Here is a 56,019-nt window from a genome sequence, read left to right as displayed (position 1 = left end):
CTGGATTTCCTTGAAGCCTGGCAGGGCCTCGGTGGCTGGCCCCATGTTATTGGGCAGCTTTTTTTCCAGAGTGACGGTGTCGCCCACTTTGGCTGCCTGCAACTCTTTGATGCCCGCGATGATGTAACCCACCTCGCCCGCTTTGAGCGATTCGCGTGGCTGGTTGGCGGGGGTGAACACGCCCAAGCTGCCCGCTTCGTAAACCGCGTTGCTGGCCATCATGCGGATGCGCTCGTTTTTGAGGAGCTGGCCATCGACCACGCGCACCAGCATGACCACGCCCACATAGGTGTCGAACCAACTGTCGATGATCATGGCGCGCAGCGGCGCATCGGGGTTCCCTTTGGGCGGCGGTATGCGCGCCACCACGGCTTCGAGGATTTCTTCGATGCCCATGCCGGTCTTGGCCGAGCAAGGTATCGCGTCGGTGGCATCGATGCCGATCACGTCTTCGACTTCGGCGCGGGCGTTGTCCGGGTCGGCGTTGGGCAGGTCCATCTTGTTGAGCACAGGCACCACCTCCACACCCAGGTCGAGCGCGGTGTAGCAGTTGGCCACGGTTTGCGCCTCAACACCCTGGCTGGCATCGACCACCAGCAATGCGCCTTCGCAAGCAGACAGCGAGCGACTGACTTCATAAGAGAAGTCCACATGGCCAGGGGTGTCGATCAGATTGAGGTTGTAGAACTGACCGTCTCGGGCTTGGTATTGGAGTGCAGCGGTTTGCGCCTTGATGGTGATGCCCCGCTCTTTCTCGATGTCCATCGAGTCCAGCACCTGAGCTTCCATGTCGCGTGCTTCGAGTCCGCCACATCGTTGAATCAAGCGATCGGCCAGGGTGGATTTGCCATGGTCGATGTGGGCAATGATCGAAAAATTTCTGATGTGATTCATCAAAGAAGTTCTGCAAGTGGTTGTGGATCAAAGATCCGGGAAAGAAAAAAGGGCGCGTCTGGTGTTGACGCGCCCTGAACCAACAATCAATGGCAACTGCGATAGTTGGGACTTCATTGTAGGCAAATTGGTCCGCTCGCACAGCCCCAGGATCGGGTTCAGCAGGTCGTTGCAGTCATGCAACACGAAAGTTATCAACAACTTATCCACAATACACCCGGTCAAAAAAGGGACAACTTGTGGGTTGCCTGTGGATCGTTGGTGGAAACATGCGCTTCATACCGCATGGTGAATTCAGCCCCGCTTTTTACACCCTCTGTCAGGAAAGATGTGGCTGAATTTTAGCCAAATTCATGATGATGACCATAAAAAGTCAGCGTGCGCACACTTGAAATATATTTTTGGTGGCCTGTGCCCAGCCCGAAATGCCCCGAAAGACCCCACAACCCGGAATACCTTGGGGTTTCGGGGTTGCAGGGGTGTTCGGTTCATCACGGTGCAGGGCGGATGGTCACAAAATCCACCGCGCTGCCACGGCGAATCAGCAGGCTCAAGGGCCGGGCTTTGTCGGTACGTGCCACCAGGGCCTCGAAGGCTTGAACCGAGGCCACCTCGGAGTTGGCCACGGCCAGGATCACATCGCCCTCGCGGATGCCTGCGCGTGCAGCCGCATCGACCGCCGCGTCCACTCGCACGCCCGCACGTATGCGGGCTTCCTTGCGCTGCGCGTCTGACAGGTCACTGAGGGTCAAACCCAGATGGGCCACCGTTGCGGGGGCTGTTTTTTTCTCGGCCACGGCGTTCGCCGGCTTTTCTGCCTCCAGCTCGGCCACGGTGACGCTGAGGTCTCGCTGTGTGCCGCGACGAAAGACGCTCAGCGTCACCCGTTGACCAGGTTTGGAGTTGCCGACTGCACGTGGCAGGTCTGCTGTTTTTTCGATGACTTTGCCGTCCAACCGCAAAATGATGTCGCCCGCTTCCAGTCCGGCTTTTTCTGCCGGTGAGCCCTCCTCCACGCCCCGCACCAACACGCCTTGGGCTTTGCCCAAGCCGATGGATTCGGCCACGTCTTTGGTGACCGGCGCGATTTGCACGCCAATGCGGCCTCGAGTGACGCGGCCATTGGCGCGCAATTGGTCGCTGACCCGGATGGCTTCATCCATGGGGATGGCAAAAGAGATGCCCATGAAGCCACCGGATCGCGAGTAGATCTGGCTGTTGATGCCCACCACCTCGCCACGCATGTTGATCAGTGGTCCACCCGAGTTGCCGGGGTTGATGGCCACATCGGTTTGAATGAATGGCAAAAAGTCGCCGGTGTCCCGCTGTTTGGCACTGACAATGCCCGCGGTGACGGTGTTCTCTAGACCAAAAGGTGAACCGATGGCCATGACCCACTCGCCCACGCGCAAACGGTTGACGTCTCCGACCTTGACCGCCGGTAGGCCGGTGGCTTGGATTTTGACAACGGCCACATCGGTGCGTTTATCGGCTCCCACAATGCGCGCCTTGAATTCGCGTTTGTCGGTCAGTGTCACCAGCACTTCGTCGGCTCCGTCCACCACATGGGCATTGGTCATGATGAAGCCATCGGGGCTCAAAATGAATCCGGAGCCTACGCCCCGGGGTTGCGCTTCTGATTCGGGCCGGTTTTGTCTTGGCGCCTGACGGGGTGCGTTGGGCATGGGGACACCAAAGAATCGACGGAACAGCTCTTGCATGTCGTCTTCTGGCCCTGCCCCGGCAGCGGCGCTGGGGCGTGCTTTTTCGAGGGTGCGTATATTGACCACCGAGGGGCCTAACTGCTCCACCAGGTCGGTGAAGTCGGGCAAGCCCCGCACCGCGACGCCGGGGGTTTGCGCCAGGGCAGCGGTGGTCGGGAGCGTGAGCGAGGCAGCCAGCCATGCCGTGCTCATGAATGCCGCTGCGGCGGCGTTGATCCAATGATGACTCTTCACAAAAGTCTCCTTGTGTTGTGCATAAATGGCCATTGACCCCCAGATGAGGTGTTGGGCACTCATTTCAAGGCGGGTCAGAGGCGGGTTGGGTTCGATGGTTCGGACGCACGGCCCCCCCCGGGGCGCGAATATACAGCGCATCTAAACCCGTGCCACTTTGAGGGCATGGCGCTTTGCTGCAACCAGGCACTGCCCCTGGGGCCCGTGGTCGAGGCGCTGGCGTCCAGGCGGCTGACCCATAACAACATGGCGTGACCGGTATCGAGTCCTACCGATAAACTGACGGGCTGCAGCGCTGCGGATTCGATGGGCTCGGCTTGCCAAAACCAGGCTTGCCCTGTCCAGACCAGGTAGCCATTGGCCCAGCTCTGGCGCGGTGCCCAGGTCGCCGTACCGAGCAGACAGACCCACCAGCCCGCCCAAATGGCCGCCAACCAGATGCCGCTGGCCTGCGTTTGCAATTGCCAGGCGAGTAAGCCGATGGCCGAGAGTGCGGCTGCTCCCCACACCGCCACCCTCCCCCAAGCAAAACGCCCCACCGGAAAGACCACAGGGGGGGCGTTGTGCATGGCGGGTTTGCGGGGTCAGAGGCGTTTGAACACCAAAGAGCCGTTGGTGCCGCCAAATCCGAAGTTGTTTTTCAGGGCCACATCGATTTTGAGGTCGCGCGCGGTGTTGGCGCAGTAGTCCAGATCGCACTCCGGGTCGGGGTTGTGCAGGTTGATGGTGGGCGGCACTTTTTGGTGGTGCAGCGCCAACACGGTGAACACGCTTTCGATGCCGCCCGCGCCCCCCAACAGGTGACCGGTCATGGACTTGGTGGAGCTGACCACGGTTTTGTAGGCGTGGTCGCCTAAAGCCGCTTTGATGGCCTGGGTTTCGTTGATGTCGCCCAGGGGGGTGGATGTGCCGTGGGCGTTCAGGTAATCGACCTGGTTGGCCTGGATGCCGGCGTTGCGCATGGCGCTGAGCATGGCGCGGCGGGGGCCGTCCATGCTGGGCGCGGTCATGTGACCCGCGTCAGCACTCATGCCATAACCCGACAGCTCGGCATAGATCTTGGCACCACGGGCCTTGGCGTGTTCGTACTCTTCGAGCACCATCACGCCAGCGCCTTCGCCCAGCACAAAACCATCTCGGTCTTTGTCCCAGGGGCGCGATGCCGATGCAGGGTCGTCGTTGCGGGTGGACAAGGCGCGCATGGCGGCAAAGCCACCCACACCCAGTGGGGACACGGTGCCTTCAGAACCGCCGGCAATCATCACGTCGGCATCGCCGTATTCGATCAAGCGACCGGCTTCGCCAATGCTGTGCAAACCGGTGGTGCAAGCTGTGACCACGGCCAGATTCGGGCCTTTGTAGCCATGGCGCATCGACACATGGCCGGAAATCATGTTGATGATCGAGGCCGGTACAAAAAATGGGGAGATGCGGCGCGGGCCTCGCGCCACGTAATCGATGTGGGTGTCTTCGATCAGCGGCAAGCCGCCAATGCCCGAACCGATCACGACCCCGGTGCGGCAAGCCTCTTCTTCACCCAACGCGTCGCCTGATGGGCAGACCAGCGTCTTGAATTCGCCTGGGCAGCTGCAGGCAATGCCGTAATGGATGAACCGGTCCATCGTCCGCGCTTCTTTGGCGGATGATGTAGGAGTCGAGGTCAAAGTTCTTGATTTCACCCGCGATCCGGCAAGACATCGCCGAAGCGTCAAATCGGGTGATGGGGCCAATGCCGGACTGGCCGGCAAGCAGGTTGGACCATGCCTCAGACACCGTGTTGCCCACGGGGCTGATGCATCCCAAACCCGTGACTACAACGCGGCGCCGGGTCATCGTCGATCAGGCCTTCTTGCTTTGGGCGTAGTCGATCGCCGCTTGCACCGTGGTGATTTTTTCTGCGTCTTCGTCAGGAATTTCGATGCCGAACTCGTCTTCGAGTGCCATCACCAGTTCCACCGTGTCCAGGGAGTCGGCACCCAGGTCGGCCACGAAGGCTTTTTCGTTGGTGACTTGTGACTCTTCAACGCCGAGTTGCTCAGCAATGATTTTCTTGACACGTGCTTCGATATCGCTCATGGGGTCCCTCTGAGGGTTGTGAAAAACGGGGATTTTACCTGTCCGAAAGGCGGTTTCGCCAAACGGCCAGTGAATCAGGCCATGAACATGCCACCATTGACATGCAATTCTTGTCCGGTGACGTAGCCAGCATGCGTTCCGGCCAAATAGGCCACGGCATGCGCGATGTCATCGGGTTGGCCCAAATGGCCCAGAGGAATCTGGGCCAACAAGGCTTTTTGTTGTTCTTCGGGCAGGCTGGCGGTCATGTCGGTATCGATGAAACCAGGGGCCACACAGTTGACGGTGATGCCCCGACTACCCAACTCGCGGGCCAGCGCGCGGGTCATGCCCGCGACACCCGCCTTGGCAGCGGCGTAATTGGCTTGACCGGGGTTGCCCGATGCGCCCACCACGCTGGTGATGCTGATGATGCGGCCATAGCGCTGCTTCATCATGGGGCGGATCACGGCCCGGCTCATGCGAAAGACCGCCTTGAGGTTGGTGTCGAGCACCGCGTCCCAGTCGTCGTCCTTCATGCGCATGGCCAAGGTGTCGCGGGTGATGCCCGCGTTGTTGACCAGCACTTGCAAGCCGCCGTGCTCTTGGACGATGGCGTCAATCAGCGCAGCGCCAGCGTCGGCGTCGTTCACGTTCAGATTGGCCCCCCGGCTGCCGGGATAAGCCGACAGGGCCTGGCTGATCTTGGCAGCACCGTCATCGCTGGTGGCGGTGCCAATGACCACAAAGCTTTGTTGGGCCAGATGTTGGGCAATCGATGCCCCAATGCCGCGAGATGCCCCCGTGACCAGTGCAATTTGTTTTGGTGCTTCGCTCATGCCAGGATTCCTTTCACTTCGGCCAGGGTGGCGGGGTCGTACAGCGCCACGCCGTTCAATTCGGCGTCGATGCGCTTGGTCATGCCCGCCAGCACTTTGCCTGGGCCGCATTCGACCAGGGTGCTCACGCCACGGGCCTTGATGGCCTGCACGCACTCGACCCAGCGCACCGGGCCAAAGGCTTGACGGTACAGCGCGTCGCGGATGCGGTCGGCGTCGGTTTCGATGGCCACATCGATGTTGTTGAGCACCGGGATCTGCGGCGCGCCCAAGGCCAAGGTGGCCAGTTTTTCGCGCAGCTTTTCGGCGGCGGGCTTCATCAGGCTTGAATGGAAAGGCGCGGACACGGGCAAGATCAGCGCGCGCTTGGCACCCATACCTTTGAGCACTTCGCAGGCTTTGTCCACGGCGGCTTTGCTGCCGGCGATCACGGTTTGCGCCGCGTCGTTGAAGTTGACGGCTTCGACCACTTCGGCGCTGCCTGCCGGGAAAGTGGCTTGCGCCTCCTGGCAGCCGGCAATGACTTTGTCAGAGGCCAAACCCAAAATGGCGGCCATGGCCCCCACGCCCACGGGCACGGCTTGCTGCATGGCGGCGGCGCGCAGACGCACCAAGGGCGCAGCTTGCGCCAGTGTCAACACACCCGAAGCCACCAGGGCGCTGTACTCACCCAAAGAATGTCCGGCCACCACCGACGGCTTGGCGCCACCTTCTGCCAGCCAAGCACGGTAAGCCGCCACCGCCGACACCAGCATCACCGGTTGGGTATTGGTGGTCATGGCCAGCGCTTCTTTGGGGCCTTCATGGATCAGTTGGGCGATGTCTTCGCCCAAGGCGTCAGACGCTTCTTGGAGGGTGTCGCGCACCACGGGGTGGTCGCCCCAGGCGTCCAGCATGCCCACCGATTGGGAGCCTTGGCCGGGAAAAACAAAAGCAAATGAGGTCATGTTCAAATTTTGGGTCTCTGTGAAGAATCCGGGAAAGTGAAATGGGGCATACGGTGTATCACTGACTTGGGCCTGTCAAATCAACAACGCATCAATAACGCAAGAGCACCGAGCCCCATGTGAAGCCACCGCCCACGCCTTCGAGCATGAGGGTCTGGCCACGCTGGATGCGCCCGTCGCGCACGGCGGTGTCGAGCGCCAGCGGAATCGAGGCGGCCGAGGTGTTGCCGTGCTGGTCCACCGTGACCACCACTTTGTCAGCGCTGAGCTTGAGCTTTTTGGCGGTGCTTTGCATGATGCGGATGTTGGCTTGGTGCGGGATCAGCCAGTCGATGTCGGCTTCGGTCAAGTGGGCCTTGGTCAGGCTGGTGCGGGCCGTGTCTTCGAGCACGCCCACTGCCAATTTAAAGACCGCTTGGCCGTCCATCTTGAGCACGGGATCGCCCAGAATGCCGCCCCGGTTGACGTGCCCCGGCACGCACAAGATGTCTTTGTACTTGCCATCAGCGTGCAAATCGGTCGCCAAAATGCCGGGCTGTTCTGACGCTTCGAGCACAACCGCGCCTGCCCCGTCACCGAACAACACACAAGTGGTTCTGTCTTTGAAGTCCAGGATGCGGCTGAACACCTCTGCGCCAATGACCAGTGCCCGCTTCGCCGACCCGGTCTGGATCATGGCGTCAGCCACCGTCAGCGCATAAATGAAGCCACTGCATACGGCCTGGACATCAAATGCCGGGCAACCTGCTGCGCCCAGCTTGTGTTGCACCATGGTGGCCACCGAGGGGAACACCATGTCGGGGGTGGAGGTGCCGACGATGATCAGGTCGATGTCGCTGGCCACCAGCCCGGCCGCTTGCAGCGCCTTGCGCGCGGCTTCGGTGGCCAGATCGCTGCAAGCCTGGTGATCGGCCGCAAAGTGCCGGGCACGGATGCCGGTGCGCTCGACAATCCAGTCGTCCGAGGTCTCAACGCCCTGCAGCGCCAGATCGGCCGCCAAATCGGCATTGGTCAGTCGATGCTCGGGCAGGTAGCTGCCGGTGCCCAAAATGCGGGAATAAATTCTCATAGGGGGGTGACCTCGGGTTCGGTCTGCTCGGCCTGCGCGCCCGTCAATAAGGGTGCCGCATGGGCGATGCGCTCACGAACCCGGTCCAACAATTGGTTGCGGCCTGCATCATAAGCCCGGTTCAGGGCCATCTCGAAAGCGATTTCGTCTGCCGATCCGTGGCTCTTGAACACCAGGCCCCGCAAACCCAAAAGGGCCGCACCGTTGTAACGGCGGTGATCGACGCGATTTTTGAATGCAGATAGCACCGGATAAGCCAAAATTGCAACCATTTTGGTGAAGATGTTGCGAGAAAACTCGTTTTTCAAGAAGCCGCCGATCATGGTGGCCAGGCCTTCACTGGCCTTCAGCGCCACATTGCCGACAAAGCCATCACAGACCACGATGTCCACCGTGCCCTTGAAAATGTCATTGCCTTCGACATTGCCATAAAAATTCAAATCTCCGGAGTTGCCGGCAGAACGCAGCAATTCGCCTGTTTTTTTGATGATTTCATTGCCTTTGATGGCTTCTTCGCCGATGTTGATCAAGCCAACCGAGGGCTGGTCCTTGTTTTGCAGCACCGACACCAGGGCCGAGCCCATGACCGCGAACTGGAGCAAATGCTCGGGCGTGCAGTCGACATTGGCCCCCAGATCGAGCATGGTGGTGCCCCCGCCCTTGAAGTTGGGCATCTGGCCTGCAATGGCGGGGCGGTCAATGCCGTCCATGGTTTTGAGCACATAACGGGCAATGGCCATCAAGGCCCCGGTGTTGCCCGCCGAAATGGCCGCCGTTGCTTTGCCATCACGCACCAGTTCGATGGCCACACGCATGGAGGAGTCTTTTTTCTTGCGCAACGCCACTTCGAGCGGGTCATCCATTTCGACCACCTCGGCGGCCGCAACCACTTCGGCACGAGGATCGGCAAATCCCCCCAGGGCTTGGGCTTGTCCGACCAGCAACAGCCGGGCTTCGGGGTGGCTCAACAAAAAGCGGCGGCACGCCGCCAGTGTGACGCGCGGACCATGGTCGCCGCCCATGCAATCGACAGCCAAGGTGATCGGAGCAGGCGATGTCATCGGGTTTTCGGAGTTCAAAGCCGGTTGAATGTCAAATTCATAAAAACAAAAGCCCGAGGCTACTTGCAAAGTAGCGCCGGGCCTCTTGAGGCTTGGGGCTGACGTCGATCAGGCTTCGGATTTGTTTTTGAGCACCTGACGGCCACGGTAAAAACCGTTGGGGCTGATGTGGTGACGCAGGTGGGTTTCGCCCGTGGTGGGTTCGACGGCGATGCCGGGCACGTTCAGGGCATTGTGCGAGCGATGCATACCGCGCTTGGAGGGCGACTTTTTGTTTTGCTGAACAGCCATGATGGCTCCTTGGAAGCTTGGAGGCTGCGCGGGTCAGGTCGCAGCTTGTGGTTGATGAGAGATTTGCCCAGACGCCTGAGCGAAGCCGCAAATTATAGCCCAAGCCAGACGCCCGCCCAGACGGCCCACATCGCCACATCAGGATTGGCCGGTTTTGAGATCCGCCAGGACGCCAAAGGGGTTGGGGCGTTCGGTCGCCGCCGCAAAATCCGGGTCCACCGCAGACATGGGCACGGCTTGTGGACACACATCGTGCATGGGAACGAGTGGCAGGGACAAAATCAATTCGTCTTCAACCAGGTCCAGGGCATCGAAATCCCGGCTGATCACCAGAATGTCTTCTTCGGCTTCGTCGTCCAAGGCGGCGGCGGTGGCTTCGTCAGCCACAAATCGGAATGACCGCTCGGCTTGCACGGTCTCCAGAACAGGCGTCAGGCAGCGCTGACACTGCAAGGGCAAAGCCACAGAGGCCCTCAGATCGAGCCAAATCTGGTCAGCACCTCCCGCACAGGGCTGCAGGCGGCCTTGCAATCGCCAGACCACCGAGCCTGGCGGCTGACTGCCCGCGACTTGCTCATCCAATAGCCGCGTCATGGATGACAGGGCAGAGTGCCCTTCCAACAGGGCGCAGTCCCGGGCAAACCTTGCAATATCCAGGTGGCGAGGATCGAACTTTTTTTCCATCCCTGCAGTGTAAGAGAATCCCCCCATGATGATCTCTGATTCCAAATCTTTGGCCCGCCCCGTGGTGCTGGGCTCTACCTCTGCTTATCGCCGCCAATTGCTGGAGCGGCTGCGCGTGCCCTTCAGCGTGAGTGCCCCCGAGGTGGACGAGACACCCTCACCCGGCGAATCTCCCCGCCATCTGGCTTTGCGCCTGGCGCTGGCCAAAGCCAGGGCCGTGGCTGCCCACCACCCCGAGGCCGTCGTGATCGGGTCCGACCAGGTGGCCGATTTGGCCGGTCAGCCCTTGGGCAAGCCGGGGGGGCATGCACGCGCCGTGGCACAACTTCGCCAAATGCGCGGCCAGATGGTGGTTTTTCAGACCGCCCTGGCCGTGGTTTGCCTGGCCAGCGGCTTTGAAGCTGTCGATCTGGCCGCCGTGCGGGTGGTGTTCCGCAATCTGAGCGATGAAGAGATCGAGTCCTACCTGCAGGCCGAACAGCCTTACGACTGTGCTGGCAGTGCCAAAAGCGAGGGCCTGGGCATCGCCCTGCTGGAGTCGATCGACAACGACGATCCGACCGCATTGATCGGTCTGCCGCTGATCCGCACCGCGCGATTGCTTCGCCAGGCTGGGGTGAAATTGCTGTGAATGCACGTCCAGACAAAGGGCGCTTGCTTTTGGTGCCCACACCATTGGATTTTGCTTGCCAGGAGCAAGCGCCTGTCCACCAGGTCTTGCCCGAAGCCACATTGGCCGCAGCGGCTGGTTTGCGGCACTGGGTTTGCGAAAACGCCAAAACCACTCGGGCCTTCCTCAAACGCGTGAGCGAAAGCCACCCGCTGATCGCCCCATTGGCCGAACAACAGATCACCGAGTTGCCACGGCTGGTGCACAAGAAAGGCGATCACCTATCGGGTTTTGACGGTAAGTCGATGCTGTCGGCCGCCTTGCAAGGCCACGACATCGGCCTGATCAGCGAAGCGGGTATGCCTGCTGTAGCCGACCCGGGCAGTTCGGTGGTACGCGCCGCGCATGACCTGGGCCTGCTGGTTTTGCCCTTGGTCGGGCCGGTATCCTTGTTGTTGGCCCTGGCCGCCAGCGGACTCAATGGCCAGAGCTTTGCCTTTGTGGGCTATCTGCCCCAAGACGCGGCACAGCGCACCACTCGGCTGAAACAACTGGAGTCACTGGCGCTCAAGACGGGCCAGACGCAGTTGTGGATCGAAACGCCTTACCGCAATGCCGCCATGCTGGCAGGTCTGTTGCAAGGCCTGCAAGCCAACACCCGCTTGGCCATTGCCAGCGGCCTGACACTGCCCTCGGCGAGCATCCAGAGCCACACGATTGCACAATGGAAAAAGGGCCTCAAAGGCCCCGATGGTCACACCCCGGCGGTCTATGCCATCGGGCCTTAAGGTCTGCAGGCGGCTGGGCTCTTGCCCAGCACGCAAAGCCTCTCAGCGCATGGCTGCACTGGTGCGCAAAGCCCGCACGGTCCCTTCACCCACGGCCACCCCAAAGCGTTTGACCAGACGCTCTGCCACGTTCTCTTTTTGGGTGTAGTCGATCACATCGGGCGCTTTGACCACATCCCTGGCCACGCCATCGATGTTGCCCAAACTGTCGGCCAGACCGAGATCCACCGCTTGCTGACCACTCCAGAACAAGCCACTGAACATTTCCGGGTTGTCTTTCAAACGGTCGCCTCGCCCTTTGCGAACGGCAGCGATGAATTGCTTGTGAATCTGGTCCAGCATGGCTTGAGCATGTTGCCGCTGGGGCGCAGTCTGAGGGCTGAAGGGGTCCAGAAAACCTTTGTTTTCGCCCGCGGTCATCAAACGACGCTCCACGCCCAGCTTGTCCATCAAGCCTGTGAAACCGAATCCGTCCATCAAGACACCAATGCTGCCGACCAGACTGGCTTTGTCGACAAAAATTTGATCTGTGGCTGCGGCGATGTAATAAGCGGCAGACGCACAAGACTCTTCCACCACCGCATAAATGGGTTTGTTGTGCAAAGCCCGCAAGCGCGTGATTTCGTCGTTGATCAAGCCCGCTTGCACAGGGCTGCCGCCGGGTGAGTTGATCAACAGGACCAATGCCATGGAGCCGGGGTCTTCGAGCGCTGTGCGCATGGCCGACATGACGTTTTGAGCGCTCGCCTCGGTATCGGGGGAAATCTCTCCCACGATGTTGACCAGGGCCGTGTGCGGGAAGCTGGGGCTGGTGGATGCAGCGCCGAAACTGAACAATTTCCAAAGCACCAAAACAAAGATGCCCAACCAAACCAGTCGCAGCCCCAACTTCCAGCGCCGCGCTGCCTGCTGCTCTTGCAGTTGGGCGAATGCCAGTTTTTCCAGGGTTTGCCGGGCCCAACGCTCCTGGACCTCCATGGCAGCCGCGCTTTGACCCGGCTCGGGCAGGGGCAGGTCTGAGCGTTCATCGGGCTTGGGCAGGGTGTCCTGAGGGTCTTGCATGGTCAAAATTCAAGGGGTTTCAAGTTGTAGGCAGTATGCCAGTGAACCACGCCATCGCGCTCTGACAGGTCTATTTTGACCAAGCCGCCACGGCAGGGGCCGCCCGCGCAGGCCCCGGTCTCGGGCTGGTAGGTGGCTCCATGCGTGGCACACATGAGCCAGCGCCCCGTGTTGTCATAAAACCGGTCGGGCTGGTAATCCATCTCCATCGCCACATGGGTGCAGCGGTTCAGGTAGGCGTGCACCTGGTCTTGGTAGCGGATGGCAAAAGCTCGGCAAGTCTGCCCGGCGTAAACGATGTCAAAAGGCACAGCTCGCCCACCGTTGACCAGGTCGGCGCTGTTGCACAAAGGGACCATGGGCTCCATCTGCGGTCCTGGTTTCAAGCGTGTTGCAACAACCAGCCGTGCAGTTCGCGCACGCTGTGAGCCACGTGACGCGGTTTCAGGCCATGAAAAGCATTGGGTTCGTGCGCGCCGTAACTCACGCCCACACTGGCGCAACCCGCATTCAAGGCCATTTGAAGGTCGTGCGTGGTGTCGCCAATCATCAGGGTGCGTTCGGGCTCGACGCCAAACTCACGCATCAACTCGTGCAGCATCAAGGGGCTGGGCTTGCCAGCGGTTTCATCGGCCGTGCGCGAGCCATCGAACACGCCGCGCAACTCGACCACCTGCAGGGCTTCGTTCAGACCGTGACGGCTTTTACCCGTCGCCACCGTCAGCCAGTGGTGGCGGGTTTTCAGGTCGTCCAGCAAATCGAGCACGCCGTCAAACAGGCCGATGTCGTTTTGGTGCATGAGGTAATGGTGGCGGTAGCGCTCACCCAGTTCGGGGTATTTGTCCTTGGGCACATCGGGCGCAGCATGGGCCAGCGCAGGCCCGAGCGACATGCCGATGACATAAGAAGCGGCTTGGCGCGTGGGCTCTTGCCCGCCCACATCCACCACCGCGCGCTGGATGCAGCGGGTGATGATGGCGGTGGAATCAAACAGGGTGCCGTCCCAGTCAAAAGCGATCAGGTCAAACTGGCGGGGTCTTGAGTTGGGCATGGTCCAGGTACGCTTTCAATTCGGCAGGCAAGTCGGCCTGCAGGGCAATCCGCTCGGCGCTCACGGGGTGGCTGAACTGCAAGCGCCAGGCATGCAAGAACATGCGATTGAGGCCGGGCAGGACCGCCGGTTTGTGGAGCTGACGATTCCACTCGAAATCGCCATATTTGTCATCGCCCGCGATGGGATGACCCTGCGACGACAAGTGCACCCTGATCTGGTGGGTACGCCCGGTTTTGATGGTCACTTCCAGCAAAGTGGCCCCCGGCAGGCGCCCGGCCACCTTGACCCAGGTGATCGATCGCATGCCGTCCGGGTCTTCGGACGTGGTCACTTTGACGCGCCTCTCGCCCTCCATCCCGTCCTTGCCCGGCAGCAAATACTTGACCAGAGGCAAGTCGATCAATTTCAGTTTGGCGGGCCAGTCGCCTTGAACCAGCGCCAGGTAAGTCTTGCCCGTTTCGCGTTCGCGGAACTGGTCCTGCAAGTTTTTGAGGGCGCTGCGCTTTTTGGCCACCAGCAAGATCCCGCTGGTGTCGCGGTCCAGCCGGTGCACCAGCTCCAGCAATCTGGCCTGGGGTCGGGCTTGGCGCAATTGCTCAATCACGCCAAAGCTCACGCCCGAGCCGCCATGCACCGCCACGCCAGCGGGTTTGTCGATCGCCATCAGGCTGTCGTCTTCCAGCAAAACCGGGAATTCTCGGCCAGGCGCGGGTTGGGCTGCCTTTTCGGCGACCTTTTCGGACACCCTCACAGGCGGCAGTCGCACCTTGTCGCCCACGGCCAACCGGGTCTCGGCCGAAGCCCGGCCCTTGTTGATGCGCACTTCGCCGCTGCGGATGATGCGGTAAACATGGGTTTTGGGCACCCCTTTGAGCTCGCGCATCAAAAAGTTGTCCAAACGCTGGCCCGCAGACTCCTCGTCCACCCACAACCATTTGACGGCGGGCGACGCGGCATCGGACTTGGCCCCTATAATGTGATTCACTGGCAATTGGTTGTAAGTGGTTGATTCAAATGGAAATGAATTCCTGTCCAGCGGGAGTTTAGTCCACCACCACCGCGCCAAACCAGATGTTCGATGCCATCCCCGGCACGATTTGCAGACTGAAGGCCAACGCCAACAGTGGCAAAACGCCCCGAGGTTGGGCCGACGCCCAGAAACCCAGATACGGAATACCCCCAGTTCAGCAGCCCCCCGGGCTGCTGGGCGGATCAAAGCGAGATGCTTGTTGTGTTGTTCGGAACTTTGCTGATGTACTTGGAACGGCTCACGAAGCCATGCTCCATCGTCACGCCTGGTGACCGCCAGTTTGTCCTGGATACCGGGGAGAGCCCCCGGCAGTGGACGACCCTGTACACGCCTTTTGCCTCGCCCCATCCACGCGCCTCGATCCCCATTGCTGTGCTCACGCGCAGTTGAATGGCGATCATCCTCGGCAATTCCCTTCGTTTCAGGCGTCAGCTCCGGCAACGTGGGCTTCGCGGTTCCCAAGAACCGGAAGCCGGTTGTGTAAACAGGTTTTCGCGTGCAGTCATCTTGCTGCACCGAAGCCACGCTGACAAGAGAAGGAACGCATCATGAAACGGATGCTGATCAACGCCACGCAAGCTGAAGAGCGCCGCCTGGCCATCGTCGATGGACAAAAACTCCTCGACTACGAAATCGAAATCGAAGGCCGCGAACAGCGCAAGGGCAACATCTACAAAGCCATCGTCACGCGCGTCGAGCCCTCCCTCGAAGCCTGCTTTGTGGACTATGGCGAAGACCGCCACGGCTTTTTGCCCTTCAAGGAAATCTCGCGCCAGTACTTTGCTGAAGGCGTGTCCGTCAGCCAGGCCCGCATCCAGGACGTCATCAAGGAGGGTCAATCCCTCTTGGTGCAGGTCGAAAAAGAAGAGCGCGGCAACAAAGGCGCGGCGCTGACCACTTTCGTCAGCCTGGCGGGCCGCTATGTGGTGCTCATGCCGAACAACCCCCGTGGTGGCGGTGTCAGCCGCCGCATCGAGGGCGACGACCGCGCCGAACTCAAAGAGGCGATGGACCAACTGGAGTACCCCAAGGGCATGTCCATCATTGCCCGCACCGCCGGCATTGGCCGCTCTGCGCCCGAGCTGCAGTGGGACCTGAATTACCTGCTCAAACTTTGGACGGCCATTGACGGCGCCACCCAAGGCAAAGGCGCTTTCCTCATTTACCAAGAATCCTCGCTGGTCATTCGCGCGATTCGTGACTATTTCAACAACGACATCGGCGACATCCTGATCGACACCGACGACATCTACGACCAGGCTCAGCAGTTCATGAGCCATGTGATGCCCGAGTTCGCAACCCGCGTGAAGCGCTACCGCGACGACGCACCACTCTTCAGCCGCTTTCAGATCGAGCACCAGATCGAATCGGCCTATGCCCGCACGGTGCAGCTGCCGTCTGGCGGCGCCATCGTGATTGACCATACCGAAGCCCTGGTGTCGGTGGACGTGAACTCGGCCCGTGCCATCAAGGGCGGCGACATCGAAGAAACCGCCACCCGCACCAACCTGGAAGCCGCCGACGAAGTGGCCCGGCAAATGCGCCTGCGCGATTTGGGCGGCTTGATCGTCATCGACTTCATCGACATGGAAGAAAGCAAGAACCGCCGCGATGTGGAAAACCGCCTGCGCGACGCCCTGCGCCAAGACCGCGCCCGCGTGCAATTCGGCTCGATCAGCAAGTTCGGCCTGCTGGAAATGAGCCGCCAGCGCTTGAAGCCTGCTTTGAGCGAAGGTGCCTCGATCCCTTGCCCACGTTGCGGCGGCGCTGGCCACATTCGTGACACCGAAAGCTCGGCGCTGCAGATCCTGCGCATCATCCAGGAAGAATCCATGAAGGACAACAGCGCGGCTGTGCACGCGCAAGTGCCCGTCGAAGTGGCGTCTTTCCTGCTCAATGAAAAGCGCTCCGAGATCGCCAAGATCGAATTGCAGCAACGCATCAATGTGCTGCTGGTGCCCAACAAGTCGCTGGAAACGCCGCACTACAAGCTGGAACGGCTGAAGCATGACGACCCACGCCTGGACCGCATCGAAGTCAGCTACAAGATGGCCGAAGAGATCGAAGACGCCACCACCGTGACGCGCCGTTCGCAAGAACCCACCAACAAGCAAACACCCGTCATCAAGGGCGTGCTGCCCGATGCGCCGGCACCGGTTGCCCCGCTCAAGCCAGAAGCACCGACCGCCGCAGCCAAACCTGCGCGCAAGTCTGCGTCCGCAGCAGGGGTCGCCCCGGCTGCCACGGGCGGTTTCTTTGGCTGGCTGAAAAGCCTGTTCGGCGGCAACGCCCCGGAAGCGGTGCCAGCCGCTGTCGGCAAAAAGGATGGAAAAACACGCGAAGGTCGCCAGGGCGAGCGCCGCACCGAAGGGCGTGATGGTGTTCGTGAAGGCCGTCGTGGTGGTCGCGATGGTCGCCGAGGCGAGCGCACCGAAATAGCCAATGCGGAAGTCCGCGCCCCCCGCGAGGGCGGTCGCCGTGGCGAAGGTCGCAGTGAGGGCCGCGCCGAAGTCCGCAACGAGTTGCGCGAAGGCGAAGCCCGTCCGGCACGCGGCGAGCGCGCTGAACGCACTGTCGCTGACCGTCCTGCCCGTGAAGGCCGTCGCGAGGCTCGTGGTGAAAACCGTCAGGAAGGCAAAAATGAAGGCCGCAGCGATGCCAGCCCCGAGTTGAATGCCGATGGCACCGAAGTGCGTCAAGAGCGTGCCCCCCGGGGGGAAGGCCGCGCTGAGGGTCGCCGTGAACGTGGAGAACGCGGCGGTGAAGCCCGTCGAGAGCGAGGTGGCGAACGCCGCCCGGCAGACAACGCAGCCAACACATCCAACGAAAACAGCCTCGCCACCGAGGTGATCGCGGATCAAGGCCCAGAAGCCCAGCTCGCCCCAGAAGCTGGCGCGCCCGCTGACGCAATCGGTGAACGCCGAGAGCGCCGCTCTCGTGACCGCTACGGCCGTGACCGTCGTGACCGCGCCAGCGAAGAAAACCCGGCTCAAGACAACGCCACCCCCGCTGCCGCCGAGGCCAGCACCGAAGACGACCGCCCTGCACCACGCTCTTACTTTGAGCGGGCACGACAAGCCGCTGCGGCCCCCGCTGCCGAAGACTCGGTCGCCAGCACGGCAAGGCCTGCCGACTCCGTGGCCGCAGTCCCTGAGGTGTGGACTGCGCCAGAGGTGACCGATGTTGTGGCCGGGCCTGCAGCAACACCTGCGGCTGCGGCCGCAGACTCAGCGCGCATCGGCTTGCCCCGCGTCAATAGCTACACCCTGCCGATGGAAGGACTGCAAGCACTGGCGCAAAGCTCGGGTCTGGTTTGGGTGAACTCCGATGCCAGCAAAGTGGCTGCCGCGCAGGTGGCCATTGCCGCCGAACCCCAAGCGGTTCGCGTACCCCGTGAGCGCCCGCCTGCGGTGGTGCTCCATGAAGGCCCGCTGGTTCTGGTGGAAACACGCAAAGACCTCAACACCTTGAAAGTGCCATTCTGAGTTGGGCATGTGAGCCTCTGTCGCCCACAAAAAACCGGGTCTGATGGCCCGGTTTTTTTGGGGGTGGGAGAGGTTGAGCCTGCGAACCGAAACATCGCCTGGGCCGTCAGGCGACACACCCGAAAAAAATTTTCAGTCGAGTGAACACACCGCCGCCTGCTTCCAGGCCAGCGCTGCTTCCTGCGGGTTCTGGCGCTGCTCGGCCAGTTCGGCCAAGACGATCCAGGCCTTTCGCTTGAGCGCAGGGCTGTCCAGATTTTTGGCGGCTTGGCTCAACAGGCTTTGGGACTTTCCCCAAAGATGGTGCCGCCAATACAGCATGCCCGCCAAATATTGCAAATGGGCCGACCTGGGCTGCGATTGCTGGGCACTCTCCAAACGCGACAGCCAGACCAGCGCATCTGGGGCATCCACATCGGGCAGGCAGGCCTCCAGGGCCTGGACAAACCTCACCCGTTGCTCGGTTGACCAACTGGAGTGCTGCGCCTGGAGGGTAGGCCACAGGTCCTGCAGCCAGGTCCTGCCCATCTGGGGGGTGCCGCCCAGCTTTAACCAACGCAAGACCGCCTCTGCCGCCACCTCGGGCATCAAACGCTGGGCGTCGGTCAGGCGCTTCCAGGTGCGCTGCAAGGCGTCTGTGTCGTGCGTGTGGGCAATCAATTCCAGCACCAAGCGGGGCAACAGGCTTTGGGCGGCAACCGGCGAAAAAGCCTTGTGCTTGGCCAGCAATGTGGCGATTTCAAGCGCCTTGGCAGGTTGACCTGCCAAACGGGCTGCCTTGAGCTGAAGCCGCATCGCCACCATGCGCCGACCTGCTGCAGGCGGCAAAGCCTCCAACTCATCCAGGCTGGCAGCAGCGTCCCGGTCATCCAGCATCCAACGGGCCGCACGCATGCGCGTGCCCTCCAGCAAAGTTTGACGCTCACTGGCTTGGGCTTGCCAAGCCTGGGATGTCGCTTGCTCAAGATGGTGCTGCCTTTGGGCCTTGTCCTGCAGGGCATGAGATGCCTCGGCTGCCATGATGTGCGCCAGGGCACGCAAAGACACGGCATGCTCCAGAGTCACGCCAGTCTCTGCCAGCAAGGCCTCTTTGCTCAAGGCTTGTTCAGCCGATTTACGGGCACGCAAAAAACGCCCCGCCATGAAGTGCCCGATCGAATCGAGCAATGCCGCATGGCTGGCTCTTTCTTTTTGTTGCAATCGCCAACGCTGGGCTTTTTGCGGCAATGAGAAAAAAGCGGCCAGCGCACGCTGAGCCAGAATCACCAAAACCACCACCGACAACACCAGCACAAAAGCCAGGTTCAGAGACATGTCCACCCTGTGCGGGTAAAGAAACAAGCTGACAGTACCCTGGTTACTCCCGGCCAACCAAGCCCCCGCAGCAGCCAAGGCAAACAGGGCAATGAGCCACAGAGCTGCACGCATGGCGCTTTACCTTTCTGCAGCGGCTGCATTCAAGGCCGCCAGTGAAGCCTCAATGCGGGGCACCTCGGCGGTGCGAACTTGTTCGCTGGTTTGCTCCAGCAACTGCAACAATTGGGTCGTGCGCCGAGATTGCGGCTCAGCATAGCGACGAACCAAAATGGCCGAGGCACTGAGATCGGCTCGCACCCCATCCTTTTGCCGGGCCAATAAACCCAACCTGGCATTGAGCAACTTGAGTTTGATGTTTTCACGAACAAAAAAAGCTTGCTCGGGCGACAACAAAGCGGCCTCTGGAGCATCAATGCGGCTGACCCTGAACAAGCTCCTGAACTCGTCGCCCATGCGTGTCAAGCCAGCCATCCACCATGACAAGGTGCTGGGCATGCCCGGCATTTCGGTGTGGGCGCGCGACTTGTTTTGAGACGACAAAGCCTCATTGGCCAAGACCAGGCCATCCACCAAGGTCACCCCCTCGTCCAGCTTGACCATCAGGCCCGGCAAATCGAAGGCCGGCAAATTGTTCAGACGCTCCAGGTCTTTTTCGAGCGCGCGCGAGACCGTCAACAAACGGGGCTGAGCTGAACGCTGCACGCGCTTGTGGGCCGATTTCAGGGCGGCGAGCAAGGGCTCGGTGCTGCCCGTCATCAAGGCTTGCTGTTGGGCAATGCGCAAAGCAGACTCCATGTCCACCACCATGTTTTCATCCCGGGTGCGCGAAAGGCTTTGCATCAGATCATCCAACTGGCTGCGCTGCTGCGCCAACTCTGCCAAACGGGCCTCCAGAAGCGCCACCCGTGCGCCGTTGTCCTGCACGGTTTCCTGCGCTTGTTTGGCCCAGGTTCTGGCCTCCAGGGCTTGCGCCCCCGCATCAGCGCTCTGGCGAGCCAGTTGTTCCTGAATCCGCTCCAGCTTTTGCCACAGGAAAACCGAAGACAAGAGACCGATCACAGCCAAAGCCGCTACCACCCTCAACACAAGCCAGGAGCGCTGCGCCGCAGGTGTGCCGGAGGTACTGGCCTGGGCTGCAGGCTCAGGGCTGGGGACGACTTCTGTTGGGTCTGTCATGGGCTGGATTTTATAGACTGCGCCTGGGCCTGCAGTCCAGGCGGCACCAATTCAACACAAGGCCAGCCGGATTGCCTCAACTTCTGGGCGATACGGGGATGGGTCGCCAGGGCTTTGGCGTGATCCAGGGGCAGGTCGGGACAAGCCTGCATCAAATACTGGGCCGCTTCGGAGCTGCTGAACAACCATCGGCTGCCGTCGCTCATGGCCTGGCGTGCACGCTGTTGCTGGCCCGGGGTCAAGCGAGGGGGCTGGCGCACATAAGCCACCGTCTGGTGCACCCGAAGACCCGCCGCCTCCATCTGCAAGGCCAACCAGTCACGCCCTGCCAATTGACCTTGTGCATCAGCACCGCGCACAATCAAAACAGACGGTTGCTCTGCAGACGCCGTCAAATTCAAGGCCTGCCAGCGCTTGACGTCGGCTTCAACGCGATGCGCCACGAGAGACCAAAGCGCTTCGGAGTCAAACTGCGAAGCTGCTTCATCGGGCGAATCGATCCAATCAGCGGGCCACGCTGCTTGCAGCAAGGCCGCCCGTGTCCCGGGCCCGGTGGACCAGGCGCGGCAATCGTTCAAGGACAAGTTATCAGGGCGCGCCGCCATGAAAAATCGCACCGCATTGGCGCTGACAAACATCACCGCCAGATGCTTGTGTACCTCTTGCCAGACAGGCGTCAAGACCGAAGGCTCTGGCAATGCGGCAATTTCAATCAGGGGCAGCGTCTCGCAGCGCACGCCCCGGGCCTGCAAGTCATCGGCCCAGGCTTTGGCTTCGCGCTCAGGCCGGGTGACGATCACACTTGAAGATGCCGAGGCAGCCAGCGCCATGTCTGCGCCAGCGCTCAACGCGCTCCGCCGTCACGCAAGGCTTGGGCCACGCGCAGGCCCAGTGCCTCGGCGGCCTGCAGGCCATCGGCACTGGCTTGCGCATGGGCCGTGACCAAGGTGGTCGCACCTTCCGGGTCGCCCCAGGCCGCTTGCAACTTGAGCACGTCACCCTCAATGGTGGCATGCGCCGCCAAAGGCATGGAGCAACTGCCGCCCATGGCGCGGCTCACCGCCCGCTCGGCCGCCACACGCCGCCACGACGGCGCATCGGCCAACTGGGCCAGCAAGGCGCGCAAGTCGGCCCGGTCACTGCGGATCTCGATGCCCAGTGCGCCCTGCCCTGCGGCGGGCAACATTTGGTCGGTCTCAAAAATGTGGCGAATCCGCTCGCTCATCTCCAGACGCTTGAGGCCCGCAGCCGCCAGCACAATGCCCGCGTACTGGCCTTCGTCAAGTTTGCGCAGGCGCGTGTCCAGGTTGCCGCGAAGGGGCTCGATTTTCAGGTCGGGGCGCAGCGCGCGCAGCAACACCGTGCGGCGCAAGCTGGAGGTGCCGACCACCGCGCCCTGGGGCAGATCTTCCAGTCGGGCGTATTGCGGCGAAACCCAAGCATCACGCGGGTCTTCGCGTTCCATCACGCAGGCCAACTCAAAGCCCTCGGGCATGTCCATGGGCACGTCTTTGAGCGAATGCACCGCGATGTCGGCATGCCCCTCTTGCAGCGCCACTTCGAGTTCCTTGACAAACAGGCCTTTGCCACCGACCTTGGACAAGCTGCGGTCCAGAATTTGGTCTCCCTGGGTGGTCATGCCCAACAATGAGACCCTGCAACCGAGCCCCTCCAGCAAGGATTTGACATGTTCGGCTTGCCACAAAGCCAATCGGCTCTCTCGGGTGGCAATGACGATGGCGGGCGGTGCAGTCTCGGTCACGGCAGGGTTCCTGAAAAAATTTTGACCCCATCAAAATGAAATCAAGTGGTCATTTTGTCTCTCCTGTCGATGCTAGCATGGCATCAAGGGAAATTGACACCCCCGATTGACACCGACGCGCACCCGGTGCGCCCGCTCTTTCACACACTCAGCCCACAGTACACGATGAAACAGGCCACATCAGACCACGCCTTGCCCCTCGCCAAACCCGCCATCAGCACCCGCGAAAAACGCGACAGCGAACGGCCCCTGGTGGAGGACATCCGCTTGCTGGGCCGCATTTTGGGCGATGTGATTCGGGTGCAAGAAGGCCCCGAGGCCTACGAGCTGGTCGAGCAAATCCGCAAGTTGTCGGTGGCTTTCAGGCGCGACGCCGACCACGAGGCCGACAAGGCCCTGAAAAAACGGCTCAAAAGCCTGCCGGGCGACCGCGCTGTGAGCGTGATCCGCGCCTTCACTTATTTCAGCCACCTGGCCAATCTGGCTGAAGACCGTCACCACATCCGCCGCCGCGCCATCCACGAACGTGCAGGCCACACGCAAGAAGGCAGCATCGACGTGGCGCTGCAGCGCCTGCGCTGGGCGGGCATCACGCCGCGCAGCATCTCGGACATGCTGGCCACCAGCTATGTCTCGCCCGTGCTCACGGCCCACCCGACCGAAGTGCAGCGCAAAAGCATTCTGGACGCCGAGCGCGACATCGCCCACCTGCTGACCGAGCGCGACGCCATCAAGGCCCGCGCCGCTGCCGTCAATGCCGCCAAAGACGCGCTCAGCCCCAAAGAACTGGCCGCCAATGAGCTGCAAATGCGCGCCCGCGTGATGCAGCTGTGGCAAACCCGTTTGCTGCGCTTGACCAAACTCACCGTGGCCGACGAGATTGAAAACGCGCTGAGCTATTACGAAGCCACCTTTTTGCGCGAAATCCCCAAGCTCTACGCCGAGCTGGAGCTCGCATTGCCCGGCCAACCGATTGCCAGCTTTTTGCGCATGGGCCAGTGGATTGGCGGCGACCGCGACGGCAACCCCAACGTGACCGCGCAAACGCTGCAACACGCCCTGACCCGCCAAAGCGATGTGGCCCTGCGCCACTACCTGACCGAGGTGCACTTTTTGGGCAGCGAATTGTCGCTGTCGGCCATGCTGGTGCCCTTTGGCCCCGAGATGCTGGCCCTGGCCGCGCGCTCGCCCGACACCAACGAACACCGCCAAGACGAGCCGTACCGACGGGCGCTCACGGGCATTTACGCCCGCCTGGCCGCCACTTTAAAGGCACTGACCGGGGGAGATGCAGCCCGCCATGCCGTGGCCCCGCAAAACCCCTATGCCAACGCCGAAGAATTTTTGGCCGACCTGCACACCATCGAAGCCTCTTTGTGCAGCCACCATGCCGAGGCCGTCGCTGCGCAGCGCCTGCACCCGCTGATTCGGGCTGTGCAAGTGTTTGGCTTTCATTTGGCCACGGTGGACCTGCGCCAAAACTCGGACCAACACGAAAAAGTGGTGGCCGAACTGCTGGCCGCAGCACGCATGGAAAAACACTACAGCCAACTGGACGAAGAGGCCAAGCAAGCCCTGCTGCTGGGCCTGCTGAACGACGCCCGTCCGCTGCGTGTGCCTGGTGCCGAGTACAGCGCACACGCCGTGTCTGAGCTGGCCATCTTTGAAACCGCCAAGCGCATGCTTGGCACCTTTGGCAAACAGGCCATTCGCCACTACATCATCAGCCACACCGAAACCGTGAGTGACTTGCTGGAGGTGTTGCTTCTGCAAAAAGAAGTGGGGCTGATGCGCGGCATTTTGTATGACCCCCACGCTGACGCTGCCCCCCAAGGGAGGTCGACCGCCTTGGGGCGGCCCGGCGGCGGTCGAGACACCGGCGCGCACAACGACCTGATCGTGGTGCCCCTGTTCGAGACCATCGAAGACCTGCGCAACGCCGCGCCCATCATGCGCGACTTTTATGCCCTGCCCGGTGTGGCCGCGCTGGTGCAGCGCTCGGGCGGCGAACAAGACATCATGCTGGGCTACTCGGACAGCAACAAGGACGGCGGCATTTTCACCAGCAACTGGGAGCTGTACCGCGCCGAGATTGCCCTGGTCGAGTTGTTTGACCAACTCCAGCGCAGCCACGGCATCACCTTGCGCATGTTCCACGGCCGGGGCGGCACGGTGGGCCGGGGTGGTGGCCCCAGCTACCAGGCTATCCTGGCGCAGCCCCCCGGCACCGTGCGCGGCCAGATTCGCCTGACCGAGCAAGGCGAAGTGATTGGCTCCAAATACGCCAACCCCGAGATCGGCCGCCGCAACCTCGAAACCCTGGTCGCTGCCACACTCGAAGCCACGCTGCTGCAACCCACCAAGCCCGCCACACGCGCATTTCTGGAGGCGGCAGCGGAATTGTCCGAGGCCAGCATGGACGCCTACCGCGCCCTGGTGTACGAGACCCCCGGCTTCAACGACTACTTTTTTGGTGCGACGCCCCTCCAGGAACTGGCGCAGTTGAACATCGGCTCGCGCCCCGCCTCGCGCAAGGCCCTGCAAAAAATCGAAGACCTGCGCGCCATTCCGTGGGGCTTCAGTTGGGGCCAGTGCCGCCTGACGCTGCCCGGCTGGCTGGGCTTTGGCTCGGCGGTGGCCGCCTTTTTGGACAAGCCCGAGGCCGCCGAGCGCAAAGCGGCGCTGGCTCTGCTGCAAAAAATGTACCGCCAGTGGCCGTTTTTTCGCACCCTGCTGTCCAACATGGACATGGTGCTGGCCAAGAGCGATCTGGCCCTGGCCTCCAGATATGCCGAGCTGGTCAGCGACGCCCGCCTGCGCAAAAAAATCTTCACCGCCATCGAAGCCGAATGGCACCGCACGGCTGACGCGCTGGCCCAGATCACCGGCGAGAAGAACCGCCTGGCGAGCAACCCGGCCCTGGACCGGTCCATTCGCCACCGCTTTCCGTACATCGACCCGTTGCACCACCTGCAAGTCGAGTTGATCCGCCGCTACCGCGCTGGCCAGGCCGACGAGCGTGTGCAGCGCGGCATTCACATCTCGATCAACGGCATCGCGGCGGGCTTGCGCAACACGGGTTGAACACCGGCTTCCAGTTGGTCGCTGGCTGCCCGATAAAATCTTCCACCTATGACAAACCAACTCAACACCAAATCCCAAGCCTGGTCCGCGCTTTTTTCGGAGCCCATGAGTGAGTTGGTCAAGCGCTACACCGCCAGCGTGTTCTTTGACAAGCGCCTGTGGCAAGCCGACATCACCGGCAGCCTGGCCCACGCCGAGATGCTGACCGCACAAAACATCATCGGCGCGCAAGACCTGGCCGACATCCAGCGTGGCATGGCGCAGATCACGCAAGAAATCGAATCCGGCGCGTTTGAGTGGAAGCTCGACCTGGAAGACGTGCACCTGAACATCGAAGCGCGCTTGACCACCTTGGTGGGTGACGCGGGCAAGCGCCTGCACACCGGCCGCAGCCGCAACGACCAAGTGGCCACCGACGTGCGCCTGTGGTTGCGCACCGAGATGGACCTGATCATCGATTTGTTGGCCGACCTGCAAAAGTCGCTGGTCGATGTGGCCGAACAAAACGTCGAAGTCATCATGCCGGGCTTCACCCACCTGCAAGTGGCCCAGCCGGTGAGCTTTGCGCACCACCTGCTGGCCTATGTGGAAATGTTCAGCCGCGATGCCGAGCGCATGAGCGACGTGCGCCGCCGCACCAACCGCCTGCCGCTGGGCAGCGCCGCTTTGGCGGGCACCACCTACCCACTGGACCGCGAACGCGTGGCCCGCACCCTGGGCATGGTCGACGAACACGGCAACCCGCAGGTCTGCCAGAACAGCCTAGACGGCGTGAGCGACCGCGACTTCGCCATCGAATTCACCGCCGCAGCCAGCCTGTGCATGGTGCACATCAGCCGCCTCTCTGAAGAGTTGATCTTGTGGATGAGCCAGAACTTCGGCTTTGTGCGCATTGCCGACCGCTTCACCACCGGCTCTTCCATCATGCCGCAGAAGAAAAACCCCGATGTGCCCGAGTTGGCACGCGGCAAGACCGGCCGTGTGGTCGGTCACCTGATGGGCCTGATCACCCTGATGAAGGGCCAACCCCTGGCCTACAACAAAGACAACCAAGAAGACAAAGAGCCGCTGTTCGACACGGTCGACACGCTCAAAGACACGCTGCGCATCTTCTGCGAAATGGTGGGCGGCCAGGTCAACCCGGCTACGGGCATCAAAGAAGGCGGCATCACCGTCAACGCCGCTGCGATGGAAGCTGCCGTGAAAAAAGGCTACGCCACCGCGACCGACTTAGCCGACTATTTGGTCAAAAAAGGCCTGCCGTTTCGCGATGCCCACGAAGTGGTGGCCCACGCGGTCAAAACAGCACAGGGTTTGGGCGTGGATTTGTCAGAGTTGTCTCTGGAAACCCTGCAAAAGTTCGACAGCCGGATCGAAGCCGATGTGTTTGGCCCGCTCAGCCTGCAAGGCTCACTCAACGCCCGCAACACGCTGGGCGGCACGGCACCGGTGCAAGTGCGGGCGCAGATTGCTCGGCATCGCAGCCGTTTAGGCTGAGGGGAAAAGCCCGCCGAAGCCGTCAATTCAGATCAAAAAATTGCGGCTTTGAACATCACGGGCGTGATGAAGAACGCGAACGACGGTAATACCTCCGCTGGCAATTGGTAAGTAGTACAAGTTGTATGAGCTTGATGTGGGCCAGCACCGAATGCCTTCAGCGAGCTCAGGTCGTGCACGCCCCATCAAAGGTTGAAGAGCGAGCGTTTGCGCTTCCTGTTCAATGACATCTAAAACATGGTCTGCCGCTTCAAAGCTTTGTTCGGCGATGAAGGTCCAGGCTTCCAGCAAATCCGTCTCTGCGCTTTGCGCAAAAGATACCGTGGACATCAAGGCATCTTTTGAGCGGCACGACCACGCGCCTTGATGGCGGCCATGTCCATTGGCTTGCTTCGACCTGCTTTGACGTCTTCCATGCCACGTTCAATGTCTGACTTGAGCGCCACCAGACTTGACTGTTGAACAGACTGATACGCCTCAAAAAGCCTGAGCGCCTCACGAATGACTTCGCTGGCAGAGCCATACATGCCGGAAGCAACATGCTGACGAACACGGGCCTCGAGCTCCATGGGCAAAGATACATTGAGCGCCATTTGCGTTCCCTTTGATGCCAAAGATTGCCATATTAAGGCATTTGTTGGCAGCGCAAAGGCTCAGCGTTTTTGCACCGGATTGGCCAACAGCAAGTGGGCTGGGTAGGCCCGCATGAACTCGCGTGCTTTGTCGATGGGGGCGCTGAGCCAGGCACCGTAGCCACCCTCGTTCAAGATCGCGGGCATGCGTTTTTCGTTGCCGTTTTGACCATAGCGGTTCATCAGGGCGTGGCTGTTGGCGTTGACTGTGAGCAGGGTGAAGCTGATGATTTCTTCTTCGCCTTGTGTCCAGTGCTCCCACAAGCCCGCCACCCCCATGGGCTGGCCGTCCACGCGGGCGATGCGTGTGGGCACAGCTTTGCGGCTGCGCCAGTCGTCTTCGAAAAAGGCCTGCATGGGAATGATGCAGCGCTGGCCCTTGAGCCAGGTCTCGCGCGTGGCCGTGGCGGTGCTCATGGTCTCAAAACGGGTCACGGCCAACTTGGTGGACCGCAGCTTGGCATCAGACGCCGACTTGACCCAGGTGGGCACGAGACCGAATTGGCCTTGGGCCAATTCCATCACCAGCGGGCTGGCGGGGGCTGACGTAGAGGCGGCTTCAGCTGGATTCTCAACATGGGATTCAGAGGTGGAGTCCTGGACTTGTTCAGCCGCCACCAGCGCCTTGCGGATGAAAAAACCCGGCTGGCGCGGCCAGACTTCTTTGCCCAGCAGGGCGTCGGGCGGGGCGATGCCAAAGGCCTCGGCGTACAGGTCGGGGCTTTTCAGGCATTCGTATTGGGTGCTCATGCGGTCGATGCTAACCCACGGGCGGCGCGGATCGAACGCGCCCCTGCGACCTGATACGCTCAGAGCTCGATGACAAGACTTTCCTGCCCATGCTGATTCGCTTCAACAAGCCTTATGGGGTGCTCAGCCAGTTCACCCCTGAGGGGCGCTGGCGTGGGCTCAAGGACCACATCGACTTGCCTGGCGTTTACGTGGCGGGCCGGCTGGACGCCGACAACGAAGGCATGCTGCTGCTGACCGACGATGGCCCACTGCAGGCCCGCATTGCCGACCCGCGCTTCAAAATGGAAAAAACCTACCTGGTGCAAGTGGAGGGCATGGTGACTCAGGCAGCGTTGAACCAACTGAGCCGGGGCGTGACGTTGAACGACGGCCCCACCCTGCCCGCCCGAGCCAGCGCGGTGCAGCCGACCGCTGACCTGTGGCCACGCACCCCGCCGATTCGCGAGCGCCATAACATTCCGACCTCTTGGCTGGAGCTGGTGATTCGCGAGGGCCGCAACCGCCAAGTGCGCCGCATGACCGCCGCCGTGGGTTTGCCCACACTGCGCCTCATCCGCACCGTCGTGGGGCCCTACACCCTGGATGGCCTGCCCACAGGCACTTGGCAGCAAATCTGAGCCGGGGGCATTGGCTTGCGCCAACGCAACGCTGGTGCCCGTCGTCTTCCTGCACAATCGCGCATCTTTCAACCCCCAATGGAACCGGCATGTCTGACTTGCTGAACAAACTCGAATGGCGCTACGCCTGCAAAAAAATGGACCCGACCAAGTCTGTGTCCCAAGACAAGGTCGATCGCATCGTCGAAGCCGCACGTCTGGCCCCCACCTCCAGCGGTCTGCAGCCGTTTGAAATCTTCGTGGTGACCAACCCCGCCGTGCGCGAGCAGATCAAGCCCAAGGCCTGGGGCCAGGCCCAGATCACCGACGGCTCGCACCTGCTGGTGTTTGCCGCCTGGGACAACTACACGGCCGAGCGCATCAACATGATGTTTGACCTGACCAACGCGCAGCGCGGCGGCACCAACGAAGGCTGGGAAAACTACCGCCAGACCCTGCTCAAGAACTACCCTGCCCGCACACCCGAGGTGAACTACGAGCACGCGGCGCGTCAGGCCTACATCGGCTTGGGCGCAGCCCTGATCGCCGCCGCTTTTGAAGAAGTGGACGCCACGCCTATGGAAGGCTTTGACCCCAAAGCGGTGGACGAAATTTTGGGTCTGCGCGCTCGCGGCCTGCGCAGCGTGGTCCTCGTGCCCCTGGGCTACCGTGCTGCCGAGGGCGATTGGTTGGCAAATCTGAAAAAAGTGCGCCGCCCCACCGCCCAGTTTGTGACCGAAGTCAAATAATGACCGCGCCCGCTGCAAACGGGCTGTCTTGATGCCCTCACAAAGCCGCAGATTCTGCGGCTTTGTGCTTTAACATCAAGGGCTTCCCAAGCCGGGATGTCTACCCAAGGAACCAACATGGCCAAAGGCGAACAACGCAGCAACAAAATGGCCAAGAAGCCAAAAAAAGACACGTCACCACCCAAGACTTTCACATCCGACCGTCCTGTGGCCCCGACCACTCTGGTCGCACCTCGCGGCAAGGTCAAACCCTCCTGAGCGCACCCCAGCAAGGCGATGGCACCCGTGGCCAGCGCTTTTTGTTTTGATTGTCGGCATGACCCCCCTTTTCGAAGACGAGCACCTGCTGGTGCTTGAAAAACCCAGCGGTTTGCTCTCCGTTCCCGGGCGCGGCCCCGACAAACAAGACTGCCTGTCAGCCCGCGTGCAAGCCCGTTACCCCGAAGCGCTGGTGGTGCACCGCCTGGACCAGGACACTTCGGGCCTGTTGCTGATGGCTCGCGGCATCGAAGCTCAGCGCCGCCTGAGCCGCCTGTTTGAAACCCGGCAAGTCCACAAACGCTACGTGGCGGTGGTGGCGGGCCACCCTGCGCAATCCCAAGCGGCCGTGGAGACTGACGAAGACGGTTGGCGCACCATTGACGGACCGATCTTGCTGGACTGGGAACGCCGCCCGCTGCACATCATTCACTCTGACGGCAAAGCCAGCCGCAGCCGCTGGCGTGCCCTGCAAACCAGCGCCAGCGCCAGCCTGATCGAGCTCGAACCCGTCACGGGCCGCACCCATCAGCTGCGCGTGCACCTGCAAAGCATTGGCCACCCAATGCTGGGCGACTCACTGTACGCACCGCCGGACATCAAGGCGCTCAGCCCCCGCTTGCTGCTGCACGCACAAGAATTGGCCTTTGTGCACCCCTTCACCGAACAAGCACTTGCATTCAAGGCCCCGGTGCAATGGTTTGCCACATTGCCGTTCATCACCCCTTTGACCTAGGGGTGTGAGCATGACGGTGGCGGTGAACTCGGCCACCGGCATGCGCTGCAAGCAGTAAAAAACCAACAAGCTGCATGAGACCATGAACAGGCCGCGCAGCAACTGCCAGCGCAGGCTGTGGGTGTGCCACATGGCGCGCGCCCTCAGCGGGGCCAGCACCAGCGCGGTGCCCAGGGCCTGCACCGCGTCGCGAAACCACAGCTCCATCACCGGCGAGACGCTGAGCATGACCCATTGGCTGCTGGCATCGCTGAAGGCCAGTTCAGCGAAACGTTGATGGCAACTGGGTCCCTGGGCATTCGCCCGATAAAATAGGTTTCTTTGATTTTGAGTCTGTCTGTCCATGTTGCTTTTCCCCTTTGAGCCCAGGCGCTTGGCCCTCCTGCGCCATGCCTGTTGCCTGGCCACGCTGGTCCTGTCCTTGGGCCTGCTCGGGTGGACTTCGACCGCGTGGGCGCAAAGCCCTGCAACCGCCGAAGAAGCCATCAAAAAAGCCATTCAGGGCGGGCAGCTTGAGCAAGCTCGCCAACTGGTTCAAAAGGAACGCAAGAACGCCCCCCAGGCCGTGCAATGGCGCTTCATGGAGGGCGTGATTCAAGCCCAACAAGGTCAAATCGACAAGGCCATCGACACCTTCAAGCAAATCAGCCAAACGCATCCCGATCAATCCGAGGCCTACAACAACCTGGGTGTGCTTTATGCCTCCAAAGGCCAGCTTGATGCCTCCAAAGTATTTCTGGAGAAAGCCCTGCAAACCCACCCCAGCTACGCAGCAGCCCACCGCAACCTGTCGGATGTACACAGCCAACTGGCCAAACAAAGCTATGCCAAGGCCCTGCAGGTCGACCCCAAAGCCAAGAGCACCGCCCCCCAATTGACTTTGCTGGGCAGCATGGGCAACGATCTGCGTGGCCAGCCCCCCGCCCAGAATGTGGCTTCGATCACGCGACCTGCTTCTCCGACTTCGACTCCGACTCCGGGCCAAGCCGCCAGCCAAGTCCCGGCACCTGTCATCGCAGCGACTCCAGCTGCTGCGCCAGCCACACCCCCAGCAGCAAGCTCTTCAGCCAACGCCCGACAAGCAGAACACGCTGCCATCGAAAAAGCGGTGCGAAACTGGGCCAAAGCCTGGAGCGACAAAGAGATGGCGCGTTATTACGCCGCTTATGCCCACAACTTCACTCCCACCAACCAGGTCACGCGTGCCCAATGGGAGAGTGACCGCCGTATCCGCATCGTGTCCAAAAAATCAATCTCGGTGCAGGTGCGGGACATGAAGATCAGCAGCAATGGCGAGACGGCATCGGTCCGTTTCCAGCAGCTGTACACCTCGGATCATTTGAAGGTCAGCAGCCGCAAAACCCTGGACATGGTGCGGCAAGGTAACCGCTGGCTGATCGTGCGCGAGTCGGTAAATTGAGTTCCAGACGCGGCTTGCCGCCTTCCGATCCCCAGGTCCGCAGCAGCGTCAAGCCCGCTCCCGGCTCAATGCCCAAACCCCACCCCTGGCAACGGAAGGGCCTAGGCTGGCTGGGTGTGATGCTGATTTTGGTGGCCTGGCTCTGGTGGTGGACTGACACCGAAGGGCCTCGCATAAAAAATGCCCGGAACCAAGTCAGCCTCAGCTTGGGCTTGACTTCATCGCCAGCCCTGCAATGGCGTCTGGCCTTCAACCCACCGGCCGAGGTGTCACAAGCACCCAACGCACCCGACCCCGAGCAATCGGTGCGGCAAATTTACGCCCAATTGGGCGAGGGCGAACGGGCCCAGGCCCTGGCGACGGCCAGCATGCTGGTCGAGCGCTTTCCCAACTTCCAGCTTGGTCAGTTGCTTTACGCCGACTTGCTCAACATCAGCTCGGCCAACCCCGTGGTCTGGCCTGCTGCGGATGACAACAATGCGCCCTCTTTGCGCAAGCGCCTGGACGGACTGCTCTTGGAATCCAAACGCCGTCTTCAGCGTGACAGCGCGCAAAGCCTGCAGGGAAAAATCCCTTCAGCACTGGCCTTTCTCAGCCCACAGCAGGCTTATGTGGCGGCCGTAGACGCTTCCAAATCGCGTCTCTACTGGTTTGAAAATCGCAGTGGCAGCGATGGCCGATTGCAGCTGCACCTGGTCAAGGAAAGCTACATCTCGGTGGGCATCAATGGGATGGGCAAAGACAGAGAAGGCGATGGCAAAACCCCACTGGGTATTTATTTCATTCAGCGCAATTTGTCCGGCGAGGGCCTGCCCGATTTGTTTGGCGCAGGGGCCTTAACGCTGAACTACCCTCATGCAGTGGATGTGATGCGGAAAAAAACTGGCTCGGGCATTTGGATGCACGGCACGCCCAGTGCTCAGTACGCGAGAGCGCCGGAGTCCACCGATGGCTGCGTCGTGCTCTCCAACCCCGAAATGAGGCGATTGCTGCAAATGCCCGAGTTGCGCATGACCCCGGTGATCCTTGCGGACCAACTCGAATGGGTGAACGCTGACCAGTCCGGTCAGACATGGGCCGCCTTTAAGCCCGCGCTGGACCAATGGCTGCAAGCGCGCAATGGCCGCGACCCCGAGGCCCTGAAAATTCACTACAGTCTGCGTTATGAACAAGACGGCATGTCTTTGGTGCAAGTCTGGCCTCGACTGGCCAAAACCACCTTGGGTTACAGCCAAGCCCAGCCGCTGGAGTTGGTGTCTGTTTTGAACTGGAAAGACCAGGACAACACCATGGTGGTGACGCTGAAAGACCCCAACCAGACCCATCCCCAAGGTGGCGCTTATTTGCGCACTTATTGGCAAAAGGAAAATGGACAATGGCGGCTGGTGTATCAGGGGCCCGCCTGATCGCGCCCAGCTTGAGCCCGAACGTCACATAGCCAAACCCGCATGAACACCGACATCCCGTTTTTCAATGCTCGCATCGCCCCTGAAGGGGGCAGCTTTGACGCCTGGAAAACGCAGAGCTTGCTCGACTCGATGGAGCAAGGTGGTCTGCAGTGGCCCAGCTCCTGCCGATCAGGCACTTGCCGCACCTGCATTGGCCAGCTGGTTTCAGGGCAGGTGGTTTACGAGATGGCATGGCCCGGCCTGACATCTGAAGAAAAAGCCGAGGGCTGCGTGTTGCCCTGCGTGGCACGCCCCTTGAGCGATGTGGTGCTGCAAGATCCCTTTGCCTGATCTGTTGATCCGGCCCATTGAAGTCGTTAACCCTGTTCACGGAACAGCTTATTTTGCAGGAGCCCACCCCTGTGGGCTCCTGCAAAGACAAAGATACCCGCATGGCCAACAACAACATGGGCCATTCAAACTTCATCGGGCCTGATCAATAGGTGCCAGCGTGCGTCAGGCTTCGTCCAGGCCCAGCTCCTGGATTTTACGGGTGATGGTGTTGCGGCCGATGCCCAGTTTTTGCGCCGCCTCGATGCGGCGGCCCCGCGTGGTGGCGAGTGCCGCCTGAATCAGGCTGGTTTCGAAACGGCGGGTGAGCGCGTCCCACACATCGGTGCGGCCTGATTTAAGCAAGGCCAGGGCCTCTTGTTCCAAGCTGGGCTCCCAGCCCATGACACCAGGGTTGAACACGGCGGCGTCTAAAGGCGTGACCAAGTTGTACGCGTCCAACGGGAGGTCATGGCTGGCAAGCTGTTCTGGCTCTAACTGCCCCAGTGGGGCGTCGGCCAAGCCGCCCCCCACGCCAGAAGACAAGGCCGTGAACATGGCAGGCGCGGCCGAAGCTGACGCTGATGGGACCAACACTTCGGGCGGCAGGTCCTTGACTTCAATCACCTGCGTCGGAGCCATCACCGTGAGCCAGTGGCAGATGTTTTCCAGCTGACGCACATTGCCAGGAAACTGGAAGTGACTCAGACGCTCCAGCGCGGCATCGTCCATGCGTTTGGGCTCAACGCCCAACTGCTGAGCACTGCGCTGCAAGAAGTAACGCGCCAGCACAGGCACGTCTTCGCGCCGCTCACGCAAGGCGGGCAGGCGCAGGCGAATCACGTTCAGGCGGTGGTACAAGTCTTCGCGGAACACGCCTTCCTTGACGCGCTGCTCCAGGTCCTGGTGGGTCGCGGCGATCACGCGCACATTGGCCTTGACGGCGCTGTGCCCGCCGACGCGGTAGAAGTTGCCATCTGAGAGCACGCGCAGCAAACGCGTCTGCAGATCAAAAGGCATGTCGCCAATTTCGTCCAGAAACAAGGTGCCGCCATCGGCCTGTTCAAAGCGGCCGCGACGCGAAGCTTGCGCCCCCGTGAAGGCCCCACGCTCATGGCCAAAGAGTTCGCTCTCGAGCAAGTCCTTCGGGATGGCGGCCGTGTTGATGGCCACAAAGGGCTGGTTGGCGCGTGGCGAGTGTTTGTGCAGCGCATGCGCCACCAGCTCCTTGCCCGAACCCGACTCACCCGTGATCAGCACCGTCACATGGCTTTGTGCCAAGCGACCGATGCCGCGAAACACGTCCTGCATGGCCGGGGCCTGGCCCAACATCTCCGGCGCATCGGCGATCTTCTCTTCGGCCACGTCTTCGCGCTGGCTCTCGCCCACGGCGCGACGGATCAGCTCGACCGCCTTGGGCAAGTCAAACGGCTTGGGCAGGTATTCGAATGCACCGCTGGAAAAAGCCGAGACAGCGCTGTCCAAGTCGGAAAAAGCGGTCATGATGATGACCGGCAAGCCAGGCATGCGCTGCTTGATGGCGCTCAATAAATCCAGGCCTGAGCCACCGGGCATGCGAATGTCACTGACCAGGACCTGCGGGCCTTCGCTTTCTGACTCCAGGGCTTTCATGACCTCACGCGGATTGGTGAAGCTGCGGGTGGGCAGGCCTTCTCGCAGCAGTGCTTTTTCGAGCACAAAGCGGATGGATTGGTCATCATCTACGATCCAGATCGGCTTCATCAACGGGGCGCTTTCTGTGGGTCTCAAGGCAACGGAATCAAAATCTTGAAATCCGTACGACCGGGCTCGCTGTCACATTCGATCATGCCGTGGTGCTGCTGCACAAAGGTCTGTGCCAAAGTCAGCCCCAAACCGGAACCCCCTTCGCGCCCCGAGATGAGCGGGAAAAAAATCCGGTCCTTGATCGAGGCTGGAACACCAGGCCCGTTGTCCATCACATGCAATTCCAATGCCAGGCGATAGCGCTTTTTGCCAAAAGTGACCTGTCGCAAGATTCGGGTACGCAAGGTGATCCAGGCATCCCCGGTGGCAATCCGCTCTTGCAGAGCTTGAGCCGCGTTGTGCGCGATGTTGAGCACCGCCTGTATCAGTTGTTCGCGGTCGCCACGAAACTCGGGAATGGAAATGTCGTAGTCGCGCACAACTTTCAAGCCGCGCGGAAACTCGGCCAGGATCAAGGTGCGCACCCGCTCACAGACTTCATGAATGTTGACATCACCCACCACATGGGGCCGCCGATGGGGTGCCAGCAGACGATCTACCAAGGTTTGCAAACGGTCTGCCTCGTGGATGATGACCTGCGTGTATTCGGTCAGGTCCTTGTTCTCCAGTTCCATCTCCAGCAGTTGGGCCGAGCCGCGGATGCCACCCAGCGGATTCTTGATCTCGTGCGCCAGGTTGCGGATCAACTCCTTGTTGGCCAGCGCCTGGTCCAACAAGCGCTCCTCTCGCTCCTGGCGCGTTTGCTGCTCGAGCGGCAACAGCTCCACAATCACCTCGTCAGGCTCATCTGAAGGGGCCACGATGACATGCACAGGCAAGGGGTCTTCGTGGTGCTGGCGACGCAATTGCGCCTCATAGCGCAAAGCCGCAAACTCATTGGACCGGGCACCAACCAAGGCCGTCATCAAGGGTTGAGGATCGACAAAATAGTCCTGCAAATGCATATCGTGCAGCGAACGCCGGGACAGCCCCAGGGCATCTTCCAGGGCCGCATTGACAAAGCGGATGCGCCCCTGCCCCTGCATCACGGCTACGGGTGTGGCCAATAAATCAAAGGCCTGAAAGCGTGCCAATCGGTTCATGGTGTTCGTGCGCCGGCCACCACCGGGCGGCGGTCAAGCTCACGTTGCAAACTGTCAATGTCACGCTGTGTGCGCTCAATCGCCGCCTTGAGCGAAGCCACCCGGTCCAGGTATCTCTGGTGGTGACGGCTCTCGGAGGCCCACTTGACCGGCTCCCCATTGTTGTACTCCTGCGCCAGCGAGTTGAGTTGCTGCCGTGCCTTGTCCAACTCATGACTCACGATGGTGCGGGCTTGCAGATCGCGCTCGATTTGTTGCGGATTCTGCCCACGCGGGGATTCCGACGTGGTGCGCGACTCAGGCCCCGGGCTGACTGCAGGAGCGACGGCACGCATTGCTGCAGGCCGCGTCCCGGAAATCACCGTCACCGCCTGGGGGGCCATGCGTTCGCATTGCTGGATGTCTCTGGGGGCGTTGGTGTACTCGTTGCCACAGCGGTAAATCACCTCTTGGGACCATGCAGCAACACCCCAGCTCATGCCTGCACCGAACAGCACACCCCCCAGGATGGATGACAAACGCCTGTATGTAAGCAATCGAAACATGACCATGATTTGACTTTGTAGCAAATCGACCAGGGAAAAAACCAAAACCACATTGAACCAGAAAAAAAGGACGGCCAAGGCCGTCCTTTTTGAATTGCACGCACCGTGCAATCCGCACATGCCTTTTTACAACGAGTAGTACATGTCGTACTCGACCGGAGACACCTCGACGCGGCTGCGCGTGACTTCTTGCATCTTCAGCTCGATGTACGAATCGATCCATGCATCCGTGAACACACCGCCTTTGGTCAGGAAAGCGCGGTCAGCATTCAAGGCTTCGAGTGCCTGATCCAGGCTGGAGCAAACGGTGGGCACCAGTTTGTCTTCCTCCGGGGGCAGGTGGTACAGGTCTTTGGTCGCAGCTTCGCCCGGGTGGATCTTGTTCTCGATACCGTCCAGACCTGCCATCAACAGGGCAGCAAAACCCAGATAGGGGTTGCACAGCGGATCGGGGAAGCGCGCTTCCACGCGGCGGGCCTTGTCTGATGCGACGTTAGGAATGCGGATCGAGGCGGAACGGTTCTTGGCCGAATAGGCCAATTTCACGGGGGCTTCGAAATGGGGCACCAAGCGCTTGTAGCTGTTGGTACCAGGGTTGGTGATGGCGTTCAGAGCACGAGCGTGCTTGATGATGCCACCGATGTAATACAGGGCAAACTCGGACAGACCGGCGTAGCCGTTGCCTGCGAACAGGTTTTTGCCGTCTTTCCAGATGGACTGGTGAACGTGCATGCCGGAGCCGTTGTCGCCAGCATAGGGTTTGGGCATGAAGGTGGCGGTTTTGCCGTAAGCGTTGGCCACGTTGTGGATCACGTACTTTTGCAGCAGTGTCCAGTCAGCACGCTCGACCAAGGTGGAGAACTTGGTGCCGATTTCGCACTGGCCAGCGCCAGCCACTTCGTGGTGGTGCACTTCGACCGGGATGCCCACGGATTCGAGGATCAGGGCCATTTCGCTGCGCATGTCGTGCGTGCTGTCAACGGGCGGCACGGGAAAGTAACCGCCCTTGACGCGGTTGCGGTGGCCTTTGTTGCCGCCGTCCATCTTGGTGCCGCTGTTCCATGGGGCTTCGGCTTCGTCGATGGCGTAAAAAGTGTTGTTTGGCTCGGTGCTCCAACGCACTTCGTCGAACAAGAAAAATTCTGGCTCAGGACCGAAGTAGGCGGTGTCGCCCAGGCCCGATTGCTTGAGGTATGTCTCAGCACGCTTGGCGATCGAACGTGGGTCACGCTCGTAGGCCTTGCCATCGGTGGGCTCGATCACGTCGCAGATCATGACCAAGGTGACTTCTTCGAAAAAGGGGTCAATGATGGCGCTGGCAGCATCCGGAATCAACAACATGTCCGACGCTTCGATGCCCTTCCAGCCGGCGATGGAGGAGCCGTCAAAGGCTTGACCGTCCTCGAACTTGTTCTCGTCAAACTGTGACACGGGCACCGTGATGTGCTGCCATTTGCCACGGGTATCGGTAAAGCGGAAATCAATGAACTTGACTTCGTTTTCTTTCACCATCTTCATCACGTCTGCGACGGTCTTGGCCATCAAATTCTCCTGGGTATAAAAAGTTGGAAAGTGTACGCATTGACCATGCAGTTTTTGTGCCAACTTGCCCCATGGCACCCGCCCCAACGGCTCGGGTGCACCACGCCCCCAAGCCATGCCCATCTGGCGCTGTGCTCTGAAGGCTCAACCAGCCCACCCACCCCCGTTGAAGCACTAAAATGGTGCATTATTGCTCCATTTTAGTGCAAACCCTTTTAACGCACCAATTCGGGGCCATACTGCAGGGAGAAGGCGGTCAAACCCTGGCGCAGATCGAGGTAAGCAGCTTGTGCCGCATCGGGCACCCCTTTGACGCCCAGCTCGATGTGCCGACCCCACTGTGGGTGGTCCACGCTGGGCAAACTGAACACCTTGACGGCGGGGTGTGCGGTTTCGATCGACTCCATCAGCGGGGTCAGGGTCGCCTCCATGGCACCCCAAATGATGACCGACATTTCAAGATGCGCGTTTTGAAGAAAGTACTGGCTGTAATGCGTCTCCAGAACCGACTCGATCATGGGCCAGGCCATGACCGGGAAACCAGGCACGAAATGCACAACGCCCTGGCCAGTCCCCTGGCAACTGAAGCCGGGAATCTTGTTGTAGGGATTGCGGATGATGGTCGCGCCTTGCGGAAAGACGCCCATATTGAGGCGATGGATGTTGTCCGCCCGCTCGGGCTCATAAGCTACCCCCTGCTCTTTGGCTGTGTCCTGCATCCGTTCTTGAATCAAGGCCCTGGCTTCGGGATGCAAAATCATGGGCACCCCCAGGGCGCGGCCAGCGCATTGGCGGGTATGGTCGTCCGGGGTGGCCCCAATACCGCCGCAACTGAACACCACATCGGCTGAGTCAAACGCCCTTTGCAAGCTGGCCGTGATGCGCTCTGGCGAATCACCGATGTATTCGGCCCAACTCAGGCTCAAACCACGGGCTGCCATCAACGCGATGACTTTGGGCAGGTGCTTGTCCTGGCGTTTGCCGGACATGATTTCGTCACCAATGACGACCAGGCCAAAAGCAGGGGTCATGTTGTGCATGGAGAAAAAGAAAACTTAACGGCTTTCGCGCGGATCGACATCCGTGACATCGTTTTTGGGGTTACCCGCCAAAACCTGGGACGGCCCCAAAGCTGCAGCCAGCCGGGCGCCAGCGTGGGGCGAACCGGGCTTGGCAGGTTGCAAAGGAGCCAACTCGGGGGCCTGAGGCTCCTGACGCATGGCTTGCAAAGCACTCAAGGCAAAATGCGCAAACCACAATGACGCAAAGGCAAAGACCAGGGTGTAAATCCAGATCGCTAGGGGCACCAAAATGACAAAAGCCGCTGCAAACAAAGCGCCCGAAGCCCAGAGCAAACTGGGCGCGGTCCCCATCAAGCCAGAGACCAACCCCATGGTCCAAAAGCCCATTCGGTGTCGCGACATCAGCGCATGCCTCTCGGGCGCACTGGCAAACTCGGCCAATACATCAAAAGCCATGATGCGGTAGGCAAGCCAGCCCCAGATCAAAGCAGGCAACACCATGGCCAAGGGCGGCACCACCCACATGGGCAAGGTGATCAGGAGTGCCCCCAGGGCCAACAACATGGACCACAAAGCCCAGCCCAACCCCCGCAGGAAACTGCCACCCTTTTTCTGGGCAAGCCCCTCAAATCGTCGCTCTGCCACCAATCGGGTGAGCGCAGGGGTCATCAACCACGAAACCAACAACAAACAAACCACCACCACCAAGGGCGTCACCAAAAAGATGACCACCAAGGGCGCCACCACGGTCTTCAAATTGGGCAGCCCGACCGCCTCCAACCAAAGCCAGACCTTGTCCATCCAGCTCGATGCATCCAGCCAGGCGCGCACCTGCGTGATGGCCACATCCCAATACAAATAGCCCAGCAGCCAGGACAAGGCCACCATCAACACCAAAGGCGCAAACGACAGGGCCATGACACGGGGATGGAGGCAATAAAGGCCAGCACGCCAAAATGACTCAATCAACAATTTCATGCCGTCAAGCTTAACAGCTGAAACAGCTTGACTGTGTTGCTCGAGCATCACCTAGACAGCTCCAAAACCTAGAAAATCGGTCCATGCGTACACCCACATTGAAGGGATTCCGATGCTGCAACCCATAACCCAGACCAGCACTGTCCATGGCGTTCAACTGGAGACACAGTCGATGGCGGGTGGGTCTGCGCCCTCTGCACCCACTTTGGTTTTTTTGCACGAAGGCTTGGGCAGTGTGCGCATGTGGCGCGACTGGCCCCTGAGCTTGTGCCAACAACTTGGCTGCAGCGGCTTGGTTTACTCACGCCAAGGCTATGGCCAATCGGACCCGGTGCCAAACGTGCGCGGCCCCGCCGTCCAAGAAGGCCAGCAAAGAACCGGTCGTCTGCAGCCAGACTACATGCACCGCGAAGCGCTGGTGGTGTTACCCGAATTGCTGCGCCAACGGGGCATTGAAAAACCGGTGCTTTTGGGACATTCGGACGGCGGCACCATCGCCTTGCTGCACGCGGCCAGTTTCGAGGTGCATGCCTGCATCGTCATGGCACCGCATGTCATGGTCGAAGACGTGTCCCTGCAGGCCATCACCTTGGCCCGCGAAGCGTTTGAAAACGGCGCTCTGCGCGATCGATTGATGCCCTACCATGCCAACGTCGACTGCGCGTTTTGGCAATGGAACGATGTCTGGCTCAGTGACGCCTTCCGTGCTTTTGACATCCGCCAAGAATTGCCCCGCATCCAAGCCCCCCTGCTGGCCATACAAGGGGCCAACGACCCTTATGGCTCGATGGCCCAAATCGATGCCATCGCGGCCCAGGCCCCGCAGACCCAGCGACTCCAACTGCCCGCATGTGGCCACTCACCCCACCGGGACCACCCGCTGCTGGTGACGCAAGCCATCATCGATTTTTTGCACCGGCTCAAGGCTTGAGCAGGGCCAGATCCTGCGCGGTCAGCCAGCGCCATTGCCCCGGCGACAAGTCGCTCAACACCAGACCACCAATTTGTGAACGGTGCAAAGCTTCAACCCGGTTACCCACCGCCGCCAACATGCGTTTGACCTGGTGGTACTTGCCTTGCGTCAGGGTCAGTTTCAACTGCAAATCCCCTGCCACCTCGCAAGCCGCCGCCCTGACCGGCTGCGGGTCATCATCGAGCACCACCCCTGACAACAACCGGGCCACCATGTCGGCAGTCACTGGATGCTTGGTGGTGACTTCATAGACTTTGGGCACATGGTGCTTGGGCGAACTCATTTTGTGAATGAATTTGCCGTCATCGGTCAACAACAAAAGGCCCGTGGTGTCCTGGTCCAGTCGGCCCACCGCCTGCACGCCCTGCACCGCCGCTTTTTGTGGGCGCTGTCGCAATGGGGCTGGCAACAAGGTGTAAATACTGGGCCAGGTGGAGGGCTTTTGAGAGCACTCGGTGCCGGCAGGTTTGTTCAGCATCAAATAAGCCTGCACGGCAAACGGCCACACTTGACCCTGGACCTGAAACTGCAGCCCCTCCAGATCAAACCATTGCCCTGCATCGTGCACCGTTTCACCGTTGACCTGCACATGCCCCTGTTGAATCAATCCGGCACAAACCCGACGGGTGCCAAAGCCCTGACTGAACAAGATGTCTTCCAGGCGCATGGGTTGGAGAGATGACGCTTTCATGGGGCATGATTGTCACCTCTAAATGCCTGCACCTCTCAGCCACAAACCATGATGAACCACGCTGCGACCACCCTAGAGAACATGACACAAGCACTGCTGCAATGCCAGCGAGGCGATGCCTCTACAGCACAACTGGCCAGCTCATGGCGGCTTGGGACTGCCCAACTGCCCTTGCCAGCCCGCTATGTCCAAGTCCTGCATGACCTGCTCGACCGCATGGAATCCAGCGCCCTGTTCACCGAAGAAAGTTGCTCATTCAGTCAAAAAGACCAACTGCAAGCCCTGCAGACCTGGCTGGAAAAAGCCCACCAACAACTGCTCAGGCAAGCCACACCAGCACCCTGACAACCGTCACGCCCGAGCCAAGCGTCCGCGCCGTCAAGACCTCACCGGACAATCGGTGCAATGCTGCTGAACTGGTCGGTCCACAGCCTCAAGCCTGGCTGGTCATAAGGCTCGCTTCTGAGCACACGGCCCTGATCGTCGCGGACTTCGCGATTGACCGAGGGGTAGGCCTTCAGGTAGGCCTGGTCATGCGTCATGATGAAGTGCAGGTTCCGTCTCACATTGCGCACCTCATCCACAGCCTGGTATTTGTGCCGATAGGCCATGCCCAAAACCTCGGCCTGGGCTTTCACTATGGGGTAAAGGTTCAAATAGGCATTGGTGATGTTGATCGCGATGTGACCATCGGGCTTGAGGTGGGTGCGATAAATCTGAAACGCCTCACGGGTCAACAAATGGATGGGCACCGACCCGCCCGTGAAAGCGTCCAGCACAATCACGTCGTACAACTTGTCTTTGGGCAACTGCTCCATGCGCAAACGGGCATCCCCCAATAAAATGTTTTGCTCACCCGCTTTGCAGCTCGACAAGTTGTCAAACCACTTCTGCGCAAACTGCACCGCCGCAGGGTTGATTTCATAAAAGTCATAGGCATCGGCTTGGCGTGCATAGTTGGCCAAGGTGCCCGCACCCAAACCAATCAAGGCCACCGACAACGACGGTTTTTGGTCCATGGCCCACTTCAAGGTCTCCCCGATACCGCTGTCGCGCGCATAGTAAGTGGTCGGCACATGACGCAGCGCATCAGAAAGAAACTGCTGACCATGGGTCACATTGCCACTGAAAAACACCCGGTCATCACGCTTGGGCTCGGAGACAAAGCGACGCTCCTTGACCGACACAGTGCCATAAAAATTCCGGATCTGGTCCAGCAAAACTTCACTGCGATCGTCCTGGCGAACCTCACGCCAGGACCACGGGTTTTGCATGGCAAACAACAAAGCCACCATGACCACTGCCGTCAAGGCCCCCACGGCCTGAATTACACGACCACGGGATTGCCCCTCCAAGCGAAACAACACATGACAAGCCAACAAGGCCACCAGAACCAAGGCCATCAACCACTCGTGGTAATCGTCAAAAAATTGGGTGGCTACCAAGGTCACAAACAAGCCCCCGAACGCCCCCCCAATCGACATGCACAGGTAAAACTCAGTCAAACGTCCCGTATCCACAGGCCTGCGGCGGTACAGCTCGCCATGGCAAAGCATGCACACCACAAACAACAAAGCGTAATGCGACCAACGCACCTCGTTGACGCCATAGTCCCAATCGATACCGAGCCAGCGCGGAATATCGTTCAAGCCCGAAGTCGCCAGCAACAAAACCAGCGTGAGCAACGCAAACAACCGGGGGCGATACCAGCGGGGGTGGTCAAAAGTCAGGATGAAAGTGACCAAGTACAGGCCCAGCGTCGAAATCCACAGCCTGGGCTCGGGCGCCACATCGTGGCTGATCTGATCGGTGGTCGCGATGAAAACCAGCGAAGCCAATGCCGGCAAAGCCACCCAGGACAGGCGCTGGACCAGCGTAGGCTTGGGCTTGCTGGCCGACCCCTCTGGTGTCACGGGCACAACACCGACTGCCGCATCGCAATGGGCGGCACCGGCGGGCGTCTTGTTTTGCCACGCCCCCAAAGCCACCGGCAAACACAGCAAGGCAAACACCCAAAAACCAGCCGTCCAAAGATGCCCCATTTCCTGCTGCTCCAGCCAAGGCTCCAGCACATACGGAAAAGACAAAAGTGCCAGGAACGACCCCACATTGGACAAAGCGTACAAACGGAAAACCGATGAGGCGTGGGCCGTGCTGGTGAACCAGTGCTGAACCAAAGGCCCGGTGGTCGCCAAACAAAAATACGGCAAGCCCACACTGGCCCCCAAAATCAGCAACACCTGAAAAACCGGCGAGTCAGGAGATTCAGGCCGAAGCTCCGCCCCAGGCAGCACTCTGGCTGCGAGCAAGGCCGCCAGCACCAACAAGACCACATGGATACGCGCCTGCGTTTTTCGGGAGGGCAAGGCCGCCAACGCATGGGCATACAGGTAGCCCAGGCACAACAGGGTTTGGAAAAACAGCATGGCCGTGGTCCAAACTGCGGGGCTGCCACCAAACCACGGCAGGATTTGTTTGCTGAGCAGGGGCTGGACTTGAAACAACAAAAAAGCGCTGGTGAATATCGTCAGCGCAAAAGGCACAAAACTCCAAGGATTGCAAGACTGACTTGGCAGGGGATGGGTCATGATGACACTTGGACAGGGGATGAACCTGTGCTTTTAAATGGATAAAAAATACAAGGCCTTGCCATCCATGCAAACAGCAAATCATCTTGTCCACTCTTGATCGGCGCCGATTCTACAAGCGCCAATTTGAATCATGGCCAATCGCGTGAAGGCCCCAAGGTTGTTTGACGCTTCGTCACAAGGGTAAACACCAATAGGGCGATAAAAAATCAAGATTCATCAAAAATTAATGCAAAGAAAGATTAATCTAGTGGCTTGACCAAGGGGCTGCCCCATTCAAATCTGCCAAGCCAGCCCCCAGGCATCTCACAAGGAGTCGACCATGAAGGTATTGCGTGTTTTATTGCCCATCCTGTTGACCAGTTGGTTGAATTTGGCCTGCTCATCCACCGCAGCCCCAGCCACCGGCGCATCGGCCTACGAACCCGTGCGCGGCCAAGCCGGCAAAGATGTGATCTGGATCCCCACGCCGGAAGGCCTGATCGACAAAATGCTCACCGCCGCCAAGGTCAGCGATCAAGACAAACTGTTTGATCTGGGCGCGGGCGACGGCATCATCGCCATCACCGCCGCGCGCAAATATGGAGCGCAAGCCGTGGGCATTGAATACAACCCCGACATGGCCCAATTTGCCCGGCGCAAAGTGGCCGAAGCCGGCCTGACCAACAAGGTAAGGATCATCACAGGGGACATCTTCCAAGAAGACTTCAGTTCTGCCAGCGTGGTCACCCTTTACCTGATGCCGCACCTGAACTTGAAGCTTCGTCCCATCTTGCTCAAGATGAAGCCTGGCACTCGGGTGGTCTCGCATGCCTTCACCATGGGCGAATGGGAGCCCGACGAGACCATGTCGCACCAACACTCACAAGCCTTTTTTTGGGTGGTCCCCGCGCAAATCGAAGGCACCTGGGTCATGACCGGACTGGAAGGCGGGCCGATGCGCATGAGCCTGAGTCAAACCTTTCAAAACATAGGCGGAATACTCACCCGTGGCGGGCAGACCCATGCCATGGTGGGTGCCAGATTGCGTGGCGACGAGGTCAAGTTTCAATTCATCACCCAGGACCGCAAGGTGCACGCCTTCTCTGGCCGTGTGGAAGGTCGCCGCATCACGGGCACCGTTGTCTCTGACTTCATGCATACACCCGTCGAAATCACCCGACCCTGAAACGCACTCCCAACACACCCCCGAGCCGAAAGATCCAGATGAAAACCGATAGCTCCGCCCCCGACAAGATGCTCCGTTTGCTGCACCCGATTTCAGCCGTGGCGCTGATTGTGGGCATCGTGATCGGCGCAGGCATTTTCAAAACCCCCTCACTGGTTGCTGGCATCAGCGGAGATGCTGGCTGGGCCCTGGTGTTGTGGCTGGCAGGTGCCCTGATCTCCATCGTGGGCGCACTGTGCTACGCCGAGCTTTGCACCGCGTATCCCAATGCCGGGGGTGACTACCACTTTTTACACAGGGCTTTTGGGCGCAACCTTTCTTTCATCTACGGCTGGTCACGCGCCACGATCATCAACACAGGCTCCATCGCCTTGCTGGCCTTTGTTTTTGGCGATTACATGAGCACGCTGGTCAACCTGGGCACCTACTCCAGTGCCATCTGGGCACTGCTCATTGTGGTGGTCTTGACGGTGGTCAACCTGGCTGGCATTCACGCTTCTTCGCGCATCCAGACCTGGTTGACCTTGACCGAAATTGTCGGCTTGCTGGCCGTTGTCGCGGCAGGACTCTGGGTCGAAGCCCCCGCCTCTGGCGTCATCCAATGGTTTGTCCAAGCGCCAGCGCCAGCGCAATGGGGGTTGTGCCTGGTCTTTGTCTTGCTGACCTTCGGCGGCTGGAACGAAGCGGCCTACATCTCTGCCGAATTGAAGGGTGGACCACACACCATGGTCAAGGTCATCCTGGCCAGCATGCTCACCCTGACGCTCATTTACCTGCTGGTCAACACCGCCTTGCTGTTGGGCCTGGGCTTGAGTGGCTTGAGCCAAAGCAAAACCGCTGCAGCCGATCTGCTGGGCCTGGCCTTTGGTCCGTGGGCACAAAAAGCGCTGGGCTTGTTTGTGGCCATTGCCGCATTGACCAGCATCAACGCCACCATGTTTGTCGGCGCTCGCACCAACTTTGCAGTCGGCAGCGACTGGAAAGCCCTGCGCAAACTGGGACAGTGGCAACTGGACATTGGCAGCCCCCGGCAAGCTTTGCTCTTGCAGGGCCTGATCAGCATTGGCCTGATTGGATTGGGCACCCAAGAAGCTGACGGCTTTTCGGCCATGGTGGAATTCACCGCCCCCGTGTTCTGGGGCTTCTTGTGCCTGGTCGGGCTGGCCTTGCTGAGCTTGAGGCAAACCGATCCGCACACCACGCGCCCCTTCAAAGTGCCGTTTTACCCAGTGCTGCCCCTGATTTTTTGTGCCGTCTGCGCATGGCTGACCTATTCCAGCATCACCTATGCCATCTCTCAAAAAGCCATTCACGTCTCCATGTGGCTCATTGCCAGCGGCGTTCTGGCCTTGCTGATTTTGCGGGCGCGCGAAAAAACCCTCGACCAAATCCCCCGCCGAATTTGAGGGCAAGACAACCCGATGGCCCGAATTTGACTGGGTGGCAGAGCGCGTTGACGGGTCGTACACGAGGCCCGCGTTCACCTACCGTGGATCTTTTTGAAAACCCACGGTACGTGAAGTCGGTCTTATTTCAACACCACAGAATTACCCCCCAAAGGTTTTGACTCAGCAGGTTTGGCGGCGCCATGCATGACCGCCATGAATGCAACGATGGCAGTCTTCTGTTCATCATTGATTTTTGAGGGATTGTCGAAAGGCATCAGCATTTGCAAGTATTCAAACAAGCCCTTGGTTGTTGCAAACTTTGACAAGTCTGATCCCGCTCCCCAAATGGGTCTTGGAAAGACAGTGGCATCACGCCCATTCGCACCGTGACACAAAGCGCAATTTTGTTGGTAAAGTTTTTCACCCACAACGACTTGCGCACTGCTGTTGGCTGGGAGCTTGACGGTTTGAGCCATTGCACCGTGGCTGCCGAACCCCATGGAGACAAGGGGTCCAACAACCATCAAAGTGCTCACCCAAAGTTTTGACTGAACGTTCATATCGTGCATCAGTCCTCAAACAACTTGCACTTTGAACTTCGCAATGGCGCCGTTGGCCATGCCCAAAATATTGAGGGGCACCGTTTCGGGCTGCATATTTCCTGCCGTATCGATACCCCGTGTTTCGATCACATGATTGCCGCGGGGAGCATCCCACATGAAGTCAAAACGCACCCAGGTATAACGCCCCAGGTTGGGACCTTGAATATGCGCACGCTGCCAAGGGCCGCCATCCACCCGGTATTCAACTGCCCGAATACCGTGTTGAGGTGCCCACGCGTAGCCTCGAACCAATTGGCGTCCCACAGGCAACTTTGGCAGCTCACCTCTTTTGAGAGGGTAATTGGCCGGAATGGAGGGCGACTTGTCCAAAACCAGCGGCACGGTGATCACGGATTTAATGGGCATCCAGGTCACCATGGGGCCTTTCACGTCAGCCGGCGTGATGCCTCCGATGAATTCATCGGTCGGACCCACTGCCGGTGCCTGATAGTCTGGCCCAATGTAGACCTCCCCCTTGGTGTTCAACCGAACCCAATGCTGATGTGAGTCAACGCGCATCTCGGTCAGCCACTTGATGGAGGCCGTGCCGCCCCAGCCGGGCACGATCAAGCGTACGGGAGCGCCATGATCGGGCAACAAGTCGTTGCCGTTCATTTTGAAACATATGCCGATGTCATCTCCACGGGCAATCAACTCGGACACCGGCATTGGACGCCCCATGTCGTTGCCATCGACCCCAGACCAAAACAGCGCGGATTTGGCGTCTTTTTTGAGCCCGACCAATCCAAAAATGTGACTCAGCGGCACATACTGCCACTCGGCTTGTCCAACGGCCCCAAGCACCCAGTTACCACCGGCCACCTGCGTTTGACCCTGCTGCTCCCAGAATAACGAACGACCATTGCCATGGCACTCCATCGTTGCAATGATGGTGCGCGAAGGCATTTTCACCAGGTCGTCATACGTGATTTCAATTGGTCGCTCAATGGCATTGCCATGAATTTTCATTTTCCAATTGCGCGGGTCCAGCACTGGCCGTTGTTCAACCATGGGGGTCGGGTAATGGTTGCGCACATAAAACTCTTCAACAGGCGTGATGAAAGTCGAAAAATTCCAATAATTACCGCTGCGCACGGTGGCCCCAATGTTGAGCAAACGGGAGTCGTCCTTGAGCAGTACTTTCCTTGCAGGAGCAGGAGCAGGAGCAGGAGCAGGGGCTGATGCAGCCGCCTGCGCCATGGCGGCCGGTGCCGCCAACGCGGCACCAAAAGCGCCTGCAGATACAAAGAACTGTCGACGACCTGAGGGGTCGTGCGTGCGCACGGCACCCTCCATGATTTGAGTTTCCTGGGCTTGTTGCTTGGTCAACGACATGGCGTCTCCTTGAGTTGTGTGAAAGAACCACACCATCTGTGCACATTGCGTGCCAGTCCTCAGACGCCCTTCCAGAAGGCCTTTCAACCGGAAAACGGCCCAATAATCGGGGTTTACCCTGTGATTGTGTTTCGTTTTGGTAACATCAATGTGGGCGCATGGTAGCATTCTCGTAACAAAATGAGGTGCCCCACCATGCCGACACGGCGAGAAATCTTGATCACCAGCGCTGCCTCAACGGCTCTTGCAACCAAGACTGCGTGGGCAAAACCTGGCGCTGAACCCCTGAAAATTGGTTTGACGCCGGTGATATTGACGGACCAATTTGCCTTCTTGTCGCGGTGGGGCAAATACTTGAGCGACCAAACTGAGCACCCTGTGAGCTTTGTCGTCAGGGAGTCTTATCAGTCGATTCTGGATCTTTTGATGGGCGGTCAAGTCAATGCCGCCTGGATTTGTGGTTACCCCTATGTCCTCATGCAGGCCCGACTCGATCTTCTGAGCGTGCCTCTTTATCAAGGACAGCCCACCTACCAAGCGTACTTGATCAGCGCACTGCGTCAGTCTGGCGTGATTGGCGGCTGGGCAAATCTTGAAGGAAAAGTGCTGGCCTACGCGGATCCTTTGTCCAACTCTGGCTGGCTGGTCGCGCGCGCGCAAATGGCCAGGGCAGGCATTGATCACCGCAAGTTAAGGCGCACCTTCTTCACTTACGGTCATCGCAATGTGGCCGATGCCGTGGCCGCAGGTCTGGCCGATGCGGGCGCTATTGATGGTTATGTCTGGGAAACGATGAAGACCCAGCGCATTGAAACCATCGATCAAACCCGAATTGCCTGGAAGTCTGAACCCTTTGGATTTCCACCCATCGTGACAATGAAAAATACCCATCACCCCGCCACACCTGCTTTGCGTCGTGCGCTGTCGAACATGCATCTCAACGCCACGGGGCAGGAGTTGCTCAACGCCTTGAATTTGTCGGGGTTCACCACGGGTGAGCCCTCTCTTTTTGAATCGATTCGCAAACTCTCTCGCAGTCTCTAAAAATGCTGAACCGACTGCCCTACCGCTTGCAAATTCCTTTGGGCTTATCGCTCGCGGTGTTGGTGACTGCCATGCTGGTCACGGCGTTGCTGGCCAAGGTGATTCTCAACACGGCAGAGCGTGAGACCATCGAGCGCATCAACCGCGCCTCCACACTGATCGTTTCGCAGTCGCGCTCATTGATCGCCGCTGAGGATATCTGGCGCACTTTTACCCTCTTGCGAGGTACAAACGCCCTCTTGCCTGGGGCTGACGATGATATGGCACATGCTGTCGTTCTTGACAGTGCCGGTCATGTCTTTGCCTCATCCAATCCGACGGGTCACGCCATTGGCCAAAAAATTCTGGGAACCATCCAGTACAGCATGAACGTGCCGGAAACCAGCCAGGTCAATGACCGCATCAGCATTTATGAACCCCAGCACGGCATGATCGTGACCGAACCCATTCGAAGTGAAGATGGGCAAATTCTTGGTTATGTGTACATAGAAGTTGATACCGCTGTTTTCGTTCCTGCCTGGATGAATTTGCTGCGATTTGCTGTGCTTGGCGCTGCACTGACAGCATTTTTTCTGTTACCTGTCGGCTGGTATTTCGGACGGAAAATGGCCAAGCCTGTGGCGGAGGTGGTTCATGTCATCGAACAAATTGGCAAGCATCCACCCAACACGCTGCGCAAACTCATCCCACGCAACGCCAACCCGGAACTGGCCAAGATTGGCCAAGCTGTTCTGCAGTTGCTGGATGAAACAGAAACACGCCATAAAGCGCAAGCACGCGCCTTTTCCTCTCAAAGGTTGGCTGCAGTGGGACGCATCACTGCCGTGGTAGCCCATGAGATCAACAACCCCCTCGCAGGCTTGTTGACTGCCACACAAACGCTTCGCTTGCATGGTTCTTCCCTCGACATACGGCAAAAAACCATCGAACTGATTGAACGAGGGCTCCTCCAGATCAGCTCTACGGTCAATGCGCTTATTCCACAGGCACGCAAAGAGGTTCGATCGCTGGTCTTCGAGGACCTGGCGGACATGACGACCCTGGTTCAATCGACCGCAGAGCGTTTCACAGTGCAAGTCCACGTGGATCATGACATCCAACAGCCGCTGAAGGTTGCCGCCGCATCCATGCGACAGGTCATGCTGAACTTATTGCTCAATGCGATCAAGGCCTCCCATGCAGGCGGGCTTGTCTTGGCCACTTTGCGCTCGAATGCTCATCTTGTCCGCTTTGAGGTTTCTAACACTGGGCGGCGTCTAACTCAGGCGCATCTGGATGCGGCGATTTCGACGGAGTCCGAGAATGATCCTCACGGATTCGGGCTTTGGGTATGCCATCAAATCGCCATCCAGTGCAATGGCTCACTGATTTTGGATCTGTCAGAACAAGATCAAACACGGCTTATTTTTCAAGTCCCCAATCAAGAAACTCATGAACCAACTCTTGTTGATTGAAGACGACCTCATCATGGGTGAGTCTCTTGCCCAACGCCTTGAAATCGAAGGCTATATCGTTTTCTGGTGCAAAAGCCTCAAGGAGGCCAAGGCAACGGACCTGTTGAATTTTTCGGCTGTCATCAGCGATGTGCGCTTGCCTGATGGCGTAACAACCAAGTGGTTTGCAGAATTACCTGTGTTGGCGCGCTCCATACCCTGGTTCTTTCTAACGGCACATTCCAGCATTGAAGATGCGATCACGGCCACGAAACATGGTGCCCGTGAGTACTTGACCAAACCTTTCGATATCGAGCGCCTGATTGACCTCATCAAAAAGAGTATCCCCTTAACGTTTGTCCGATTTGAGGATGCGCCACTTGGTGTGTCGCCTGTCATGCGCTCTGTGGAGAAGCTTGTCAAAAAGATTGCACAGCAACGTGTTGCCCTGTTGATCAGCGGGGAGACCGGCGTCGGCAAAGAAGTGGTTGCACAATATTTGCACAGTCAGGATGCACGCAGTCAAACGGGAAAATTCATTGCTGTCAACTGCGCGGCCATACCAGAGAACTTGATGGAGTCCGAATTTTTCGGATACGAAAAGGGGGCATTTTCTGGTGCACACAAAGTACATCATGGGTATTTGGAGCGCGCCAACAACGGCACCTTATTTTTAGACGAAGTGGGAGAGTTGCCACTTGCCATGCAAGCCAAGTTGCTGCGTGCTTTGCAAGAAAAAACATTTTCCCGCTTGGGCTCTGAAGCCATCACAAGCAGCGAGTTCCGTTTAATCTCGGCAACCAATCGTAATTTGGTTGCCGAAATGCAAGCCGGCAGATTTCGAGAAGATTTTTTTTACCGATTGGCGGTGATACGGATTGATCTGCCTCCCTTGAGGGAACGACCTGAAGATATTTTGTGGTTGACTGAAAAAATTCTGGGGAAGATCAGGCTGGAGCAGTCTCGCGCTTTGGCTGTCTCCGAAAATTTTTTGCGCGACCTGCTCAAAAGACCTTGGCGAGGCAACGTCAGGGAGCTTCAGTCCTATTTGGAACAGGCCACCATCATGTCTGACACCGGTGTTTTGGATATGACCATTGCAGAATCGCTGTCTATCAACCATGATGCTGAAAATCCGGTTTTGGCGACCCTTGAGATCGTCGTCCAAGCGGCAGAAAAGACCCACATTGCGCGCGTCCTGGATCACTGCGACGGCAGCATCAACCAGACCGCTGCACGGCTTGGGATTAGCCGGAAAACACTCTGGGAAAAAATGAAAAGGCTTGGCATCTCCGCTGAATGACTGAGCCGGTCCAAACCGGCTTAACACGGTGCCGCAAATCATGTTGGCCCGCATTGACGAATACGCCAAGCGCCACCATCAAAGCCGTAGCGGTTTTTTGGTCGATGCAGCCAGGGCTGCCATGGCCGCACAGCCTTGAAAACTCATTGCCCAACCTCGCTCTGCCACCCCTGCACCACCATCACCATCGCCAGGGTGTCCAGCTCACAGTAGCGCAGCAGGGCTTGCTTGATTTGAGACCTCTGCGCGTCTTGCAGGATCTTCAAACTGCAGCCGCGAATAGGCCGTTGCGGCCGCGCCACCTTCTGCGATAACCAATTCATCCGGGTCTTGGCCTGCAGCCAATGGCTCGCCCAGCATCTCTGCGCCCAAGTCGCGCAGAATTTCATAGGGGTCATCGATGCTCTGGCCGTGTTCATCGGTGGGCAGCCAAGTGAAGTTCTTGTAATTGAGGCTGGACATTCCACCCTCCGCGCCATAGATCGGCTGGGCATAGTGCTGCCGCAGCCAAGCATTGCTTGCCAGCATGGCGGGCAGCACCTTCTTGATGGAGACACTGCCCTTGGTGGCCACATGAAAGTAAGCATCCTTGGCCAAATCGCACAGGTCCACCATGGCGCGCTCGCCTGACTTGGTGAGGGACGCCAAAAACAAACGCAGCTCATCCGCATCGTCTGGCGGACTCAAGCTTTCATCGAGCTGCACCATGATCCGGTTCAAGATGGTGTTTTCATGGTGGCTCCACATGAACACCGTGCCAGTGTCCCCCTTCAGCTGAGCCTTCAGGGCGCGGGCAAATATGATCAACAAACTGGGCCTGACGCCCGAGCCCGTTCTGGCCCGCAGTGCGCACGCTGGCGAAGTGCCGCATTTTCACATTTGGGAAAGTGGGCAAAGCAGCGCGCAGGGCAAACTGAACGAATGCCTGGCCAAGTTATGGCAATGCGGTTACACCCCTGACCAAGTCGCCGTCATCAGCTACCGGGGCGTGCAGCAGTCTGAAGCGCTGCGCCACGACCGCCTGGGTGGGCAAGCCACTCGGCGATTCACGGGCCAATATGACAGCGCAGGCAACGCGCAGTGGAGCGAAGGCCCGCTGCTGGCCGAAAGCCTTTACCGATTCAAAGGCCAAAGCGCTCCGGCCGTGGTGCTGTGCGAAGTCGATTTTGAAACCCTGACCGAGCGCGACAAACGCAAACTCTTTGTCGGCCTGACTCGCGCGCAAATGCGGGTGGATGTCGTGATCAGTGAGCGGGCGGCGCTTGTCCTGTTTGACATGCTCTGAGCGAAGAAAACGTGCAGCTGTTCCTTTTCAAGATTCACCACTGCCAACTCTCGAGTCACAACTGTTGGCTTAGCTTGCAACCTTTTTTACGGTAGGTACAATAACCACCATGAACAGCAAAATGCTCATCAAAATGCTCGAAAGTGCCGGTTGGACTGAGCGTGGTTGCAAGGGTAGCCATCACATTTATACGCACCCGAACAAGCCTGGGCACATCAGCGTTCCGCACCCCAAGTCAGATCTGGGCAAGGGAATAACGCACAAATTGCTGAAACAAGCTGGCCTGAAATAAAAGGATATTGACCATGAAATTCATCATTGCCATCGAACCGGGTGACGCAGACCACAGCTTTGGCGTGGTGGTGCCGGACTTGCCTGGGTGCTTTAGCGCGGGCGACTCGCTGGATGAGGCGATGGCAAATGCCCATGAAGCGATTGATTTGTGGTGCGAAACAGTTATTGAGGATGGGCAGGATATTCCACCAGCCAAGTCAATCAGCCTGCACCAACAAGACCCTGAGTTTGCAGGTTGGGTATGGGCTGTTGTGGATGTGCCGGTTGAGAAGTACCTGGGCCCAGCGGAGAAGATCAACATCACGGTGCCGCACATCGTGTTGGCCCGCATTGACGAATACGCCAAGCGCCACCGTCAAAGCCGTAGCGGTTTTTTGGTCGATGCAGCCAGGGCTGCCATGGCCGCACAGCCTTGAAAACTCATTGCCCAACCTCGCTCTGCCACCCCTGCACCACCATCACCATCGCCAGGGTGTCCAGCTCACAGTAGCGCAACAGGGCTTGCTTGATTTGAGACCTCTGCGCGTCTTGCAGGTCTTCAAACTGCAGCCGCGAATAGGCCGTTGCGGCCGCGCCACCTTCTGCGATAACCAATTCATCCGGGTCTTGGCCTGCAGCCAATGGCTCGCCCAGCATCTCTGCGCCCAAGTCGCGCAGAATTTCATAGGGGTCATCGATGCTCTGGCCGTGTTCATCGGTGGGCAGCCAAGTGAAGTTCTTGTAATTGAGGCTGGACATTCCACCCTCCGCGCCATAGATCGGCTGGGCATAGTGCTGCCGCAGCCAAGCATTGCTTGCCAGCATGGCGGGCAGCACCTTCTTGATGGAGACACTGCCCTTGGTGGCCACATGAAAGTAAGCATCCTTGGCCAAATCGCACAGGTCCACCATGGCGCGCTCGCCTGACTTGGTGAGGGACGCCAAAAACAAACGCAGCTCATCCGCATCGTCTGGCGGACTCAAGCTTTCATCGAGCTGCACCATGATCCGGTTCAAGATCGTGTTTTCATGGTGGCTCCACATGAACACCTTGCCAGTGTCCCCCTCCAGCTCAGCCTTCAGGGCGCGGGCAAATTCGAAGTTTGGAAACACCCCAGGCTCGGCCAGCAAGAACTGGCCCTTGTGCTCGACGCGCCCGTCTCCGTGCATCACATGGTGCGAATACTGAAAAGCCACCTGCTCATAAGGCCGCATGCCTTGGTGAAACGGGATGGCCACTGCGCTGGTCTCAAAGTCGATGAAATGGTAAGGAAAGCGCCAAGACGCCATTTCTCTGCGCATGTGCGCCTCGGCCAGCCAGTACCCGCCCCGATCTTCTTCTGGGGAGATGCCTTTGGCCTGCATCCATTGGCGCTCACTGACCGACAGGGTTTCTCCGCCGTCTTTGACATCGATGTCACCGGGCTGCACGGTTGAAAGGCGAATCCGCCCTTGCGAAATCAAGTCGTCTTTTTTGCGGAAATTCCACAGGTCCA

The 56,019-nt window shown here is 59.5% G+C and carries 57 protein-coding genes and 1 pseudogene (1 of these 58 only partly in view); 24 read left to right on the top strand and 34 right to left on the bottom strand.

Annotated elements, in window-relative coordinates:
- From lepA to HEQ17_RS03095, 11 genes and pseudogenes are all read right to left on the bottom strand, one after another.
- Positions 1-894: the 5' end (the start) of a translation elongation factor 4 gene (gene lepA, locus HEQ17_RS03145; RefSeq protein WP_296291251.1), read on the bottom strand. Its footprint begins 915 nt before the window's first position; the window shows 894 of its 1,809 coding nt (coding positions 1-894); it begins with the start codon at positions 892-894; its stop codon lies beyond the left edge, outside the window.
- Positions 895-1,385: 491 nt separating this feature from the next.
- Positions 1,386-2,810: a DegQ family serine endoprotease gene (locus HEQ17_RS03140; protein WP_296293657.1), complete on the bottom strand. Its 1,425-nt coding sequence runs from the start codon at positions 2,808-2,810 to the stop codon at positions 1,386-1,388.
- A gap of 116 nt (positions 2,811-2,926) precedes the next feature.
- Complete coding sequence (locus HEQ17_RS03135) at positions 2,927-3,421, bottom strand: hypothetical protein (protein ID WP_296291250.1); 495 nt, start codon at positions 3,419-3,421, stop codon at positions 2,927-2,929.
- A gap of 15 nt (positions 3,422-3,436) precedes the next feature.
- Positions 3,437-4,685 (bottom strand): annotated as a pseudogene (gene fabF / locus HEQ17_RS03130) (beta-ketoacyl-ACP synthase II).
- Positions 4,686-4,691: 6 nt separating this feature from the next.
- Positions 4,692-4,928: an acyl carrier protein gene (gene acpP / locus HEQ17_RS03125; RefSeq protein ID WP_019427049.1), complete on the bottom strand. Its 237-nt coding sequence runs from the start codon at positions 4,926-4,928 to the stop codon at positions 4,692-4,694.
- A gap of 74 nt (positions 4,929-5,002) precedes the next feature.
- Positions 5,003-5,746 (bottom strand): 3-oxoacyl-ACP reductase FabG, encoded by a 744-nt coding sequence (gene fabG / locus HEQ17_RS03120; RefSeq protein ID WP_296291249.1) that lies wholly within the window; start codon positions 5,744-5,746, stop codon positions 5,003-5,005.
- Positions 5,743-6,693 carry an ACP S-malonyltransferase gene (gene fabD, locus HEQ17_RS03115; RefSeq protein WP_296291248.1) on the bottom strand — a complete coding sequence of 317 codons (951 nt, stop codon included), beginning with the start codon at positions 6,691-6,693 and terminating at the stop codon, positions 5,743-5,745. The genes fabG and fabD overlap by 4 nt, the downstream gene beginning before the upstream one ends.
- A gap of 91 nt (positions 6,694-6,784) precedes the next feature.
- Entirely contained in the window at positions 6,785-7,762 is a 978-nt protein-coding gene (locus HEQ17_RS03110; RefSeq protein WP_296291247.1) for a beta-ketoacyl-ACP synthase III, read from the bottom strand.
- Positions 7,759-8,823, bottom strand: coding sequence for a phosphate acyltransferase PlsX (gene plsX, locus HEQ17_RS03105; protein WP_296291246.1), 1,065 nt, complete (start codon positions 8,821-8,823; stop codon positions 7,759-7,761). The genes HEQ17_RS03110 and plsX overlap by 4 nt, the downstream gene beginning before the upstream one ends.
- Before the next feature lie 108 nt (positions 8,824-8,931).
- Positions 8,932-9,114 (bottom strand): 50S ribosomal protein L32, encoded by a 183-nt coding sequence (gene rpmF / locus HEQ17_RS03100; RefSeq protein ID WP_005794249.1) that lies wholly within the window; start codon positions 9,112-9,114, stop codon positions 8,932-8,934.
- A gap of 138 nt (positions 9,115-9,252) precedes the next feature.
- Entirely contained in the window at positions 9,253-9,708 is a 456-nt protein-coding gene (locus tag HEQ17_RS03095) for a YceD family protein (protein ID WP_296291245.1), read from the bottom strand.
- A gap of 115 nt (positions 9,709-9,823) precedes the next feature.
- On the opposite strand from HEQ17_RS03095, the gene HEQ17_RS03090 reads away from it, so the two are divergent.
- The gene (locus tag HEQ17_RS03090) at positions 9,824-10,429 is read left to right on the top strand and encodes a Maf family nucleotide pyrophosphatase (RefSeq protein WP_296291244.1); all 606 of its coding nucleotides are present in this window, start codon (positions 9,824-9,826) and stop codon (positions 10,427-10,429) included.
- Positions 10,426-11,196 (top strand): SAM-dependent methyltransferase, encoded by a 771-nt coding sequence (locus HEQ17_RS03085; protein WP_296291243.1) that lies wholly within the window; start codon positions 10,426-10,428, stop codon positions 11,194-11,196. The genes HEQ17_RS03090 and HEQ17_RS03085 overlap by 4 nt, the downstream gene beginning before the upstream one ends.
- A gap of 42 nt (positions 11,197-11,238) precedes the next feature.
- Here the strand turns inward: HEQ17_RS03085 and HEQ17_RS03080 are convergent, their stop codons facing one another.
- The 4 genes from HEQ17_RS03080 to HEQ17_RS03065 all read right to left on the bottom strand — a co-directional run bounded on the left by HEQ17_RS03080 (position 11,239) and on the right by HEQ17_RS03065 (position 14,297).
- Positions 11,239-12,174, bottom strand: coding sequence for a S49 family peptidase (locus HEQ17_RS03080; protein ID WP_296293656.1), 936 nt, complete (start codon positions 12,172-12,174; stop codon positions 11,239-11,241).
- Positions 12,175-12,260: 86 nt separating this feature from the next.
- Positions 12,261-12,626, bottom strand: coding sequence for a Rieske 2Fe-2S domain-containing protein (locus HEQ17_RS03075; RefSeq protein WP_296291242.1), 366 nt, complete (start codon positions 12,624-12,626; stop codon positions 12,261-12,263).
- Positions 12,627-12,640: 14 nt separating this feature from the next.
- Complete coding sequence (locus HEQ17_RS03070) at positions 12,641-13,309, bottom strand: HAD-IA family hydrolase (protein ID WP_296291241.1); 669 nt, start codon at positions 13,307-13,309, stop codon at positions 12,641-12,643.
- Positions 13,281-14,297 carry an RluA family pseudouridine synthase gene (locus HEQ17_RS03065; RefSeq protein ID WP_296291240.1) on the bottom strand — a complete coding sequence of 339 codons (1,017 nt, stop codon included), beginning with the start codon at positions 14,295-14,297 and terminating at the stop codon, positions 13,281-13,283. Before HEQ17_RS03065 ends, HEQ17_RS03070 begins: the two co-directional genes overlap by 29 nt.
- Positions 14,298-14,890: 593 nt before the next feature.
- Here HEQ17_RS03065 and HEQ17_RS03060 point away from each other — a divergent pair.
- Positions 14,891-17,827, top strand: a complete 2,937-nt coding sequence (locus HEQ17_RS03060; RefSeq protein WP_296291239.1) for an Rne/Rng family ribonuclease — start codon at positions 14,891-14,893, stop codon at positions 17,825-17,827.
- Positions 17,828-17,959: 132 nt separating this feature from the next.
- On the opposite strand, the gene HEQ17_RS03055 is transcribed toward HEQ17_RS03060, so the two are convergent.
- The 4 genes from HEQ17_RS03055 to hemC are packed head-to-tail and all read right to left on the bottom strand — an operon-like array spanning position 17,960 to position 22,082.
- On the bottom strand, positions 17,960-19,255 hold the full coding sequence (locus tag HEQ17_RS03055) for a heme biosynthesis HemY N-terminal domain-containing protein (protein WP_296291238.1): 1,296 nt from the start codon (positions 19,253-19,255) through the stop codon (positions 17,960-17,962).
- A gap of 6 nt (positions 19,256-19,261) precedes the next feature.
- Positions 19,262-20,320: a uroporphyrinogen-III C-methyltransferase gene (locus HEQ17_RS03050; protein ID WP_296291237.1), complete on the bottom strand. Its 1,059-nt coding sequence runs from the start codon at positions 20,318-20,320 to the stop codon at positions 19,262-19,264.
- Positions 20,317-21,150: a uroporphyrinogen-III synthase gene (locus HEQ17_RS03045; protein ID WP_296291236.1), complete on the bottom strand. Its 834-nt coding sequence runs from the start codon at positions 21,148-21,150 to the stop codon at positions 20,317-20,319. The genes HEQ17_RS03050 and HEQ17_RS03045 overlap by 4 nt, the downstream gene beginning before the upstream one ends.
- A 14-nt stretch (positions 21,151-21,164) precedes the next feature.
- Entirely contained in the window at positions 21,165-22,082 is a 918-nt protein-coding gene (gene hemC, locus HEQ17_RS03040) for a hydroxymethylbilane synthase (protein WP_296291235.1), read from the bottom strand.
- 165 nt (positions 22,083-22,247) lie between these two features.
- Between hemC and ppc the strand changes: the two genes are divergently transcribed.
- Positions 22,248-25,166: a phosphoenolpyruvate carboxylase gene (ppc, locus tag HEQ17_RS03035; RefSeq protein WP_296293655.1), complete on the top strand. Its 2,919-nt coding sequence runs from the start codon at positions 22,248-22,250 to the stop codon at positions 25,164-25,166.
- Between the two features lie 48 nt (positions 25,167-25,214).
- Complete coding sequence (gene argH / locus HEQ17_RS03030) at positions 25,215-26,663, top strand: argininosuccinate lyase (RefSeq protein ID WP_296291234.1); 1,449 nt, start codon at positions 25,215-25,217, stop codon at positions 26,661-26,663.
- Between the two features lie 27 nt (positions 26,664-26,690).
- Here the strand turns inward: argH and HEQ17_RS03025 are convergent, their stop codons facing one another.
- Genes HEQ17_RS03025 through HEQ17_RS03015 form a run of 3 tightly spaced genes read right to left on the bottom strand, consistent with a single transcriptional unit; the run spans position 26,691 to position 28,045 of the window.
- Positions 26,691-26,993: a type II toxin-antitoxin system RelE/ParE family toxin gene (locus HEQ17_RS03025; protein WP_296291233.1), complete on the bottom strand. Its 303-nt coding sequence runs from the start codon at positions 26,991-26,993 to the stop codon at positions 26,691-26,693.
- Positions 26,993-27,256 (bottom strand): type II toxin-antitoxin system ParD family antitoxin, encoded by a 264-nt coding sequence (locus HEQ17_RS03020; protein WP_296291232.1) that lies wholly within the window; start codon positions 27,254-27,256, stop codon positions 26,993-26,995. Before HEQ17_RS03020 ends, HEQ17_RS03025 begins: the two co-directional genes overlap by 1 nt.
- A 60-nt stretch (positions 27,257-27,316) precedes the next feature.
- A complete protein-coding gene (locus HEQ17_RS03015) occupies positions 27,317-28,045 on the bottom strand; it encodes an SOS response-associated peptidase family protein (RefSeq protein ID WP_296291231.1) in 729 nt (242 codons plus the stop codon).
- Between the two features lie 89 nt (positions 28,046-28,134).
- On the opposite strand from HEQ17_RS03015, the gene HEQ17_RS03010 reads away from it, so the two are divergent.
- The 8 genes from HEQ17_RS03010 to HEQ17_RS02975 all read left to right on the top strand — a co-directional run bounded on the left by HEQ17_RS03010 (position 28,135) and on the right by HEQ17_RS02975 (position 33,546).
- Positions 28,135-28,665 carry a pseudouridine synthase gene (locus HEQ17_RS03010; protein ID WP_296291230.1) on the top strand — a complete coding sequence of 177 codons (531 nt, stop codon included), beginning with the start codon at positions 28,135-28,137 and terminating at the stop codon, positions 28,663-28,665.
- A gap of 89 nt (positions 28,666-28,754) precedes the next feature.
- Positions 28,755-29,393, top strand: a complete 639-nt coding sequence (locus HEQ17_RS03005) for an NAD(P)H-dependent oxidoreductase (protein ID WP_296291229.1) — start codon at positions 28,755-28,757, stop codon at positions 29,391-29,393.
- A 117-nt stretch (positions 29,394-29,510) separates the two neighbouring features.
- Positions 29,511-29,651 (top strand): hypothetical protein, encoded by a 141-nt coding sequence (locus HEQ17_RS03000; protein ID WP_296291228.1) that lies wholly within the window; start codon positions 29,511-29,513, stop codon positions 29,649-29,651.
- 58 nt (positions 29,652-29,709) lie between these two features.
- Positions 29,710-30,387 carry an RluA family pseudouridine synthase gene (locus HEQ17_RS02995; protein ID WP_296291227.1) on the top strand — a complete coding sequence of 226 codons (678 nt, stop codon included), beginning with the start codon at positions 29,710-29,712 and terminating at the stop codon, positions 30,385-30,387.
- Positions 30,388-30,469: 82 nt separating this feature from the next.
- Entirely contained in the window at positions 30,470-30,664 is a 195-nt protein-coding gene (locus tag HEQ17_RS02990) for a hypothetical protein (RefSeq protein ID WP_296291226.1), read from the top strand.
- Between the two features lie 66 nt (positions 30,665-30,730).
- Entirely contained in the window at positions 30,731-31,807 is a 1,077-nt protein-coding gene (locus HEQ17_RS02985; protein WP_296291225.1) for a tetratricopeptide repeat protein, read from the top strand.
- The gene (locus HEQ17_RS02980; RefSeq protein ID WP_296291224.1) at positions 31,804-33,213 is read left to right on the top strand and encodes a L,D-transpeptidase family protein; all 1,410 of its coding nucleotides are present in this window, start codon (positions 31,804-31,806) and stop codon (positions 33,211-33,213) included. Before HEQ17_RS02985 ends, HEQ17_RS02980 begins: the two co-directional genes overlap by 4 nt.
- A 42-nt stretch (positions 33,214-33,255) precedes the next feature.
- The gene (locus tag HEQ17_RS02975) at positions 33,256-33,546 is read left to right on the top strand and encodes a 2Fe-2S iron-sulfur cluster-binding protein (RefSeq protein ID WP_296291223.1); all 291 of its coding nucleotides are present in this window, start codon (positions 33,256-33,258) and stop codon (positions 33,544-33,546) included.
- A gap of 165 nt (positions 33,547-33,711) precedes the next feature.
- Here the strand turns inward: HEQ17_RS02975 and ntrC are convergent, their stop codons facing one another.
- The 6 genes from ntrC to HEQ17_RS02945 form a co-directional block, all read right to left on the bottom strand.
- Positions 33,712-35,268 carry a nitrogen regulation protein NR(I) gene (ntrC, locus tag HEQ17_RS02970; RefSeq protein WP_296291222.1) on the bottom strand — a complete coding sequence of 519 codons (1,557 nt, stop codon included), beginning with the start codon at positions 35,266-35,268 and terminating at the stop codon, positions 33,712-33,714.
- Positions 35,269-35,291: 23 nt separating this feature from the next.
- Positions 35,292-36,353, bottom strand: a complete 1,062-nt coding sequence (gene glnL / locus HEQ17_RS02965; RefSeq protein ID WP_296291221.1) for a nitrogen regulation protein NR(II) — start codon at positions 36,351-36,353, stop codon at positions 35,292-35,294.
- Positions 36,350-36,976 carry a hypothetical protein gene (locus HEQ17_RS02960; protein WP_296291220.1) on the bottom strand — a complete coding sequence of 209 codons (627 nt, stop codon included), beginning with the start codon at positions 36,974-36,976 and terminating at the stop codon, positions 36,350-36,352. Before HEQ17_RS02960 ends, glnL begins: the two co-directional genes overlap by 4 nt.
- Positions 36,977-37,024: 48 nt before the next feature.
- Entirely contained in the window at positions 37,025-38,440 is a 1,416-nt protein-coding gene (glnA, locus tag HEQ17_RS02955; protein WP_296291219.1) for a type I glutamate--ammonia ligase, read from the bottom strand.
- Positions 38,441-38,655: 215 nt separating this feature from the next.
- On the bottom strand, positions 38,656-39,471 hold the full coding sequence (locus HEQ17_RS02950) for a molybdopterin-binding protein (RefSeq protein WP_296291218.1): 816 nt from the start codon (positions 39,469-39,471) through the stop codon (positions 38,656-38,658).
- 24 nt (positions 39,472-39,495) lie between these two features.
- A complete protein-coding gene (locus HEQ17_RS02945; protein ID WP_296291217.1) occupies positions 39,496-40,440 on the bottom strand; it encodes an EI24 domain-containing protein in 945 nt (314 codons plus the stop codon).
- Between the two features lie 112 nt (positions 40,441-40,552).
- On the opposite strand from HEQ17_RS02945, the gene HEQ17_RS02940 reads away from it, so the two are divergent.
- Positions 40,553-41,371, top strand: a complete 819-nt coding sequence (locus HEQ17_RS02940) for an alpha/beta hydrolase (RefSeq protein WP_296291216.1) — start codon at positions 40,553-40,555, stop codon at positions 41,369-41,371.
- Here HEQ17_RS02940 and HEQ17_RS02935 read toward each other — a convergent pair.
- The gene (locus HEQ17_RS02935) at positions 41,361-42,080 is read right to left on the bottom strand and encodes a 16S rRNA pseudouridine(516) synthase (protein WP_296293654.1); all 720 of its coding nucleotides are present in this window, start codon (positions 42,078-42,080) and stop codon (positions 41,361-41,363) included. The two genes, HEQ17_RS02940 and HEQ17_RS02935, sit on opposite strands and share 11 nt — an antisense overlap.
- 75 nt (positions 42,081-42,155) lie before the next feature.
- Here HEQ17_RS02935 and HEQ17_RS02930 point away from each other — a divergent pair, with 75 nt between their 5' ends.
- The gene (locus HEQ17_RS02930; protein WP_296293653.1) at positions 42,156-42,449 is read left to right on the top strand and encodes a hypothetical protein; all 294 of its coding nucleotides are present in this window, start codon (positions 42,156-42,158) and stop codon (positions 42,447-42,449) included.
- Positions 42,450-42,490: 41 nt separating this feature from the next.
- On the opposite strand, the gene HEQ17_RS02925 is transcribed toward HEQ17_RS02930, so the two are convergent.
- On the bottom strand, positions 42,491-44,692 hold the full coding sequence (locus HEQ17_RS02925) for a spermidine synthase (protein WP_296291215.1): 2,202 nt from the start codon (positions 44,690-44,692) through the stop codon (positions 42,491-42,493).
- Between the two features lie 322 nt (positions 44,693-45,014).
- Between HEQ17_RS02925 and HEQ17_RS02920 the strand changes: the two genes are divergently transcribed.
- Together HEQ17_RS02920 and HEQ17_RS02915 are read left to right on the top strand one after the other, a co-directional pair.
- Positions 45,015-45,860 carry a cyclopropane-fatty-acyl-phospholipid synthase family protein gene (locus HEQ17_RS02920; RefSeq protein WP_296291214.1) on the top strand — a complete coding sequence of 282 codons (846 nt, stop codon included), beginning with the start codon at positions 45,015-45,017 and terminating at the stop codon, positions 45,858-45,860.
- A gap of 38 nt (positions 45,861-45,898) precedes the next feature.
- Entirely contained in the window at positions 45,899-47,266 is a 1,368-nt protein-coding gene (locus tag HEQ17_RS02915; protein WP_296291213.1) for an amino acid permease, read from the top strand.
- 122 nt (positions 47,267-47,388) lie between these two features.
- Here HEQ17_RS02915 and HEQ17_RS02910 read toward each other — a convergent pair whose 3' ends face one another.
- Entirely contained in the window at positions 47,389-47,817 is a 429-nt protein-coding gene (locus tag HEQ17_RS02910) for a c-type cytochrome (RefSeq protein ID WP_296291212.1), read from the bottom strand.
- 6 nt (positions 47,818-47,823) lie between these two features.
- Positions 47,824-49,185 carry a molybdopterin-dependent oxidoreductase gene (locus HEQ17_RS02905; RefSeq protein ID WP_296291211.1) on the bottom strand — a complete coding sequence of 454 codons (1,362 nt, stop codon included), beginning with the start codon at positions 49,183-49,185 and terminating at the stop codon, positions 47,824-47,826.
- A gap of 180 nt (positions 49,186-49,365) precedes the next feature.
- On the opposite strand from HEQ17_RS02905, the gene HEQ17_RS02900 reads away from it, so the two are divergent.
- Genes HEQ17_RS02900 through HEQ17_RS02885 form a run of 4 tightly spaced genes read left to right on the top strand, consistent with a single transcriptional unit; the run spans position 49,366 to position 53,104 of the window.
- Entirely contained in the window at positions 49,366-50,229 is an 864-nt protein-coding gene (locus tag HEQ17_RS02900) for a PhnD/SsuA/transferrin family substrate-binding protein (RefSeq protein ID WP_366938018.1), read from the top strand.
- Between the two features lie 2 nt (positions 50,230-50,231).
- Complete coding sequence (locus HEQ17_RS02895; RefSeq protein ID WP_296291209.1) at positions 50,232-51,683, top strand: HAMP domain-containing sensor histidine kinase; 1,452 nt, start codon at positions 50,232-50,234, stop codon at positions 51,681-51,683.
- Positions 51,661-52,965: a sigma-54 dependent transcriptional regulator gene (locus HEQ17_RS02890; RefSeq protein ID WP_296291208.1), complete on the top strand. Its 1,305-nt coding sequence runs from the start codon at positions 51,661-51,663 to the stop codon at positions 52,963-52,965. Before HEQ17_RS02895 ends, HEQ17_RS02890 begins: the two co-directional genes overlap by 23 nt.
- 28 nt (positions 52,966-52,993) lie before the next feature.
- Positions 52,994-53,104 carry a hypothetical protein gene (locus HEQ17_RS02885; RefSeq protein WP_296291207.1) on the top strand — a complete coding sequence of 37 codons (111 nt, stop codon included), beginning with the start codon at positions 52,994-52,996 and terminating at the stop codon, positions 53,102-53,104.
- A gap of 65 nt (positions 53,105-53,169) precedes the next feature.
- On the opposite strand, the gene HEQ17_RS02880 is transcribed toward HEQ17_RS02885, so the two are convergent.
- Positions 53,170-53,712 carry a hypothetical protein gene (locus HEQ17_RS02880; RefSeq protein WP_296291206.1) on the bottom strand — a complete coding sequence of 181 codons (543 nt, stop codon included), beginning with the start codon at positions 53,710-53,712 and terminating at the stop codon, positions 53,170-53,172.
- A gap of 52 nt (positions 53,713-53,764) precedes the next feature.
- On the opposite strand from HEQ17_RS02880, the gene HEQ17_RS02875 reads away from it, so the two are divergent.
- The 3 genes from HEQ17_RS02875 to HEQ17_RS02865 all read left to right on the top strand — a co-directional run bounded on the left by HEQ17_RS02875 (position 53,765) and on the right by HEQ17_RS02865 (position 54,960).
- Positions 53,765-54,250 carry an ATP-binding domain-containing protein gene (locus HEQ17_RS02875; RefSeq protein ID WP_296291205.1) on the top strand — a complete coding sequence of 162 codons (486 nt, stop codon included), beginning with the start codon at positions 53,765-53,767 and terminating at the stop codon, positions 54,248-54,250.
- A 109-nt stretch (positions 54,251-54,359) separates the two neighbouring features.
- Entirely contained in the window at positions 54,360-54,542 is a 183-nt protein-coding gene (locus HEQ17_RS02870) for a type II toxin-antitoxin system HicA family toxin (protein WP_108353023.1), read from the top strand.
- A gap of 13 nt (positions 54,543-54,555) precedes the next feature.
- Positions 54,556-54,960 (top strand): type II toxin-antitoxin system HicB family antitoxin, encoded by a 405-nt coding sequence (locus HEQ17_RS02865; protein WP_296291204.1) that lies wholly within the window; start codon positions 54,556-54,558, stop codon positions 54,958-54,960.
- Between the two features lie 4 nt (positions 54,961-54,964).
- On the opposite strand, the gene HEQ17_RS02860 is transcribed toward HEQ17_RS02865, so the two are convergent.
- Positions 54,965-56,019 (bottom strand): DUF2779 domain-containing protein (locus HEQ17_RS02860; protein WP_296291203.1); only part of this gene is annotated, 1,055 nt, incomplete at its 5' end.

Origin of the sequence: Limnohabitans sp. (genome assembly GCF_023910625.1) — a bacterium.
GTDB lineage: Bacteria > Pseudomonadota > Gammaproteobacteria > Burkholderiales > Burkholderiaceae_C > Limnohabitans_A.
This window is presented reverse-complemented; position numbering and strand designations above follow the sequence as displayed.

Coding starts and splice junctions, on each gene's coding strand:
- HEQ17_RS02985 (WP_296291225.1), top strand. CDS start 30,731: ATGTTGCTTTTCCCCTTTGAGCCCAGGCGCTTGGCCCTCCTGCGCCAT.
- fabG (WP_296291249.1), bottom strand. CDS start 5,746: ATGAGCGAAGCACCAAAACAAATTGCACTGGTCACGGGGGCATCTCGC.
- HEQ17_RS02945 (WP_296291217.1), bottom strand. CDS start 40,440: ATGAAATTGTTGATTGAGTCATTTTGGCGTGCTGGCCTTTATTGCCTC.
- HEQ17_RS02910 (WP_296291212.1), bottom strand. CDS start 47,817: ATGCACGATATGAACGTTCAGTCAAAACTTTGGGTGAGCACTTTGATG.
- HEQ17_RS02940 (WP_296291216.1), top strand. CDS start 40,553: ATGCTGCAACCCATAACCCAGACCAGCACTGTCCATGGCGTTCAACTG.
- HEQ17_RS03000 (WP_296291228.1), top strand. CDS start 29,511: ATGGCCAAAGGCGAACAACGCAGCAACAAAATGGCCAAGAAGCCAAAA.
- HEQ17_RS03025 (WP_296291233.1), bottom strand. CDS start 26,993: ATGTCCACGGTATCTTTTGCGCAAAGCGCAGAGACGGATTTGCTGGAA.
- acpP (WP_019427049.1), bottom strand. CDS start 4,928: ATGAGCGATATCGAAGCACGTGTCAAGAAAATCATTGCTGAGCAACTC.
- HEQ17_RS02915 (WP_296291213.1), top strand. CDS start 45,899: ATGAAAACCGATAGCTCCGCCCCCGACAAGATGCTCCGTTTGCTGCAC.
- HEQ17_RS03060 (WP_296291239.1), top strand. CDS start 14,891: ATGAAACGGATGCTGATCAACGCCACGCAAGCTGAAGAGCGCCGCCTG.
- HEQ17_RS03045 (WP_296291236.1), bottom strand. CDS start 21,150: ATGGCGCTGGCTGCCTCGGCATCTTCAAGTGTGATCGTCACCCGGCCT.
- HEQ17_RS02990 (WP_296291226.1), top strand. CDS start 30,470: ATGAACAGGCCGCGCAGCAACTGCCAGCGCAGGCTGTGGGTGTGCCAC.
- HEQ17_RS03015 (WP_296291231.1), bottom strand. CDS start 28,045: ATGAGCACCCAATACGAATGCCTGAAAAGCCCCGACCTGTACGCCGAG.
- ntrC (WP_296291222.1), bottom strand. CDS start 35,268: ATGAAGCCGATCTGGATCGTAGATGATGACCAATCCATCCGCTTTGTG.
- HEQ17_RS02880 (WP_296291206.1), bottom strand. CDS start 53,712: ATGTGGAGCCACCATGAAAACACCATCTTGAACCGGATCATGGTGCAG.
- HEQ17_RS03020 (WP_296291232.1), bottom strand. CDS start 27,256: ATGGCGCTCAATGTATCTTTGCCCATGGAGCTCGAGGCCCGTGTTCGT.
- HEQ17_RS03095 (WP_296291245.1), bottom strand. CDS start 9,708: ATGACGCGGCTATTGGATGAGCAAGTCGCGGGCAGTCAGCCGCCAGGC.
- HEQ17_RS02865 (WP_296291204.1), top strand. CDS start 54,556: ATGAAATTCATCATTGCCATCGAACCGGGTGACGCAGACCACAGCTTT.
- HEQ17_RS02890 (WP_296291208.1), top strand. CDS start 51,661: ATGAACCAACTCTTGTTGATTGAAGACGACCTCATCATGGGTGAGTCT.
- HEQ17_RS03090 (WP_296291244.1), top strand. CDS start 9,824: ATGATGATCTCTGATTCCAAATCTTTGGCCCGCCCCGTGGTGCTGGGC.
- HEQ17_RS03070 (WP_296291241.1), bottom strand. CDS start 13,309: ATGCCCAACTCAAGACCCCGCCAGTTTGACCTGATCGCTTTTGACTGG.
- HEQ17_RS03005 (WP_296291229.1), top strand. CDS start 28,755: ATGTCTGACTTGCTGAACAAACTCGAATGGCGCTACGCCTGCAAAAAA.
- HEQ17_RS03140 (WP_296293657.1), bottom strand. CDS start 2,810: ATGAGCACGGCATGGCTGGCTGCCTCGCTCACGCTCCCGACCACCGCT.
- HEQ17_RS02895 (WP_296291209.1), top strand. CDS start 50,232: ATGCTGAACCGACTGCCCTACCGCTTGCAAATTCCTTTGGGCTTATCG.
- HEQ17_RS02905 (WP_296291211.1), bottom strand. CDS start 49,185: ATGTCGTTGACCAAGCAACAAGCCCAGGAAACTCAAATCATGGAGGGT.
- HEQ17_RS02950 (WP_296291218.1), bottom strand. CDS start 39,471: ATGACCCCTGCTTTTGGCCTGGTCGTCATTGGTGACGAAATCATGTCC.
- argH (WP_296291234.1), top strand. CDS start 25,215: ATGACAAACCAACTCAACACCAAATCCCAAGCCTGGTCCGCGCTTTTT.
- HEQ17_RS02975 (WP_296291223.1), top strand. CDS start 33,256: ATGAACACCGACATCCCGTTTTTCAATGCTCGCATCGCCCCTGAAGGG.
- HEQ17_RS03075 (WP_296291242.1), bottom strand. CDS start 12,626: ATGGAGCCCATGGTCCCTTTGTGCAACAGCGCCGACCTGGTCAACGGT.
- fabD (WP_296291248.1), bottom strand. CDS start 6,693: ATGACCTCATTTGCTTTTGTTTTTCCCGGCCAAGGCTCCCAATCGGTG.
- HEQ17_RS03010 (WP_296291230.1), top strand. CDS start 28,135: ATGCTGATTCGCTTCAACAAGCCTTATGGGGTGCTCAGCCAGTTCACC.
- glnL (WP_296291221.1), bottom strand. CDS start 36,353: ATGAACCGATTGGCACGCTTTCAGGCCTTTGATTTATTGGCCACACCC.
- glnA (WP_296291219.1), bottom strand. CDS start 38,440: ATGGCCAAGACCGTCGCAGACGTGATGAAGATGGTGAAAGAAAACGAA.
- HEQ17_RS03110 (WP_296291247.1), bottom strand. CDS start 7,762: ATGAGAATTTATTCCCGCATTTTGGGCACCGGCAGCTACCTGCCCGAG.
- HEQ17_RS03135 (WP_296291250.1), bottom strand. CDS start 3,421: ATGCACAACGCCCCCCCTGTGGTCTTTCCGGTGGGGCGTTTTGCTTGG.
- HEQ17_RS02875 (WP_296291205.1), top strand. CDS start 53,765: ATGATCAACAAACTGGGCCTGACGCCCGAGCCCGTTCTGGCCCGCAGT.
- HEQ17_RS03050 (WP_296291237.1), bottom strand. CDS start 20,320: ATGACAGACCCAACAGAAGTCGTCCCCAGCCCTGAGCCTGCAGCCCAG.
- HEQ17_RS03080 (WP_296293656.1), bottom strand. CDS start 12,174: ATGGAGGTCCAGGAGCGTTGGGCCCGGCAAACCCTGGAAAAACTGGCA.
- HEQ17_RS02870 (WP_108353023.1), top strand. CDS start 54,360: ATGAACAGCAAAATGCTCATCAAAATGCTCGAAAGTGCCGGTTGGACT.
- ppc (WP_296293655.1), top strand. CDS start 22,248: ATGAAACAGGCCACATCAGACCACGCCTTGCCCCTCGCCAAACCCGCC.
- HEQ17_RS02900 (WP_366938018.1), top strand. CDS start 49,366: ATGAGGTGCCCCACCATGCCGACACGGCGAGAAATCTTGATCACCAGC.
- HEQ17_RS02995 (WP_296291227.1), top strand. CDS start 29,710: ATGACCCCCCTTTTCGAAGACGAGCACCTGCTGGTGCTTGAAAAACCC.
- plsX (WP_296291246.1), bottom strand. CDS start 8,823: ATGACATCGCCTGCTCCGATCACCTTGGCTGTCGATTGCATGGGCGGC.
- rpmF (WP_005794249.1), bottom strand. CDS start 9,114: ATGGCTGTTCAGCAAAACAAAAAGTCGCCCTCCAAGCGCGGTATGCAT.
- HEQ17_RS02935 (WP_296293654.1), bottom strand. CDS start 42,080: ATGCGCCTGGAAGACATCTTGTTCAGTCAGGGCTTTGGCACCCGTCGG.
- HEQ17_RS03055 (WP_296291238.1), bottom strand. CDS start 19,255: ATGCGTGCAGCTCTGTGGCTCATTGCCCTGTTTGCCTTGGCTGCTGCG.
- HEQ17_RS02920 (WP_296291214.1), top strand. CDS start 45,015: ATGAAGGTATTGCGTGTTTTATTGCCCATCCTGTTGACCAGTTGGTTG.
- HEQ17_RS02930 (WP_296293653.1), top strand. CDS start 42,156: ATGAACCACGCTGCGACCACCCTAGAGAACATGACACAAGCACTGCTG.
- HEQ17_RS02925 (WP_296291215.1), bottom strand. CDS start 44,692: ATGACCCATCCCCTGCCAAGTCAGTCTTGCAATCCTTGGAGTTTTGTG.